This is a genomic window from Bradyrhizobium sp. CCBAU 45321 (assembly GCF_028128975.1).
GTDB classification, from domain to species: domain Bacteria; phylum Pseudomonadota; class Alphaproteobacteria; order Rhizobiales; family Xanthobacteraceae; genus Bradyrhizobium; species Bradyrhizobium yuanmingense.
This window is the reverse complement of the sequence record NZ_LFKZ01000128.1, coordinates 222,678-279,103: the sequence shown is the minus strand read 5'-3', so window position 1 is coordinate 279,103 and position 56,426 is coordinate 222,678. Positions and strand designations below refer to the sequence as shown.

At 65.0% G+C, this 56,426-nt stretch carries 53 protein-coding genes and 1 pseudogene (1 of these 54 only partly in view); 26 read left to right on the top strand and 28 right to left on the bottom strand.

Annotation, left to right across the window (positions count from 1 at the left end; translation table 11 throughout):
• Together ACM43_RS28735 and ACM43_RS28730 are read right to left on the bottom strand one after the other, a co-directional pair.
• On the bottom strand, positions 1–575 hold the start of the coding sequence (locus ACM43_RS28735; protein ID WP_036029687.1) for an ABC transporter substrate-binding protein. The gene continues 715 nt to the left of window position 1, outside the view; 575 of the gene's 1,290 nt are visible here — the first part of the coding sequence; its start codon is at positions 573–575; the stop codon falls past the left edge of the window.
• Positions 576–616: 41 nt separating this feature from the next.
• Positions 617–1,603 (bottom strand): ABC transporter ATP-binding protein, encoded by a 987-nt coding sequence (locus ACM43_RS28730; protein ID WP_271544708.1) that lies wholly within the window; start codon positions 1,601–1,603, stop codon positions 617–619.
• A gap of 257 nt (positions 1,604–1,860) precedes the next feature.
• Between ACM43_RS28730 and ACM43_RS28725 the strand changes: the two genes are divergently transcribed.
• Positions 1,861–2,568: a GntR family transcriptional regulator gene (locus ACM43_RS28725; protein ID WP_271544706.1), complete on the top strand. Its 708-nt coding sequence runs from the start codon at positions 1,861–1,863 to the stop codon at positions 2,566–2,568.
• A 40-nt stretch (positions 2,569–2,608) separates the two neighbouring features.
• On the opposite strand, the gene ACM43_RS28720 is transcribed toward ACM43_RS28725, so the two are convergent.
• The 3 genes from ACM43_RS28720 to ACM43_RS28710 all read right to left on the bottom strand — a co-directional run bounded on the left by ACM43_RS28720 (position 2,609) and on the right by ACM43_RS28710 (position 4,839).
• A complete protein-coding gene (locus ACM43_RS28720; RefSeq protein ID WP_271544704.1) occupies positions 2,609–3,586 on the bottom strand; it encodes a Bug family tripartite tricarboxylate transporter substrate binding protein in 978 nt (325 codons plus the stop codon).
• 104 nt (positions 3,587–3,690) lie between these two features.
• Complete coding sequence (locus ACM43_RS28715) at positions 3,691–4,506, bottom strand: helix-turn-helix domain-containing protein (RefSeq protein WP_157280639.1); 816 nt, start codon at positions 4,504–4,506, stop codon at positions 3,691–3,693.
• Positions 4,507–4,611: 105 nt separating this feature from the next.
• Positions 4,612–4,839, bottom strand: a complete 228-nt coding sequence (locus tag ACM43_RS28710) for a hypothetical protein (protein WP_036044010.1) — start codon at positions 4,837–4,839, stop codon at positions 4,612–4,614.
• 126 nt (positions 4,840–4,965) lie between these two features.
• On the opposite strand from ACM43_RS28710, the gene ACM43_RS28705 reads away from it, so the two are divergent.
• Positions 4,966–6,513 carry an FAD-dependent oxidoreductase gene (locus ACM43_RS28705; RefSeq protein WP_271545099.1) on the top strand — a complete coding sequence of 516 codons (1,548 nt, stop codon included), beginning with the start codon at positions 4,966–4,968 and terminating at the stop codon, positions 6,511–6,513.
• Between the two features lie 178 nt (positions 6,514–6,691).
• Positions 6,692–8,451 (top strand): annotated as a pseudogene (locus ACM43_RS28700) (CYTH and CHAD domain-containing protein).
• 120 nt (positions 8,452–8,571) lie between these two features.
• Here the strand turns inward: ACM43_RS28700 and ACM43_RS28695 are convergent.
• From ACM43_RS28695 to ACM43_RS28675, 5 genes are all read right to left on the bottom strand, one after another.
• Positions 8,572–9,195 carry a transglutaminase-like cysteine peptidase gene (locus ACM43_RS28695; protein WP_271544701.1) on the bottom strand — a complete coding sequence of 208 codons (624 nt, stop codon included), beginning with the start codon at positions 9,193–9,195 and terminating at the stop codon, positions 8,572–8,574.
• A gap of 330 nt (positions 9,196–9,525) precedes the next feature.
• Entirely contained in the window at positions 9,526–10,137 is a 612-nt protein-coding gene (locus ACM43_RS28690) for a PilZ domain-containing protein (protein WP_026312634.1), read from the bottom strand.
• 68 nt (positions 10,138–10,205) lie between these two features.
• On the bottom strand, positions 10,206–11,372 hold the full coding sequence (locus ACM43_RS28685) for an MFS transporter (protein WP_271544698.1): 1,167 nt from the start codon (positions 11,370–11,372) through the stop codon (positions 10,206–10,208).
• A gap of 77 nt (positions 11,373–11,449) precedes the next feature.
• Complete coding sequence (locus ACM43_RS28680; RefSeq protein ID WP_271544696.1) at positions 11,450–12,691, bottom strand: MFS transporter; 1,242 nt, start codon at positions 12,689–12,691, stop codon at positions 11,450–11,452.
• Between the two features lie 267 nt (positions 12,692–12,958).
• Positions 12,959–13,897, bottom strand: a complete 939-nt coding sequence (locus tag ACM43_RS28675) for an acyl-CoA desaturase (RefSeq protein ID WP_271544694.1) — start codon at positions 13,895–13,897, stop codon at positions 12,959–12,961.
• A gap of 196 nt (positions 13,898–14,093) precedes the next feature.
• Between ACM43_RS28675 and ACM43_RS28670 the strand changes: the two genes are divergently transcribed.
• On the top strand, positions 14,094–15,245 hold the full coding sequence (locus ACM43_RS28670; protein WP_271544692.1) for a zinc-binding dehydrogenase: 1,152 nt from the start codon (positions 14,094–14,096) through the stop codon (positions 15,243–15,245).
• A gap of 25 nt (positions 15,246–15,270) precedes the next feature.
• Positions 15,271–15,693 (top strand): VOC family protein, encoded by a 423-nt coding sequence (locus tag ACM43_RS28665; RefSeq protein WP_271544690.1) that lies wholly within the window; start codon positions 15,271–15,273, stop codon positions 15,691–15,693.
• Positions 15,694–15,699: 6 nt separating this feature from the next.
• Here ACM43_RS28665 and ACM43_RS28660 read toward each other — a convergent pair whose 3' ends face one another.
• The gene (locus ACM43_RS28660) at positions 15,700–16,440 is read right to left on the bottom strand and encodes a metallophosphoesterase family protein (protein ID WP_271545097.1); all 741 of its coding nucleotides are present in this window, start codon (positions 16,438–16,440) and stop codon (positions 15,700–15,702) included.
• A 271-nt stretch (positions 16,441–16,711) separates the two neighbouring features.
• Here ACM43_RS28660 and ACM43_RS28655 point away from each other — a divergent pair, with 271 nt between their 5' ends.
• Complete coding sequence (locus ACM43_RS28655) at positions 16,712–18,640, top strand: DEAD/DEAH box helicase (protein WP_271544688.1); 1,929 nt, start codon at positions 16,712–16,714, stop codon at positions 18,638–18,640.
• A gap of 398 nt (positions 18,641–19,038) precedes the next feature.
• Positions 19,039–19,518: a phasin gene (locus ACM43_RS28650; protein WP_271544686.1), complete on the top strand. Its 480-nt coding sequence runs from the start codon at positions 19,039–19,041 to the stop codon at positions 19,516–19,518.
• A gap of 386 nt (positions 19,519–19,904) precedes the next feature.
• Here ACM43_RS28650 and ACM43_RS28640 read toward each other — a convergent pair whose 3' ends face one another.
• The 4 genes from ACM43_RS28640 to ACM43_RS28625 all read right to left on the bottom strand — a co-directional run bounded on the left by ACM43_RS28640 (position 19,905) and on the right by ACM43_RS28625 (position 23,214).
• Positions 19,905–20,411 carry a GNAT family N-acetyltransferase gene (locus ACM43_RS28640; RefSeq protein WP_271544683.1) on the bottom strand — a complete coding sequence of 169 codons (507 nt, stop codon included), beginning with the start codon at positions 20,409–20,411 and terminating at the stop codon, positions 19,905–19,907.
• A 75-nt stretch (positions 20,412–20,486) separates the two neighbouring features.
• Positions 20,487–21,620, bottom strand: a complete 1,134-nt coding sequence (locus ACM43_RS28635) for a DJ-1/PfpI family protein (protein WP_271545096.1) — start codon at positions 21,618–21,620, stop codon at positions 20,487–20,489.
• Positions 21,621–21,755: 135 nt separating this feature from the next.
• Complete coding sequence (locus ACM43_RS28630; protein ID WP_271544681.1) at positions 21,756–22,310, bottom strand: PAS domain-containing protein; 555 nt, start codon at positions 22,308–22,310, stop codon at positions 21,756–21,758.
• A gap of 601 nt (positions 22,311–22,911) precedes the next feature.
• Positions 22,912–23,214, bottom strand: a complete 303-nt coding sequence (locus ACM43_RS28625) for a GIY-YIG nuclease family protein (RefSeq protein ID WP_271544679.1) — start codon at positions 23,212–23,214, stop codon at positions 22,912–22,914.
• A gap of 310 nt (positions 23,215–23,524) precedes the next feature.
• Here ACM43_RS28625 and ACM43_RS28620 point away from each other — a divergent pair, with 310 nt between their 5' ends.
• Both ACM43_RS28620 and ACM43_RS28615 read left to right on the top strand, forming a co-directional pair.
• On the top strand, positions 23,525–24,343 hold the full coding sequence (locus tag ACM43_RS28620; RefSeq protein WP_157280629.1) for a rhomboid family intramembrane serine protease: 819 nt from the start codon (positions 23,525–23,527) through the stop codon (positions 24,341–24,343).
• A gap of 188 nt (positions 24,344–24,531) precedes the next feature.
• Positions 24,532–24,960, top strand: coding sequence for a CBS domain-containing protein (locus tag ACM43_RS28615; RefSeq protein WP_225124846.1), 429 nt, complete (start codon positions 24,532–24,534; stop codon positions 24,958–24,960).
• On the opposite strand, the gene ACM43_RS28610 is transcribed toward ACM43_RS28615, so the two are convergent.
• Positions 24,961–26,034 carry a patatin-like phospholipase family protein gene (locus tag ACM43_RS28610; RefSeq protein WP_036015237.1) on the bottom strand — a complete coding sequence of 358 codons (1,074 nt, stop codon included), beginning with the start codon at positions 26,032–26,034 and terminating at the stop codon, positions 24,961–24,963.
• Between the two features lie 247 nt (positions 26,035–26,281).
• On the opposite strand from ACM43_RS28610, the gene ACM43_RS28605 reads away from it, so the two are divergent.
• The 3 genes from ACM43_RS28605 to ACM43_RS28595 all read left to right on the top strand — a co-directional run bounded on the left by ACM43_RS28605 (position 26,282) and on the right by ACM43_RS28595 (position 31,399).
• A complete protein-coding gene (locus ACM43_RS28605; RefSeq protein WP_271544676.1) occupies positions 26,282–27,355 on the top strand; it encodes a hypothetical protein in 1,074 nt (357 codons plus the stop codon).
• A gap of 318 nt (positions 27,356–27,673) precedes the next feature.
• A complete protein-coding gene (locus ACM43_RS28600; protein ID WP_244941448.1) occupies positions 27,674–27,913 on the top strand; it encodes a hypothetical protein in 240 nt (79 codons plus the stop codon).
• Between the two features lie 1,023 nt (positions 27,914–28,936).
• Positions 28,937–31,399 (top strand): putative bifunctional diguanylate cyclase/phosphodiesterase, encoded by a 2,463-nt coding sequence (locus tag ACM43_RS28595; protein WP_271544673.1) that lies wholly within the window; start codon positions 28,937–28,939, stop codon positions 31,397–31,399.
• Here the strand turns inward: ACM43_RS28595 and ACM43_RS28590 are convergent.
• The 3 genes from ACM43_RS28590 to thrS form a co-directional block, all read right to left on the bottom strand.
• Positions 31,385–32,653, bottom strand: a complete 1,269-nt coding sequence (locus ACM43_RS28590; protein ID WP_271544671.1) for a serine hydrolase domain-containing protein — start codon at positions 32,651–32,653, stop codon at positions 31,385–31,387. The genes ACM43_RS28595 and ACM43_RS28590 overlap by 15 nt on opposite strands.
• 62 nt (positions 32,654–32,715) lie before the next feature.
• Entirely contained in the window at positions 32,716–33,279 is a 564-nt protein-coding gene (locus tag ACM43_RS28585; RefSeq protein ID WP_271544669.1) for a nitroreductase family protein, read from the bottom strand.
• Positions 33,280–33,372: 93 nt separating this feature from the next.
• Positions 33,373–35,415 (bottom strand): threonine--tRNA ligase, encoded by a 2,043-nt coding sequence (gene thrS / locus ACM43_RS28580; protein WP_271544667.1) that lies wholly within the window; start codon positions 35,413–35,415, stop codon positions 33,373–33,375.
• A 187-nt stretch (positions 35,416–35,602) separates the two neighbouring features.
• On the opposite strand from thrS, the gene ACM43_RS28575 reads away from it, so the two are divergent.
• Entirely contained in the window at positions 35,603–36,778 is a 1,176-nt protein-coding gene (locus tag ACM43_RS28575) for an MFS transporter (RefSeq protein WP_271544665.1), read from the top strand.
• An 89-nt stretch (positions 36,779–36,867) separates the two neighbouring features.
• Complete coding sequence (locus tag ACM43_RS28570; RefSeq protein WP_157280621.1) at positions 36,868–37,233, top strand: hypothetical protein; 366 nt, start codon at positions 36,868–36,870, stop codon at positions 37,231–37,233.
• A 37-nt stretch (positions 37,234–37,270) separates the two neighbouring features.
• On the opposite strand, the gene ACM43_RS28565 is transcribed toward ACM43_RS28570, so the two are convergent.
• Positions 37,271–38,593 carry an alpha/beta hydrolase gene (locus ACM43_RS28565; protein WP_271544662.1) on the bottom strand — a complete coding sequence of 441 codons (1,323 nt, stop codon included), beginning with the start codon at positions 38,591–38,593 and terminating at the stop codon, positions 37,271–37,273.
• A 361-nt stretch (positions 38,594–38,954) separates the two neighbouring features.
• On the opposite strand from ACM43_RS28565, the gene ACM43_RS28560 reads away from it, so the two are divergent.
• Positions 38,955–40,322, top strand: coding sequence for an APC family permease (locus ACM43_RS28560; protein ID WP_271544660.1), 1,368 nt, complete (start codon positions 38,955–38,957; stop codon positions 40,320–40,322).
• A gap of 2 nt (positions 40,323–40,324) precedes the next feature.
• Positions 40,325–41,539 (top strand): hypothetical protein, encoded by a 1,215-nt coding sequence (locus ACM43_RS28555; protein WP_271544658.1) that lies wholly within the window; start codon positions 40,325–40,327, stop codon positions 41,537–41,539.
• Here the strand turns inward: ACM43_RS28555 and ACM43_RS28550 are convergent, their stop codons facing one another.
• Together ACM43_RS28550 and yidD are read right to left on the bottom strand one after the other, a co-directional pair.
• A complete protein-coding gene (locus ACM43_RS28550) occupies positions 41,540–41,746 on the bottom strand; it encodes a hypothetical protein (protein WP_036044035.1) in 207 nt (68 codons plus the stop codon).
• Positions 41,747–41,835: 89 nt separating this feature from the next.
• Positions 41,836–42,174, bottom strand: a complete 339-nt coding sequence (gene yidD / locus ACM43_RS28545; protein WP_271544655.1) for a membrane protein insertion efficiency factor YidD — start codon at positions 42,172–42,174, stop codon at positions 41,836–41,838.
• Positions 42,175–42,434: 260 nt separating this feature from the next.
• On the opposite strand from yidD, the gene ACM43_RS28540 reads away from it, so the two are divergent.
• Positions 42,435–43,331: a hypothetical protein gene (locus tag ACM43_RS28540; RefSeq protein ID WP_271544653.1), complete on the top strand. Its 897-nt coding sequence runs from the start codon at positions 42,435–42,437 to the stop codon at positions 43,329–43,331.
• A 104-nt stretch (positions 43,332–43,435) separates the two neighbouring features.
• Here ACM43_RS28540 and ACM43_RS28535 read toward each other — a convergent pair whose 3' ends face one another.
• Entirely contained in the window at positions 43,436–43,891 is a 456-nt protein-coding gene (locus ACM43_RS28535; RefSeq protein WP_036044037.1) for an iron-sulfur cluster assembly scaffold protein, read from the bottom strand.
• Between the two features lie 252 nt (positions 43,892–44,143).
• Here ACM43_RS28535 and folE point away from each other — a divergent pair, with 252 nt between their 5' ends.
• From folE to ACM43_RS28510, 5 genes are all read left to right on the top strand, one after another.
• A complete protein-coding gene (folE, locus tag ACM43_RS28530) occupies positions 44,144–44,836 on the top strand; it encodes a GTP cyclohydrolase I FolE (protein WP_036010520.1) in 693 nt (230 codons plus the stop codon).
• Between the two features lie 27 nt (positions 44,837–44,863).
• Entirely contained in the window at positions 44,864–45,286 is a 423-nt protein-coding gene (gene hisI / locus ACM43_RS28525) for a phosphoribosyl-AMP cyclohydrolase (protein ID WP_271544651.1), read from the top strand.
• A 236-nt stretch (positions 45,287–45,522) separates the two neighbouring features.
• Positions 45,523–46,542 (top strand): transglycosylase SLT domain-containing protein, encoded by a 1,020-nt coding sequence (locus ACM43_RS28520; protein ID WP_271544649.1) that lies wholly within the window; start codon positions 45,523–45,525, stop codon positions 46,540–46,542.
• 62 nt (positions 46,543–46,604) lie between these two features.
• Positions 46,605–46,817 (top strand): hypothetical protein, encoded by a 213-nt coding sequence (locus ACM43_RS28515; protein WP_271544647.1) that lies wholly within the window; start codon positions 46,605–46,607, stop codon positions 46,815–46,817.
• Between the two features lie 11 nt (positions 46,818–46,828).
• Positions 46,829–48,004 (top strand): DUF2336 domain-containing protein, encoded by a 1,176-nt coding sequence (locus ACM43_RS28510; protein WP_271544645.1) that lies wholly within the window; start codon positions 46,829–46,831, stop codon positions 48,002–48,004.
• 138 nt (positions 48,005–48,142) lie between these two features.
• Here the strand turns inward: ACM43_RS28510 and ACM43_RS28505 are convergent, their stop codons facing one another.
• The 3 genes from ACM43_RS28505 to ACM43_RS28495 all read right to left on the bottom strand — a co-directional run bounded on the left by ACM43_RS28505 (position 48,143) and on the right by ACM43_RS28495 (position 50,167).
• Entirely contained in the window at positions 48,143–48,721 is a 579-nt protein-coding gene (locus tag ACM43_RS28505; protein WP_271544643.1) for an Hpt domain-containing protein, read from the bottom strand.
• 28 nt (positions 48,722–48,749) lie between these two features.
• A complete protein-coding gene (locus ACM43_RS28500) occupies positions 48,750–49,295 on the bottom strand; it encodes a response regulator (protein ID WP_011088265.1) in 546 nt (181 codons plus the stop codon).
• A gap of 92 nt (positions 49,296–49,387) precedes the next feature.
• Complete coding sequence (locus ACM43_RS28495) at positions 49,388–50,167, bottom strand: NAD kinase (protein ID WP_036010536.1); 780 nt, start codon at positions 50,165–50,167, stop codon at positions 49,388–49,390.
• A 252-nt stretch (positions 50,168–50,419) separates the two neighbouring features.
• Here ACM43_RS28495 and ACM43_RS28490 point away from each other — a divergent pair, with 252 nt between their 5' ends.
• Entirely contained in the window at positions 50,420–51,985 is a 1,566-nt protein-coding gene (locus tag ACM43_RS28490; RefSeq protein WP_271544638.1) for a S10 family peptidase, read from the top strand.
• Here ACM43_RS28490 and ACM43_RS28485 read toward each other — a convergent pair.
• On the bottom strand, positions 51,972–53,360 hold the full coding sequence (locus tag ACM43_RS28485) for a serine hydrolase domain-containing protein (protein ID WP_271544636.1): 1,389 nt from the start codon (positions 53,358–53,360) through the stop codon (positions 51,972–51,974). The genes ACM43_RS28490 and ACM43_RS28485 overlap by 14 nt on opposite strands.
• Before the next feature lie 122 nt (positions 53,361–53,482).
• Positions 53,483–54,025, bottom strand: coding sequence for a tetratricopeptide repeat protein (locus tag ACM43_RS28480; protein ID WP_157280611.1), 543 nt, complete (start codon positions 54,023–54,025; stop codon positions 53,483–53,485).
• A 250-nt stretch (positions 54,026–54,275) separates the two neighbouring features.
• Here ACM43_RS28480 and ACM43_RS28475 point away from each other — a divergent pair, with 250 nt between their 5' ends.
• From ACM43_RS28475 to ACM43_RS28465, 3 genes are all read left to right on the top strand, one after another.
• Positions 54,276–54,683 carry a His-rich protein BRANT gene (locus tag ACM43_RS28475; protein WP_271544634.1) on the top strand — a complete coding sequence of 136 codons (408 nt, stop codon included), beginning with the start codon at positions 54,276–54,278 and terminating at the stop codon, positions 54,681–54,683.
• A 231-nt stretch (positions 54,684–54,914) separates the two neighbouring features.
• Complete coding sequence (locus ACM43_RS28470; RefSeq protein ID WP_271545094.1) at positions 54,915–55,310, top strand: hypothetical protein; 396 nt, start codon at positions 54,915–54,917, stop codon at positions 55,308–55,310.
• A gap of 262 nt (positions 55,311–55,572) precedes the next feature.
• Entirely contained in the window at positions 55,573–56,277 is a 705-nt protein-coding gene (locus tag ACM43_RS28465) for an outer membrane protein (protein ID WP_271544632.1), read from the top strand.
• Positions 56,278–56,426 lie beyond the last annotated feature (149 nt).

Below are 56,426 nucleotides of genomic sequence, written 5' to 3'. Positions count from 1 at the left end.
ATCGGACGCTTGATCAGGTCGGGGCGGATGCCGAGCGTGTCGGCGTTGTAGACGGTCGGGATCAGCGTGACGAATTCGGTCGCCGACGTCGCGAACTTCTTGGAGTCCTTGCCTTCCAGATAGAGCACCTTCCAGGGCGCGGTGCCCTGGCCGCCGATCTTCTTGCCGCCGGGCGTCTCGCCCTTGGTGAAGACAGGCGTGATGTTGCCGAACTCCTTGATCTTCTTGGCGTCGAGCGCAAGGATGTTGCCCGACGGCACAAGCTTCTTCAGCGAGAAATATTCGGTATCCAGCACGTCGAAGGAATTCGGCTGGGTCATCACGCGCTTGGTGACGTCGTCGGTGGTTGCGGTGATGTATTCGATCTTGATGCCGGTGTCCTTCAGGCACTGCTTGGCGATGTCGTCGCCCTCGTTCACGGCCGTGCCGAGATAGCGCAGCACCTTCGCATCGGCCGACTTCACGTAAGGAAAGCCGGTGATCGCGCCGGAGCCGGCGGCGAGGCCGGCGAGACCCGCGGTGCCCTTCAATAGCGTGCGGCGGCTGACGCCGGTCTTCCTGGTCGTCTCGGTCATTTCGCTCACTCCTCTGTTGCGCATTTCCGTGGTGAAGGGTGCTATTGCAGGCGTTGCGCCTTGGCGGGATCCCAGGTCGCCAGCACGCGATCGCCCGGACGGAACGGATGCACGTCGAAGGTGGACTCGGGAACGTGGGAGAACAGGGCGGTGCCGTCGTCGAGCGTGAGCGAGACGGCGATGTAGGAGCCCTGATACTCGGTCTGGGTCAGCAGCGCCGGCGCGCCGAAGGCGCCGTCGACGAACGGCACGATGCCGAGCTGATCGGCGCGAACGGCGATGAGATTGCCGGCGTCGCTGAGCACGTTATGGCCGCCGATGAATCGGGCCACGAATTCGGTGCGGGGACGATGGAAGATGTCGCGCGCTGTGCCCTGCTGCTCGATCCTGCCGTGGTTCATCACCACGATGTGGTCGGCGAGGGCCATCGCCTCTTCCTGGCCGTGGGTGACCTGGATGAAGCTGATGCCGAGCTCGCGCTGCAGCCGCTTCAGCTCGCCGCGCATCTTGACGCGCAGGAACGGATCGAGCGCCGAGAGCGGCTCGTCGAGCAGGAGGATCTGCGGCTCGGTGATCAGCGCGCGCGCGAGCGCGACGCGCTGCTGCTGGCCGCCGGAGAGCTGCGCCGGAAGACGGCCTGCATATTGGGTCATCGCGACCAGCTCGAGCAATTCGCCGGCGCGCTTGTGCCGCGTCGGCTTGTCGATGCCGCGCATCTTCAGGGCGAAGGCGACGTTGTCGAGCACGGAGAGGTGCGGAAACAGCGCGTAGGACTGGAACATCATCGCGGTGCCGCGCTTGGCGGGCTCGAGGTCGGTGACGTTCTGCGCACCGAGGATGATGTCGCCTTCGCTGACCGCCTCGTGACCTGCGATCATGCGCAGCGTCGAGGTCTTGCCGCAGCCGGAGGGGCCGAGCAGGCAGCAATAGGTGCCGGCCGGGATCTTCAGGTTGACGTTGTCGACGGCCAGCGTGGCGTCGTAGCGCTTGGTGACGGCGACCAGTTCGAGAGCGGCGGGAATGGCCATGGCGTGTCCGAGGAGGGGCGTTGCGTCCCGCCTCTCTCCGCAAGGTCCGTGCCAACAGCCCGCGACGGTGCGAATTTCAAAAACTGTGCAGCGGAGTCAGTTCGTTAGATCGATTCCGGCCCAATTTGTCCGGCCGTCACCTGTGCAGCCAACTGCACACAAAACGGGCGAAGATTGTATAAAGTTTCGCCTGTGATTGGATACAGCTCGTCGACTAACATTGCAGGCCGAACGTTCGTCGATCGAGCCTCACAATCATGGCCGCCAAGACCCGCCAGAAACCCGATGCGCCAGACGCGAGCGATCGCGTCAGCCGTATCCGGGAGGGTGTGACCGCCGCGATCCTCGAGCATCGCCTGCTGCCCGGCACCAAGCTCGGGGAGGACGAGATCGGCGACATCTACGGCGCGAGCCGGACGCTGGTGCGCTCAGCGCTGCAGCAGCTTGCGTATGAGGGCATCGTCAACATCGAGAAGAATCGCGGCGCTTTCGTTGCGCGCCCGACGCCGGCTGATGCCCGCGAGGTGTTCGAGGCGCGGCGCCTGATCGAGCCCAACATCGTGGACCGCGCCATTGACGCGGTCTCGCCGGCCTGGCTCGATCGCCTGCAGCACCATCTCACGGAAGAACGCGAGGCCGAGTTGCGCGGCGATGCCCGCGCCTCGGTGCGGCTCTCCGGCGAGTTTCATCGTCTCGTCGCCGAGATGAGCGGCCACAGCATCTATCTCGGCTTCCTGAAGGAGCTGATCGCGCGCTCCTCGCTCATCATCCTGCTCTACCGCCGTCACGACACGCCCGCCTGCGGCACCGATCATCACGCCGGGATCGCCGCCGCGATCCGCAAGCGCGACAAGGCGCGCGCAGGCGCCTTGATGCTGTCGCACCTGAACGAGATCGAGGCGGAGCTGTTCCTGAAGGATCCCGCCGCCGACGAACTGCGGCTGGCGGACGTGCTGGGGGCGTGAGAAGGGCGTCGCCAGCGCACGGGATCGGCGGGTCCGGACGCTATTGTGGCTCCAATCCGAGATTCTTGATCGACTCCAGCCAGACCGGCCCTTCTTTTTCGTAGAGGGCGACCGAGGATGCGCGGTCCATTGCCGGCGCATCGACCCCGAAGGCCTCCAGCAGCTTCTGGACACGCTCGGTCTTGCCGCCTTCGACCATCAGCTTGGCCAGCAGCTCGATCCGATCGGTCGGCGTCGCAGCGGGCGCCACCAGGGTCGTGAAGCTGGTCAGCTGGAAGACCTTGCCGGTGACCCCCTGCTCGGTGAACGTCTTGGTGTCCGGCAGCTTCTTCATGCGAACCAGTGACGGAACAGCGATCGCGCGGCCGACGCCGGTATCAAGGACCGGAAGCGCGGCTTGGTAGCTGCCGGTCGCGGCCTGGATGACGCCGGCCGCCAGGTCCTGCCACATCGGCGCTTCGCCGCGGTAATGCACGATGGAGATGTCGAGGCCATATTGGCGGTTGAGTTCGGCGATCGCGATGTGCGCGAACGAACCGATCCCATACGAGCCGGCCGTGACCTTGTTGCGGCGCGCATAGGCGACGAAATCTTCGATGGACTTTGCACCGGTGGCGGAATGGACGACCAGCGGCAGATGACCCGATGGCGTCATCGCGACGATCGTGAAATCCTTGTCCGGATCGTAGGCGAGCGACTTCAGCAGCAGCCGGTTTCCGAGCAGCGTGGACGAGATCGTGTACATCAGCGTATGGCCGTCCGCCGGCGAATCCTTGACCGATTGGGCTGCCAGCGCGCCGCTCGCTCCCGTCTTGTTTTCGATGACGACCGGCTGTCCGAGCTTCTGAGAGATATAATCGCCATAGGCGCGGGCGAACGCATCGGTGATGCCGCCGGCGGGCGTCGAGACGACGATCTTGATTGCTTTGGTCGGCCAGGCTTCGGCCGCAGCCCCGTCAGCCGTGGCCAGCACCAGGCCTGCAATTGCAGCGCCCAGCATTGCGACGATTGTCTTCACTTGCCCCTCCCGTTTTGTTGCGTCTTTGGGCGCCCTTGGGACGCCGGGCAGAGATGTCACACGAGCAGAGTCAAATAGAAACAACATTTCATTGTGTGAAATGGCTACCTCTTGGCGGCCGCGGACGGGCCTGCCGCAGCAAGCCTGGCGCTGAGCGTCTCGGCCAGTGCGGAGGCGACTTTCTTCATCTGAGGCACGAAGCGCCGGAGACCTTCCTCGGTGCTGACGGCCTCGCGCAGCATCATCACGTTCATGCTTGCGAACAGGCGGTTCGGAACAGCGACGGGAACGCCGATCGCCCAGACGGCGCCGCCGAAGATGCGGCGGCTGTAGCTCTCGTCCATCACTGCGAATCCGGCTTTCCGGATCGCGCGCAGCACCTTCGTGAGTTTGGCGGGATTGCGGGCGAGGTCGTTCCAGGGCTCCGGGCTGAGGGCAAGGCGCGCCGCGATGCGCTCCTGCTCGGCCGGCTCGCAAAACGCCAAATAGGCGCGCCCCATCGAGGTGCCCAGCACTGGAAAACGAAAACCCGGGGGACGGTGGAACAGCAGCGAGCCGCCGATCCGGGTCGTGTGCGCGATCACCATGGATTCCTGGTCGAGCACGGCCACGTCCGAGGGCCACTGAATCTGCTGGCGAAACTTGTTGAGCATCGGTTCGGCGATACCGCCGATCCAATTGGGTTCGTCGTAGCCTGCGCTGAGCAGGAGCGCCCGTCCGGTTGGGGCATAGCTGGGCGGCTCGGCGCGCCGCACCACATATCCTTCATGCTCCAGCGTTTCGAGCATGCGGACGATTGTTGCCTTGTTGAGGCCCGTCGCCTTGTGCAGCGAGCCTACGGTCGATTGCCGTTCCTGGTTGATGACGCGCAGGACCTCGAGGCCTCTCGACAACGCGATAACGGGACGGAACGAGGGCATGGCAGCTCTTTGTGAGGACCGTGCCGCTAGTCAATGATGCAATCGCCGGAACAGTCAACAGGCCCGACTCCCCGGCCGGGAATTGGACGGTGCCGCATCGGCTCCTCAGCGACCGAGTTCGCTTTCGGCGGCAAGCTGCCCCTCTGCCGTGATCTCGTATTCGCCGTCGTGCTTGGTCATCCATCCTGACCTGACCATCTCTCGTGCAAGCTGTATCGAGCAGATCGGATGATTGCCGCCCGGGTGATACAGCCTGTCGTTGCGGACGAGCAGGTGCCCGTACAATCGCGCCTGGCGCAGCGCCCTGCGCATCCCCGGTGATGGACTTTTCATGCCGGTTCAAGCGCGAGCACGATGAAGGTTCCTAATGAATGCGGCCATCTCATCGACGTTTCGTTCGGCAGCGCACATAGGAACCGTCATTCTGCTGCATCGTTTGTTCTTCCGAGGAGTAGCGCCATGAACGTACGGGATGAGCACACGCGGTCGCTCTGGATGGACGTATCTGTCGCCGAAGCTCCGGTGCTGTCGCGTACGGTCGGCGTGGACGTTGCCGTGGTCGGCTCCGGAATAGCCGGGCTTTCGGTCGCATATGAACTTGCTTGCCATGGCCGTTCGGTCGCAGTGATCGATCGCGGCCGCATCGGCAGCGGGATGACGGCGCGCACCACGGCGCATCTGGCGACCGCGCTTGATGATGGTTACGATGCGTTTGTGCGAGTCCGCGGCCCTGACTGTGCGCGGCGTTACTATCAGAGCGTCGCGGCCGCGATCAATCGCGTCGAGGCCATCCAAGGCGCCGAGCACATCGATTGCGGTTTTAAGCGCGTCGATGGCTATTGGGTACTGGCATCCGAAACGTCCGCATCCGAGCTGGATAGTGAGTTGGACTGCTGTCGCAAGCTGCAGATTCCGGTCGACAATTGCGTCGAGCGGACACCATTCCATGACAGGGGTCAGACGCGTTCGCTGCGCTTTCCGCGCCAGGCGCGCCTGCATCCGACTAAATATCTCGCCGGTCTGGCGAGCGCACTGCAGCGCCGGGGCGCCCAGCTCTATGCCGACACCTGCGTCGAGAGCATCCAGCAACGCCAGGGCAGCATGGTCGTCACCACCGCCTCAGGCTACGAGGTTCACGCCGCCGACGTGGTGGTTGCGACCAACTCGCCCGTCAACGTGCAGGTGGCGATCCACACCAAGCAGGCGCCTTACCGCACTTATGCGCTCGCCGCGAAGATTGCCGCGGGCGCCGTGGAGGATGCGCTCTATTGGGATACGCTCGATCCTTATCATTATGTCCGCCTCCAACCGTTGTCTGCCGACGAGGACATCGTGATCATCGGCGGCGAAGATCACAAGTCGGGTGAGGCGAATGATGGTGCACAACGCCTTGACGCTCTTGAGCGCTGGGCGCGCGAGCGATTGCCGGATTTGCGCGAGGTCACCTATCGGTGGTCGGGTCAGGTGCTGGAGCCGGTCGATTTCGCCGGCTTCATCGGCCGCAGCCCCGACGAGGAGCATGTATTCGTTGTCAGCGGCGATTCCGGGCAGGGGATCACGAACGGGCTCGTGGCGGGCATGCTGATCGCGGATCTCATCACCAGCGGCGCAAGTCCCTGGGAGGACGTCTACGCTCCGTCACGGAAGATTCAAAGGAACATCGGCGAGTTCATCAGCGAGAACATCACCCCTATCAAGAATTTCGCGGAGTATCTCACCGCAAGTGAAATCACGAGCGCTGAACAACTACGGCCGGGCGAGGGGCGCCTCTTCCGAAGCGGCCTGAAGAAGATCGCGGCGTGCCGGGACCGAAGCGGACATTTGCATTTGCATTCGGCGAGCTGCACCCATTTGGGCTGCGTCGTGCACTGGAACTCACTCGAACAGTGCTGGGACTGCCCATGTCACGGATCGCAGTTTGCACCCGATGGCACCGCGCTCAACGGCCCGGCGGTTTCCCCGCTCGGCGGGGCTGAAAAGCCGGCCAATCTTGAAGCGGCAGAATGAGCGGCATCCCTCGGCGCGTCGTGGTCAGGCGTTGAAAGGGTTTGCGCTGACGGCTGCAGTTATTATGTGACGCGTTACGTGTGAATCATGATCGCACGGCGATCTGATGTGACTAGTCCTCGCAGGCTGTACAGGCTATATCCTGTCGCCTTGTCATCGAACTGTCATGTTACCGGAAATGCTAAAGTCAGATGCTGCGCCGGCTCGCAAGCCTCCGGGCGCGCCGGAAGCCAATACTGCTGTTGGGACACCAAGAGAACGCAGCTCCTCACCGGCTTCACGGGGCAATGCGAGGAAGTCAGTGTGGAACCCGCGACGGTCGAGGAGCGCGCTGCCCTTGAGCAGACACCATCGCAGGACGTGACGCCCGCGCCGAGCCCGACCCAGCCCGCATCTCCCGCCGCCGAAATCGAGCTCAAGCTGCTCGTCGGTGCCGATCGCATGGCGCATTTCGGCGCGGCGCCCGTGATCGCGGCGAACGCACGCAACAAGGGCACGCGCAAACGTCTCAAATCCGTCTACTACGACACGCCCGAGCGGGCGCTTCGTCGTGCCGGCCTGAGCTTGCGCGTCCGCCAGAGCGGCACGCGTTTCGTGCAGACCGTGAAGACCGAGGTTGCGGACGATCCGTTGCGTCGCGGCGAATGGGAAGCAAGCGTGCCGTCGCTTGCGCCCGATCTCGCCTTGGCGATGCCGTTCATTCCGGAGAAGCTTCGCGGCCAGCTCGACGCGCAGCCGCTTGAAGCGGTGTTCACGGCCGATGTGCATCGGCACACGCGCATCGTCGACCTGCCGTCCGGCACGGTCGAGGTCGCCTTCGACCAGGGTGAGCTGATGGCCGGCGACCGGTCGGTTCCTGTCAGCGAGATCGAGCTGGAGCTGAAGAGCGGCAGCGCGAGCGCGATCTACGAGATCGCGCTGCGCCTTGCGGAGCACGGAACGGTGAAGCCGTCCATCCGCAGCAAGTCCGCGCGCGGATTCGATCTTGCCGCGGACCTGCCGCCGTCGGCTCGCCGGCCGCGCAAGCTTCGTCTCGATCCCTCCGTGACGCTCGACGAAGCCTTCGCGACCATCCTGCGCGCCTGCTTTCTTCACCTGCTGCAATCGCTGCCGGCGGCCGAGGACGGCCGCAATCCGGAAGGCGTGCATCAGCTGCGCGTCTCGCTGCGCCGGCTGCGATCCGCGCTCGACTTGATGCGATCGGTCGGCGCGCTCAGCAACCTCGAGGCGCTGCGCTCGGAGGCCAAATGGCTGGCGCAAGGCCTGTCTGCCGCGCGCGACTGGGACGTGTTCCAGCTCGCCACCTTGCCGGCGATCGCAAAAGCTTGTCCGTCGGTCGCGGGTTTCGATGCGCTTGGGCGGGCCGCGGCTCAGCGTCAGGCGGAAGCTTATCGCAGCGCCCGCCACGCGCTCGATGATCGCCGCTGCTCGCTCTTCCTGATCAGTCTTGGCGGTTGGATCGAGACGCGTGGCTGGCGTAACGGCGTTGCGGCGCAAGATCTCGGCCGGCTCGCGGAGCCCGCCGTCAATTTCGCCGAGCGCGTCTTGTCGGAGCAGTATGCGAAGGCACTCAAGCGCGGTCGCCGCTTCAAGTCGCTGACGGTCGACGAGCTGCACCGCGTGCGGCTCGCCACCAAGCGGCTGCGCTATCTCAGCGAGTTCCTGCTGCCGCTGTACGAGGATCGCAAGTCCGCACGAAAATTCGCGCGCCGGCTCGCCGGCTTGCAGGAGGAGCTCGGCGTCTTCAACGACATGGCGGTGACGGCCTCGTTGCTCGACGGGCTCGGCACTGACGATCGTGACAGCGCCATTGCGGCGGCCGCGATCGCCGGCTGGCAGGCGCGGGCATCGATCGGCATGCAGCAGGGCTTGCAGGATAGCTGGCGGGATTTTGCCGCCGCACGCGTGCCCTGGTCGCGCCAAGGCGAGCAGAGCTGATCGCGCTTTCCCAAAAAGTTGCGCCCAGCCATTGGGGGATGGCTGGGCGCGCGCGAACCGGTCTGGGACGGGGAGGGGTGGGGATGTGACCGGGTCGCGTAACCTGTTGTCTCGTTCCTACTAATCTTTGGCGCTGGCGGTGGAGACCGCCGGCTTGGTATCGCCCAGCGAGACCCAGACGTTGGGATCGCTCTGCGACTGGCGCTTGACGAAGCGGTAGCCGGTCTCCGTCCAGGCGAGGACGTTCTCGTTCTGATTGTCGAGAATGAACTCGCCCTTGTCGGTCTTCACCGTCAGCACCGCGTGGCCTTCGCCCTTCTTGTCGCGCACCACGGTGATGAGCAGGGCCTGGCGCGGCCAGCCGGCATCCATCAGCATCTTGCGCTTCAACAGCACGTAGTCTTCACAGTCGCCGTAACCGTCTGACGGCAGCGACCACTTCTCGATCACGCCCCAGTGCTCCTGGTCGGTCAGAGGCTTGACGGTCTCGTTGACCCAGCGATTGACCTTGATGAGGTCGCGCCATGCGGCCTGCGACATCACGATGTCGCGCGGCTGCAGCGGTGCGCCCTGGCACTGGGCAGCATTGTCCGCGCAGAACTCGACCCAGCCTATCGGCGCACGCGTGGTGTCGCCGAGGCTCGCGTAGAGCAGACGGCCTTCGCCGGCCTGCGCTGCCGCGCTGATCCCGAAGAGCATGGCGGCCAGCGCCAGTCCCTTCCCCCGTCCCCTGAAGTCAAACATTGCGGCCCCCGTTTCTTGTTGGGACCACATTTCGCACGGAGCTTTTGAGTTGCCGCTAAGTCGACCAAGTCAAGTCGAGACGAATGCAAGTAAAAGGCGCGGCGAATTCGATCTATACTTGAATAGAATTCGCGTAAAATTGGATATGACTGCAATTGATTCAAATTTTATCTATTAACGCGGAAACGCTGGGAGGAGCGTTGTTTGCGCTTATCTGCAGCCCCTCCGTTAACCGCTGGCCATTCGCCGCTGGACATGAAAAAGGCGGCGTCCGCATCGCGGAAGCCGCCTTCGAGCCTGGAAATATGGAGGTTTTCGCGTCCTTGCGCTTTACCGCGCGGTAACGCTCTCTTCGAGTGTCTCTGCCGGCTGCTCGTGCATGAACTCCAGCGCGAAGCCGTCCTCGAGGTTTCGGACCACGCGGCCCTGGACCCGGCCGAGCAGAACCGTCGATTTCAGCGGCGGCCGGTTCTCGGCAGCGATCGCCGCGCCCGACAGCGAGAGGTCGATGATGCGGCAGGTCATCTTGGTGCCGTCCTCGAGCGTCAGCACCGCGATCGGGTTGCGCGGCACGATACGGTCGTGGCGGCGGTCCTCTGGCAGATTGAGGATGTCGCGGTTGGCGAGCCAGGTCAGCTGCGCGGCGAGCTTGTCGCGCTTGCGCGGCGTCGCACCGATGGTCATGGCGAAGCCGTTGTCGATGATCCGGGTGATCTTGCCCTCGACGCGGCCGATATGGTCGAGATAGGCGACCACGCGGTCGCCGACATTGCCGATGCCGGGGGCGAGCAAGGCGAGGCCGCCCGGCGACATGTTGATCACCTGGCAGGGGAATTCCCGGCGGTCCGGCAGCATGTAGCGGCCGAGCAGGTGCACCTTCACCCGCTGGAAGCGCCTGCGCTCCTCGGCGGCCGGAAGAAATTTTTTGTTCGCCAACGCCATTTCCAACACCCGACCCCCCGCCCGGGCGGAGTCCTTGCGACCCTAAGGTGCACAGGGTTAATGCCGCGTTAGGATCGGGCGCGCCGGTTGCGGACAGACACGATGCGCTCGAAAAGCCACACCAGGGGCGGGCACGCAAGCACCGTCAGTGCGCCGAGGTCGAGCGCGACCGCCGCGCTCCCGGCCGATTTGGCGAGCCGCCCGGCCAGGGCGGGACCGAGCATCATTGCGGCATAGAATAGCGTGTAGAACACGCCCATTCCGATCGCCCTGGTCTCCGGGACAAGCACGCGGGCGGCGAGGCTCATGATTGGGCCGGCGGGATGGCCCCCGATGAGGCCGATCAGGACCAGAATTGTGATCACCCAGTCCGATCGCGGCAGCCAGGCCAGCAGCACGGCCACAAGTAGGCTGGCCGCGATCGCCAGCATAAAAGGTCGCTTGAAGCGATCGGCGAGAAAGCCGCCTGCCGGAACAGAAATGACCGACAACCACATCACGATGCTGATCGCCGAGCCTGCCGCGGCGATGCTCCAACCGCGCTCGGCCAAGAACGTCGGGCCGAACGAGAAGATCATGGCGAAGCCGACATTATAGAGGCCCCAGATCACGCCGGCGACGACCACCGCGAGCAGGGCGAGCGGATCGAGCCGGCTCGAGCCGGCGGCGCTGACGGCAGCTCCGGATGGCGGCTGGTAGAACGCGACCAGCAGAATGCCGATCGCGGTCAATGCGCCCACGGACAGGAAGACGGCGCCTGCGCCATGGGCGGTGCCGATTGCTGGAAGGACCAGCAGCGAAATCGCAACGCCGGCCGGCCAGGAATTGACGAAGATCGCCATCGCGGTGGCGATCTCCTTGCCTGCGAACCAGTCCGCGGCCATCTTGGTGAGCTGCACCGTCAGCAGCACGCCGCCGGCGCCGGAGGCGAGCCGGCCCGCCATCTGCCAGCCCCAGACGTCGGCGGTGGCCATGACGAGGCTGCCTGCCGTCATCAGCAGCAGCGCGGCGATGGTGGTCGGCTTGTCGCCGAGCGCGCGGCCGATCGCGCCGCCCGGCAGCGCCAGCACGACGCCCGGCGTGAAATACAGCCCGATCAGGATGCCGATATCGGCAAGGCCGACGCCGAAGGTCTGTTGCAGCAGCGGCGCGACCGCCGCAACACTCTGAAACTGGAACGCGATGGTGAGGCGCACGACGAACAGGATCGCAAGAATGCCCCAGCGATTTTGCAATGCCTCATCTCCCAAAAGTCTCGAGCGTGCGGTGGGGAGACGCCGGAGTCAATCGGCAGTGTCGTAGCGCTGCGCCCTCACGCCCGCTTCGCCGCGCGCTGATACAGCAGGCACAGCAGCGCCAGCAGCACCGCGGCCGAGAGCCCGAGCGACCAGTGGATGCCGATTGCTGCGCCTGCTACCCCGACCGTGATGCCGCTGAAGGCCCGCATCCCGAGCCCGGCCATGTTGTAGAGGCCGACGACGCGGCCGCGGATGTCGTGCGGCGCGTTGAGCTGCACCAGCGCCTGCGCCATGGTGTTGAACGAGAGCTCGAAGAAGCCCGCGAAGAACAATAGCGCGATCGCGACCGGATAGACCGGCACGAGCGCGAAGCCGAGCAGCGCCACGCTCCACAGCATCGCCAGCGTGATCGCGGTGCGCGGGGTGCCCTTCAGCCGTCCCCAGGATTCCAGCACGATGCCGGCCAGCAATGCGCCGGCCGCGTCCGCGGCGAGCAGCACGCTATAGGAGACGCCGGGATCGCCATGGCCGAGATCGCCGGCATAGCCCGGCATCTGGGCGTGATAGGCGTTGCCGATCATGAAGGAGGTGAGGCCGGCGAGCCACGTCATCGCCGACAACACGGGCTGGGTGCCGATCGCGCGGATGGTGAGTACGATGTCGGCAAGGCCGCGCACGGCAAAACGCCTTGCCGCGATGCTCTTGTCCCGCACCGGGGCCCAGAATAGCCACAGCAGCATCGGCAGATAGAACAGCGTGTTGAAGATGATGCCGTGCGAGGGACCGAGCGTCAGCATGATGATGCCGCCGACCGCAGGTCCGACCAGGATGCCGAGATAGCGCGCCATCGCGTTCAGCCGCACCGCGCTCGGCAGATCGGCCGGGCCGACCAGGTCATAGAGCAAGAGCTGGTTCGGGGTCTGCCAGAGCACGCCGGCGCAGCCATGGATCACCAGAAGCAGCATCGCGTGCCACATCTGGATCGTATCGGTAAGGAAGAAGTAGCCCCAACCGGCGGAGGCGACGATGAACAGCAGCATGCCGCACTGGATGATGCGGCGCGGATCGAACCGGTCGGCGAGGCCGCCGACCGCGACGGAGAACAGCAGGAACGGCAGCCAGTGCGACAGCACGGCAAACCCGCCCAGCGTCGGCGAATGAAATTTCTGGAACACCACCCAATAGCTGATCACATGCTCGATATTGTCCGCCATCATCGCCAGCACGTAAGAGACGAACTGGAGACGGTAGGGCACGGACCTCATCGCCGCGAACGATCCGGACGCGGCCACGGGATTTTGGGGAAGGGGATTCACGGGATGACCTGAGGTGAGACTCGTGGCGAGTTACAGGCTCGGCGGCCGGCGCTCAAGACAATTGGGTGTGGTGGAACAGCAGCCATGCATGCTTGCCACGAGGCCCCGTGATCTCAGGTGCAAGCGTTGCGAGCTCCGGCCCGCTCTCGTCGAGCCGGGGCAGCGAAGCAATCCAGACTGCACCTGCGGAGGGGTCTGGATTGCTTCGTCGCTCGAGCTCCTCGCAATGACGGCGCCCGTACCGCATCGGCCTCGTCATCGCGATCATCACGCAGCATCGGCGACCCCATCGCGCAGCTTCGCCTCGGTCAATCGCCGCAAGCCGGGCCGTTCCGGAAGATTGTGCGGCGTCCTGACATTCCAGACCAACCCGATCGCTTCGAGTGATCGGATCAGCCACCAGCCGGGATCGACCTGTCCCGGCAAAAGTCCAAGCTTCGCCGAGCCCGGATAGGCGTGATGGTTGTTGTGCCAGTTCTCGCCCATGCTGATCAGCGCGGCGAGGCGGACATTGTAGCCTTGGGCCGCGACGCCATCGACGGTCCAGATCTGATCGCCGCTTGTGTGGGAGAAGTGGCCGACCAGCCAGTGGCCGGTGACGCAGACGCTGACGCGCACGCAAATGCCCCAGACCAGCCAGTTCAGCCCGCCGATTGCAAAGAAGAGGAGCGCCCAGGGCAATTGCTGCAACATCCATGTGCGTTCGATGAAGGCATAGAACCGGTCACCGGCAAGCCGCGGTTCGAGCCGAAAATTTGGCGGATGGCGCAGCACCAGCCGGCAATGCAATTGCCACCAGGCATCGCGCCAGAAGCCGGCGCCGTGGCGGGAATACTCATGGCACGCGCCCTGCCGCTGCGCCCAGTCGCGGAAATCGTGCAGGCGGATCATGCCGAACGGCCCGGCCATGCCGACGAGCGTGCCGAGATAGACGAAGAGATGTTCGAGCCAGAGCGGACAATCGAAACTCGCATGGATCAGCTTGCGATGCATGCCGACGGAGTGCCCCGCGCAGAGCGTGACGGCGCTGGTTGCGAGGAACAGCGCCAATGCCGACCAGGAGCAACAGATTGGTCCGAGCGCGATGCCGGTCGCCGTCATGCCCGCCAGCCACAGCGACTTCTGCGGCGCCCATTGCACATATCCGTCCAACGGATCGGTGTCAGAGGCGACAAAAATTCGTTCCGAACCCGGTCGCAAATCCATCGATTGATCCCGGCTGACAGCGGCGCGAGGAGCCGCGCAGGTCCGAAGCAGGCATCGCTCCGGCACACGCAGCCTGCTCACACAACTGCGGCGTGTCAACGCGCCGCGTTGGTATTTCCAATGTCGCAGGGCTGTCATAGGTTGATCGCAGGCCCGCACGATTAAAACAAAACAAGCGGGCAGCGAGGAAACAGCCATGCAACAGATCCGCGTCTGCACCCACGCCGGTCCCGGCTCGGAGCCCGTCATCCGCACCGTGCCGTGGCCGAAGGTCGGCAAGAAGGCCGCCCTGATCAAGATTGGCGCCTGCGGCGTCTGCGGCACCGACCTGCACATCCTGAAAGGACACTGGCCGAAGCCGCTGCCCTGGCCGTTCACGCTGGGACACGAGCTCGGCGGCGTCATCGTCGAATGCGGCGATGAATTTTCCGAGGACTTCATGAGCAAGCCGCTCAGCGTCGGTTCAAAAGTAATGATCCCGCCGCTAATGCCCTGCGGCCGCTGCTACTATTGCATCCACTATCCGCAAACCGCGAACAAGTGCCTGACGCCGGTCTATTACGGCCGCTATCTCGGCTTCGACAGGGCGCCGCATTTGTGGGGCGGCTGGGCCGAATATGTCTATGTCGATCTCGACATGCTGCCAGGCACCAAGATCTACAAGCTGCCGGACGACATGTCGCTGCGCCTCGGCGCGCTGTCGGAGCCGCTGACCTCCTGCATCCGCGCCTTCAACCGGGCGACGCGCGCCGGCGGATTCAGCTGGGGCGACACCGTGGTGATCCAGGGCTCCGGCCCGATCGGTATCTTGGCAGTCGCGGCCGCCAGGGAGATGGGCGCGGGGCGCGTGATCTGCGTCGGCGCGCCGGAGGAGCCGCGGCTCAAGCTGGCGCGCGAGTTCGGCGCGGAGGCGACTGTGAACATCGACGAGCTGAAGTCACCGCAGGATCGCATCGATCGCGTGCGAAAGATCGTCGGCGGCTTCGGCGCTGATCTCGTGATGGACTGCTCGGGGCATCCGACCGCCGGCCCCGAGGGCATCGAGATGCTGCGCGACGGCGGCACCTATGTCGAGATGGGCCAGTTCACCGACGCCGGCTCGATCGACACCTCCTGGCACCGCATCTGCACCAAGGACCTCAACGTGCTGGGATCCTGGGGCTTCACCGGCAATGATCTCCCGCTCGGCGTCGACATGCTCTACCGCACGCGTGACAAATACCCGTGGCTGAAAATGCAGACGATCTACCCGTTCACGGAAGGGGGCGTCGCGCAGGCGGTGAAGGACGCGATGGCGATGAAGACGGTGAAGTCGACCATCGTGCCGTGGCCGGAGCTGGTGGAATAAGGACGTAGCCGAGATGAGCGACGAAATGACAAACGAAGAGACGGCCGACCCAAACCGGAGCTCCCCCTTCCACGCCATCCGCGCGATCGACTACACCGTCGTCTTCGTGCGCGACATGGCGGCGATGCGCCGCTTCTATGAAGACGTCCTCGCCTTCCCCCTTTCGCGCGAGCTGTCGCCGAACTGGATCGAGTACAGCCTCGGCAGCAACACGCTGGCGCTGGCACGGCCGAGCCGCACCGCCGGCGATGCGCCGATCCCGCCGGGCAGCGCCTCGCTGCAGCTGGCCTTCAAGGTCTCTACTGCCGAGGTCGACGCGTGCGCCGATGAACTCGTGCGGCAAGGCGTGGCGCTGCTGTCGCCGCCGACGAACCAGCCGTTCGGCCATCGCACGCTGTTCTTCCGCGATCCCGACGGCAATCTGCTGGAGGTGTACGCCGAGATCTGAGAAATTCTATTTGACGTATCCCGACAACATGGCGTGCGCCCAGTCCGGACGGTTGTTGGCGAGCGCGCGCGCCGAGGCGGCCTCCCAGTCGTATTCGAGGGCCAGCAGCTCGACCTGCCAGCCCTTTTTGCCCTTGGTGAGGATCGCGTAGCGGGCGTGAGGCGAGCGGTGTTCCAGTTTCGCGGCAAAGGGAATGTCGGCGAAGACCGGGCATCCGACGCTGCCGGGATTGAGGACCAGACATTCGCGCGGCCCGTGAACGACGGCCGGGCGGTGGCTATGGCCACACAGCACCACGCGCGCCGCCGGCTCGCTCGCAAGGCGTGCTTCCAGCACGTCGCGGCGTGCCGGCACAAAGCGGCCGTCGTCGAGTGCCTCCTCCAGCAGGCACGCCGTATCGTTCTCGGGCGTGCCATGGCAAGCCAGGATGCCGTCGTCCAGCCGCAGCTGGGAGGGCAGGTTGTGAAGTGCACGACGCTGCTCCGCAGTCAGTGCGTTTCGCGCAAACAGGCCTGCCGGCGAGAGCTTGTCGTCCGGAAACTCCTCGATCCAGCGATCATGATTTCCGCGCACGGTCGGCAACGACAGCGATTGAAGGAATTCGAACGTTTCCCTCGGCCACAACGGGCTGGTGACGCAGTCGCCGAGGTTGACTATCCGATCGACGCCCCGCGTCTTGATATCCGCCAGCACCGCCTCCAGGGCGGCAAGATTGCCGTGGATGTCGGAAATGACCGCCAATCGCATCTTTATTCCCCATATCGTCAGACGTGAGCGTGGCTCGGCTATAGGCCGATCCCGCTGCATCAAGGTTAATCGAGCTGACCGCAAAAATCCGCTGCAAGCTTCGGGCGCGGCTCGCCGTCAAGCCATGCATCACGGCTATGGTGATTTCCGGGCGCTTGGCGTAAAGAGCGCCCAGATCAAATCAGCGTGCGGTCGGGCCGTTTGCCGCGCACGCAGCTCGGGGCGCCGGTTCACCGTTTGCGCGCCTGAATCAAACAAGGTTTCCCATCTCGTGTCTCTTCCGGCCCTGACCCCGCCGCTCGCCCGCGCTTTGGCCGAGCGGAACTATGATTCACTGACGCCCGTCCAGCTCGCGGTGCTCGCCCATGAAGCCACCAGCCGCGACCTCCTGGTCTCGGCCCAGACCGGTTCCGGCAAGACCGTCGCTTACGGCTTGGCCATCGCGAACAACATCCTCGATGACGCCGAGCAATTCGCACCAGCCGCCGCGCCGCTCGCGTTGATCGTGGCGCCGACCCGCGAGCTCGCGCTCCAGGTCCAGCGCGAGCTGGCCTGGCTCTACGGCCATGCCGGCGGGCGCGTCGTCTCTTGCGTTGGCGGCATGGATCCGCGACGCGAGCAGCGCGAGCTGGCCGCTGGCGCACATATCGTTGTCGGTACGCCCGGGCGTCTGTGCGATCATCTGCGGCGCGGCCGCCTCGACATCTCCGAGCTCGCCGCGGTCGTGCTCGACGAGGCCGACGAGATGCTCAATCTCGGCTTTCGCGAGGACATGGAATTCATTCTCGAGACCACGCCGCAGACACGCCGCACCCTCTTGTTCTCGGCGACGTTTCCGCGTGGCATCGTCGCGCTGGCGCGGCAATATCAGCGCGACGCCTTCCGGATCGAGGTCGCCGGCGACGAGGGCGGCCACGCCGATATCGAATACCGCGCGATCCGCATCGCGCCCGCCGACGTCGAGCATGCCGTCGTCAACGTGCTGCGCTTCTACGAGGCGCCGAGCGCGCTGGTGTTCTGCAGCACGCGCGATGCCGTCAGGCATTTACAAGCCGCGCTCCTGGAGCGCGGCTTCTCTGTGGTCGCGCTGTCGGGTGAATTGACGCAAAACGAGCGCACCCTGGCGCTGCAGTCGCTGCGCGACGGCCGCGCCCGCGTCTGCGTTGCGACCGACGTTGCCGCCCGCGGCATCGACCTGCCGAGCCTCGACCTCGTCATCCATGCCGATTTGCCCAACGACGCCGAAGTCATGCAGCATCGCTCGGGCCGCACCGGGCGCGCGGGCCGGAAGGGGACGAGCGTCCTGTTGGTGCCGCCCGCGCGGCGACGGCGCGCCGAGCTGTTGCTCGATCTCTCTGGGATCGACGCGGTGTGGGGAACGGCGCCGCAGGCGGATGACATCCGCAAGCTCGATCACGCACGCATGAAGGACGTGCTGTTCACGGAGGAGACCACTCCCGACGATCTGGCTCTGGCGCAAGCGCTCTTGGCGGAGCGCTCGGCCGAGGACATCGCCGCCGCGCTGGCGCGGCTATATCGCGCGCGGCTGCCGTCGCCCGAGGACATCATCGATCCCGGCGAGCGAAGCGGCAAGCCGGAGCGCGGGCGTGATAGATCCGGAGAGGGCGATGACCGCGCCAAGCCGAGATCGAAGGCTGGGAAATCCTCGAAGCACGCCATGGCGGAGGGCAGCGTCTGGTTCCGCGCCGCCATCGGGCGCCGCAAGAACGCGGAAGCGCGCTGGCTGCTGCCGATGATCTGTCGCCGCGGCGGCATCGACAAGCGCGACATCGGCGCCATCAGGATCATGGACACCACCACCGAGTTCGAGATCTCGAATCGGGTCGCCGAATCCTTTGCGGCGAAGATCAAGCGTCCCGACAAGGAAGACAGCATCCGGATCGAGCCGATGACGGATGCGCCGCACCGGCAAGAAGCTCCTCCGGAGCGCTCCCGCGCGCCGCAGCGCGAGGCCGGCGCTCATCATGAACGGCGCGAGGAACGCCCGCGCGAGGCGAGTGGATTCAAGTCGCGCAGCAAGCCTCAGGGCGAGCGCGCGCCGAAATTCGGCGATGCGCCTTCCTTCGGAAAGAAGAAGCACAAGAACAAGAACAGGCCCGGCCATGCAGAGCCTTCGGTCACGCCGTGGCCTGCGAAGGGCGCGCCCGGAAAAAATGCGAAGAAGAAGCGTCGGGGCTGATCTGCCGCTTTCCGGCCCGGCCAGACTAACGCCGCCGAAGGCTCGCGCGGTGCGCTATGGCGCAATCAATCAGTAACATGGTGCCATCCGGACGCGCCTGCGAGCCCGCGCCTTATCGAGTTGGCAGAATCCTTTTCGGCAACTTCAAAGCGGCAAGAGCGGCGCCTGCGGCGAGTCGTCGCTTGAATCGAATTTAATCAAGTCGAGAGTCTGAAAGCGAACTGAAGGTCCGATCCTGGTTGGTCATAGTTGGCATCGGCAGGGGGCGAGAGCAGCTCATCAGCAGCATCCCTCCATTTTGAGAGTAGGGGCACTGGTTTCCCGGTGCGGCCCGCACCCGGGAGCTTCTGAGAGTCTTCAATCCAACATCTGGTTTCGCGTGAAAGGATGGAATGACGATGCATGATGCCAATGTGAAAGCCGAGACGAATGCCACTCCCGCGGGTGGGAATGGTGGTGCAAGGCTCAAGTTCGACGTGCCGTTTTTCAATATCCAGGAGATCTTCGGCGATCTTGCCGAGCAGGGCGCCGCGCGGGCCAAGGCAAATCTCGAGCAGATGAAGGCGGCTTCCGAGGAGATCACCGACGCTTTCCGCGAAGCCTGTGCGACCAATGCCACGCGTGCCGGCGACTACGGCACCAAGGTCATCGAAATATCGAAAATCAATACCAGCTCCACCCTGGAATTCCTGTCCCAGCTCGCCGATGCGAGGTCGTTTGCGGATGTCGTGAACCTCTCCACCACCCACACCCGCAGGACCTTTGAAATGGCTTCCGGGCATAACCGGGAGCTTTGGGACCTTGCCCAGAAGGTTGCGACCGAGACGGCCGAGCCGATCAAGAAGAGCTTCAACCGGGTTCTGCACAGGGCAGCTTGAATCGAGGCTATCGGCCGCGTGAATCGGCGGACGAGCGTCTTCGCCAGAAGAGACGCCGTCCGGCTGATGGCGGCGACGCCTTTCCGTGAAGGGATGCCGAGCTGGAGGAAATCAGATGGGTATGGTGATGATCAAGTGCCCGGAAACGGGCCGAGCCATTTCGACCGGCATCGAGATGGACCGCGAACGATTTCGGTGCAGTGCAGTGTTCTTCTCTCGCACGTATTGCGAGATGTGTGCGGCAACGCACGAGTGGTTTGCCAAGGAGGCCTGGGTCTACGAAACGGGAAGTCCGGGGGCAGGCAGTCGTTCCGCGCGGGGGCGGCGTGAAGCAGCCTGACGGCGTCCTGCGAAGCAATCCGATCAATTTTGCCCGGGGACGGGCATTACGTCGCGGCAAGTTCGCGCAGCATGTAGGTCGCGTCGTCGCCATAGGATGCGAGCTTTGCGTGCAACTCGGCGTCGGCCGTCACAGCCCGAAAGCCCATGCGTTCCCATAGCGGCGGCGTGCCGTGGACCGAGACCAGCGCGAGCGTTGCGATGCGTGATGCACGCGCCAGCTTCTCGATATCGGCGACATAAGCGCGCATAACGCCGCCGCGGAAATCCGGCAGTACGGCGACATCGTGGATGTAGAGACAGTCCGCGCCATCAGGCAATTCCTGCAGAAAGCCGTCGAGCGGCGGAATCCGGTACCGCATCCAGGGATGCGCCAGTCCGTAGCCGACGATGCCTTGGTCCGTATCGAGTACGCCGCAGCCCTCCGGGCAAAGCCTGATCTTCTCCGCCAGCACCTCTTCGCGTTCGGGCAACGCCGGATGGATGCGTGCCGCAATCGTGCTGATCGCAGGAAGGTCGGAGGCGCGCGCGAGACGCCAATGCGGCTTGCTCATGTCGATCCGTCGTTCGTGGTGTCCCAGTCTATTCCGCCGCGGCGATGCGCGCAGCGGGAAAGATCCTGGCGGTCGTTATCGCGGATATTCCAGCTGCATCGCCACGAAGTCGGCCGTGCGTGCTCCGTAGCGCGTCTCGATCGCGCGCAGCGTTTCGTCCAGCGCCCGCGCCGGCGGCGAGGCGCCGGAATCCGGCACGGCCTGCTCCACCGGCCAGCTCCCGGCAATGCGGTCCGGCAGGATGCCAAGACCGCTGCGGCTGGTCCGCGCCTCTGCCGTGGCGGCGAAGGTGAGGGCGCGCGAGCGGTAGGTGCGCGACCACGCATCGGCGATCAGGGCGAGCGAGACCTCGTCGACATCAGGCGTCAACGCGATGCCGAGTTGCTCGCGCTTCCAGAATGCGAGCGTGTTTGCGATCGCCGTCAGCGCGAAGGGGCGTGTGAAGCTGAACGCGTCGCTGCGGTGGCGTGCGTCCCATCGCGCAAGGCCGATGTCGCCGGCGACCGCCTCGGCCTTGGCGCGGCCGGCGATCGCCTCGATCAAGGTGAGGGCCATCGGCATGGATGCCGTGATGCCAGTGGTCGTCGCGACGCCCTGGTCGACGACCAGCCTGCGGTCCGCCGCGTAGCGGATCGTCGAATGCTTCTTCAGATCGCCCACGGAATACCAATGCGTCGTGGCCCGCTTGCCGTCGAGCAGCCCGGTGTTGGCAACAACCGTGGCACCGACGCACACGCCGATCACAATCGCGCCCTTGCCGGCTTGGCTCCTGATCCAGTGCAAGACCGTTGCGTCGTCGTCGCGGCTCATCGCCGGCACGATGACGTAGTCGGCGCCATCGGGGTGCGCGGCATCGAACTCGGCGATGGTCGCATGCGGCTGCACCTTGAGGGCGGGATAGAGCGTGACGGGCCCTTTCTGCGTCGACAAGGTGAGGACGTCGGCAATGTCGGCGCGGGCGAGAATGCCGTAGGGCATCAGATAATCGGTGGTCTCGCTCATGTCGTTGATGCCGACGATGGCGATCAAGGGGCGCTTGCGTTTCGGCGGTTTCAGCGCCGCCAGGGTCGACTCGGTTTCGTCTCTGGAAATCGCAGGTGCGGTTCCCGAGGCTGGCGCGGCTGGCAGCAGGAGCAGCCAGGTCGCGCCGATCCCTGCCAGCAATGTCATGCCGCCGAGGGCAGTCCACGCCAGATTGCGCCAGCTCATCATGATGTCACCCGCTCGTCTCACGCGGCGCGGAAGCTATCCGGTCGCATCGACGTCAGGAATGACGCAAATCCGGCAAAAACGGTCACGCTGCGCGACGATCCATCGCAGGATCGCCGCACGTCTGCAGGGGCCCTATCGCAGCCCCTCATACACCATCAGCCCGCGCGCGATCTGCAGTTTGCGGATGGCGCGCGGCAGGAGTTTCTCCGGCTGGTGCAGGTAGCGCCAGGAAGTGAGGGTGAAGGCGGACAACGTGCCACATTCGTCGTCGAACGGCGCGAGCACGCCGGTGACGCTGACCGGCGTATGCGGGCGGGCGTTGAAGGGCAGCAGCAGGAGCTCGAGATGCGCCTTGCTGCCGTCCTCGCGCGCGGCGGTGACGCCGGCGATCGCGCCCAGCGTCTCGTCGGCGACGATCGTCGTGATCTCCTCGATCTCGCTGCGGCTGGCCTCTGTGAACAGCGCCGCAAAGCTGCGGTCCTTGAGGTCGGTTCCCGCGAGCGCGCAGACGCGCGTGCCGGCGACGCGGAACGGGAAGCCGAGGTTCTGCTCGCAGGACAGCACGAAGATGTCGCCGAGCAGGCCGCGGACCGCGGCCGGGTCGATGTCGCCCCGGTCAGGAGCCCGTGCAGTGCCGCGCTTCTTGTCCCAATACGCGAAGAACGCGCGGCTCGACGGATGTTTCATGACTGAACGCTCGCCCCGGGGTGCAACCTCGAAGGGACAGACTTGTCCCGCTTCAGTGCACCCGCGATCCCTTCTGTTGTTGTGCAGGAGGGGATTTGCAGCGTCCATGCCGCCGGCGCGTTTTCAGGCTTCCTGGGCCGGCCTTTGCGTCGTTAACGTTAAATTAACTATGCGCTTCGTGCCGGCCGCGCGCCTGCTATGGTGACCGCGGTCGCAAGCCTCGCCGCTTTTCTCCAGGTTCTCGGCGGGGCCTGTACAGGGCGTCAAACAGTTTGGTCACGGGCCGCGGGGAGGGGTGGGGATACGCCTTATCTCTCCGGCCATCGGAAGACCGACACGGACAGGCAGGGCTTTCCCAGGGCCCTGCCTTTTCCTTTTGTCGGCTAGTTCGTGAGCCCCGGACGCAGCGCAGCACTCCTTCAGTGATGCGCTGCAGAGTCGGGGCCCATGTTGCACTCGACAGAGAAATCTGGGTCCCGACTCTGCGGCGCGTCACTTCGTGCCGCGCCTTGTCCGGGACACGAAACCGGTTCGCATCGGGGGCCTGGTGTCCCGGACGCGCTGCAGCGCCTTAGCGCTGCTGCGCAGAGCCGGGACCCAGTTACTCAGCCAAAGAGCTCAGTTCATCCGTCAGATCCCGCCAGTCCGGATTGATGTCCTCGATCAGCTTCAGCTTCCAGGCGCGCCGCCATCGCTTCAGCGAGTGCTCGCGTGCCCGTGCTTCGAGGATCGATCCGTAGCTTTCGAAATAGACGAGCAGGGTGACCCCGTACTGTTTCGTGAACCCAGGCACGAGCTTTGCCTTATGGGCGACCATCCGGCGGGCGAGATCGTTGGTGACGCCAACATACAGCGTGCCGTTTCGCTTGCTCGCAAGGATGTAAACAAAGAAGGCGGGTTGCATTGGGGAAGCTCGGGAGTTGAACTACCTAAAATTGCATGGCTTGAGCTTGCCGCCAACTGGGTCCCGGCTCTGCGGCGCGTCACTGCGTGCCGCGCCTTGTCCGGGACACGAAACCAGGCTCGACCCGGCGAGTGCTCCGTGTCCCGGACGCGCTGCAGCGCCTTAACGCTGCTGCGCAGAGCCGGGACCCAGTCTGCCTGCCAGCGAACGATACAGCCTGCATGATTTCCTTTTGTGCACTTGCGCAGGGACGGCAAAGGCGCCTATCTCCAAGCCTGTCGCCCCGATGTCGCCCGAAAGCGAAGCTGCCTTGGATTCCCCGCAAGATTCGTCGCCGCAAGGTCCTCAGCCGGGCCCGCCGGCCGTCGTGGAGGCTCCGCGCGAGCCGATCCTGACGCTGCCTCCGGCGCTGACCGCCTATATCCTGCTGCTGGCGGCGATCCATCTGCGCGTGCTGCTACCGCCCGAGCTCGACAACTGGACCATCGACGTCTTCGGCTTCATCCCGAAGCGCTACGATTCCTCGCTGCTCAATCTGCAGATCCCGGGCGGGGCGGGGGCGAAGGTCTGGACCTTCGTCACCTATTCGCTGCTGCACGCCAATCTCACCCATCTCGGCTTCAACGTGCTGTGGCTCTTGCCGTTCGGCAGCGCGTTGGCGCGGCGTTTCGGCACCGTCAGGTTCTTCGTCTTCCTGGCCGTGACGGCGGCGGCCGGCGCGCTCGCCCATCTCATCACCCATGAGCATGCGGTGGCGCCGATGATCGGCGCCTCGGCCTCGGTGTCGGGCGCGATGGCCGCCGCAATGCGCTTTGCCTTCGTCCGCGGCAGCTTCCTGTCGTTCAGCCGATCGGATGCCGATACCGCCGCGAAAGTTCCGGCGCTGCCGCTGTCGCGCGCGCTGCGCGACGGGCGGGTGGTCGGCTTCCTCGCCGTGTGGTTCGGCGTCAACATCATCTTCGGCGTGGGCGCGATCGGCATCGATGCGGAAACCACGAGCGTGGCCTGGCAGGCGCATATCGGCGGCTTCTTCGCCGGCCTGTTGTTGTTCGCGCTGTTCGATCCCGTGCCGCGCGTGCGAAGCGATGCTGCGGATGCGTCATCACGGGACGTTTCAGACCGAATCTGAAGCGGCGCTTGCGACGCGGCCCGAATTCATCCATCATTCCCGCGAAGAATGTTCCGAAGCGACACGTTCTTAGCGACGATGCTTCGCAAAGCGCACGAGCGTGAAACCGGCGCTGTAACTGTTAGTTGAAGACTCGCGAACAAGTCCGAACCGCCAAAGGCGGACGGCTCGGATTCAGGGAGGCGACGATGACGGTACGTTCCATTCTGAACACCAAGGGCCACCAGATCATGAGCGTCGAGCCCGACGCCAAGCTGGCGGACGCGATCAAGCTGCTGGCTGAAAAGAAGATCGGCGCGGTGCTGGTTATGAGCCAGAGCCGGCTCGAGGGCATCCTGTCGGAGCGCGACATTGTGCGCGTGCTCGGCGAGCGCGGCGCCGGCGTGCTGGAGGCGCCAGTCTCGGAGGTGATGACCCGAAAGGTCGTGACCTGCAAGGAGACCGACACCGTCGCCGAGCTCATGGAGATGATGACGACCGGCAAGTTCCGTCATCTGCCCGTGATCGACAACGGCAAGGTGGTCGGCCTGATCTCGATCGGCGACATCGTCAAGCGCCGCGTCCAGGAATACGAGAGCGAGCAGGAAGCCCTGCGCGACTACATCAAGACTGCCTGATCAGGCCAAGTCTCCCGCTTTCGGCTCGTCCGCTTTCGGCGCGATGCCCGCGGGCGCCGGCGCCAACACGTGGATCGCCTCCTGGATGGACTCCAGCGCACGCTCCGCAGCGCGCGTGCCATGTGCGATCAGGTCTTCGGAGCGGTGGAAGTCGAACCAGCCGAACTGGCCGACCCGCGGCGTAATCAGCATGTCGGGCGGATCGCCGGCGAGACGGGCGCGGGTGATGCGGTCCTGCATGATGTTGAAGGCGTCCACCATCACCGAGGAGATGCCGGGCCGGCCGTTACCGCCGAAGAACTCGCGCTTCATCGTCTTCTCGGGCGAGAACAGGCGCGGGAAGCGCCGCTTCGCCGTCGGCTCCTCGGCCACCGGTACGACCGGGGCGGGCACCGCGCCGTGCGAATAGATCGTGGTGGAATGGGTGAAGATGTCGCTGGAAAGATTTGCGGCGATGACGATTTCGGCGCCGAGCGCGCGGGCGGCCGAGACCGGCACTGGGTTCACCAGCGCGCCGTCGACCAGCCAGCGGTCGCCGATCAGCACGGGCGCGAAGATGCCGGGCAGGGCGTAGGACGCGCGCATGGCATCGACCACGCGGCCGCGCGTCAGCCAGATCTCGTGGCCGGTGCGAACCTCGGTCGCGACGCTCGCGAACTTGATGGGCAGATCCTCGATCAGGATCTGCCCGATCGCCTCCTCGAGCCGGGTCGCGAGCTTCTCGCCACCGAGCAGGCCGGAGCCGTTGAGACGGATATCGAGATAGCCGAGAATGTTGCGCATCCCTTGCAGGCTGCGCCCCCATTCCTCGAACGTATCGAGCCGGCCGGCCGCGTGGAGGCCGCCGACCACGGCGCCGATCGACGTGCCGACCACGACATCGGGCACGATTCCATTGGCAATCAGGGTCCTCAGGATTCCGATATGGGCAAAGCCGCGCGCCGCGCCGCCGCCGAGGGCAAGGCCGATCACCGGCCGGCGGATGCTGCCCAGGCCAACTTTTTCGCCGACTTTTTCGCCCACTTTCTCGCCGTTCGAGCCGTTCGCGCCCCGGCCTTTCAATCTGTCCAGCACCGAAACTCTCCTACGCCGGGCCAGCCCGCATCGTCAGACTAGGCATCGCATTTGCGCTCCGCCATATCAGGCGCGAAGCATGGTTTATGCCGCTTTGGAAAGGGCACGGGGCAGGAATATGGCGAGGGCCAGTTGCCAAGGGGCTAATCACGCAGCCGTCAAGCCGGTTCCACCGAAGGTCTAGGGCCGTCTTTCCTGGGGTTTCAGAGGCTTGAATTTGCCGCGTTTTCGGTGAAAAGCAGGGAGTATGACACGCGGGGGTGACGGCATCAGCGGATGGCGGCGCAGCGGCAGGCTGCTGCCGGCGCTGATCCTTGCCGTATGCCTCTTTACTTCCGGCCGAAATGCCGCCCAGGCGCAGCTTTTCTCGGATCGTCCGCCGCCGGTCCCGCCGGCCTCGGTGCCCGACCCAGGCAACGCTGTCAGCCTGGCGCCGCCCTCCGGGCTGGGCGCGGGACCCTCAAGCCTGCCGCCGACCCTGATGCAGCCGGCGACCCCCAGCATGCCACCGCCCGCGGTCTCGACCGTGCCGCCCGCCGCCCCGCTGAATGCGGCCGTGCCCGGACAGGGCGTGCTGTCGCTGACGGCGAAGTACGGCAAAGACTCGGCCCCGATCACCAGCGGCCTGGTCTGGCGCGTATTTGCCGACCGGCCCGACGAGAACGGCACCTTCAAGCTGATCCGCGAGGACCGCAGCGGGACGCCGAACATCGTGCTGCCGCCCGGCAATTATGTCGTCCACGTCGCCTTCGGCCTCGTCAGCGCGGTGCGCACCGTCAGCCTGAAGTCGGAGACCAATCGCGAATCCTTCGTGCTGCCGGCCGGCGGCCTGCGCATCGAGGGCCGCGTTGGTACCAGCCGAATTCCGCAGAACCAGATCTCCTTCGCGATCTACAAGGGCAGCCAGTTCGAATCGGGCGAGCGCGCGTCCCTGGTGCCGAACGTCGCCGCCGGCGACGTCGTGCTGATCCCGGAGGGCACCTATTACATCGTCTCCAACTACGGCGATGCCAATTCGGTGGTGCGCTCGGACATCCGGGTCCAGGCCGGCAAGCTCACCGACGTCACCATCACCCACCGCGCCGCCGTCATCACGCTCAAGCTGGTCAGCGACAGGGGCGGCGAGGCGCTCGCCAACACCGCCTGGTCGGTGCTGACCCCGGGCGGCGACGTCATCAAGGAATCGATCGGCGCGTTCCCGCGCGTCGTGCTGTCCGAAGGCGAGTACCGCGCCATCGCCAAGAACGAGGGCAAGGTCTACGAGCGCGGATTCAACGTCGTCAACGGCGTCGACGGCGAAGTCGAGGTCATCGCGCGCTAAGGCCAGCCGGCGGCGAGAGGCTCCGGCACGACGATTCTCATCGCGCGCACGGCTGTGCATCTTCTGTTACCGTCACCTTCAGCGCGTTTCTGCCAGGTAACCTCGGGCCCCTCTCTGTGTTCTGTTGTGAACACTGGTAGCGTCATCATTGCGTGGAGGGGGCCAGGAAGCACCGGCGGCATCGGCTTATTCCGGCAGCAGCGCGTCTTGCTTACGACCGTGGACGGTACGTATTTCCGATCATCAATTTTATTCTCTTTCCATCCTGCTGCGCTATATGTCTGGCGTCCGTCCAACGGGGGAAGCCGGAGCAGGCTCATGCCTTGCAGGACCGGCATGGAGCAGGGGACCAGGCTTGTCGGCATGTTCGAAGTGATCCTCACCAGGCGCAAGCGGTTCGGCTGGCGGTGGCAGGTGTGCGACCAGTCCGGCAAGATATTTGCCGACGGCTTCGAGCGCACGCGCCCGTCCGCCAAATATCAGGGCGAACGCGCGTTGTTCTTCCTGCTGTCCCAGGCCTATTTGCGCAACCGCTCGGCGGCCTCCAGCGAGGATTAGCGGGGTAGGCCACCATCCCTTGCGTTGCCCGACGGGCAAAACACGCGAGCGCTAGGTCAACGCACTCGGCCCAAAATATTCCGCTTTACCGAAATTCGGAAATCGCGTATGTGTCGCGCAACCCGGCCCAAGGAAGAGGGGCGTATCGCGATCGTCACGAACGCGGGTCGGGGGGCGGTGGACGCTGATGGCGTTGGCGCGAAAGGGTTTGCAGGGCGGAGAGCCGTGAGCAAAGACCTCGCGCATACGACCGGTGTCATCGGCGTACGGCAAAATCGTGTGGTCCTGGCGCCCGGGGTCTGTGCGCCAAGTCTTGCGGTGATGGGAGCGGCCCAACCGGGCTCACGCGTCAGCCATCCGCAAGGCGACGGGGGCAATAGTGCATCGCTCCCCGGGGAGAGCACGACATAAGCCGTAAAGCCACTGCGCAGGGAAGGCCGGATGTTTGGCTTCACCTGTATGCCGCTGTGCAAATTCTTCGTTGCCACCTTTCGCACAGTGGACCGTGGGTGCCCGGCCGGCACCCGGTCTTCCCTGCGCCCTCTTTCAATTATGAGGGTAGCAAGAAGCAAAGCTCGGGCGAGTCCGCCGCGAGGATGCGAAGGCGTGTCCGCGACCGATGCGAATTGAAGAACGCGCTGCCCACCACACACACCGTCATTGCGAGCGCAGCGAAGCAATCCAGAGTCTTTCCGCGGAGGGATTCTGGATTGCTTCGCTGCGCTCGCAATGACGGTGTTGAGGCAGCTGTGTACCTGAACGTCTCGTGCCGCTGCAGAGCCGGGGCCATGCAGCAGCGAGTTCTGTACCTTGCTGGGTCCCGGCTCTGCGCCGCACCGCTTACGCGTCGCGTCCGGGACACGAGAGCAGCTTCGCGCAACCGTCACAGTCTCTAACGCCCACTAACCAACACCTGACTTAAAACTGTCATAATCGCTGAATGGAACCCGCGCCTGCGCGCTTTTTACATGTCGTTAAGCGCGCCTGCATTGCATGCGGCGGGAAAGTGCGTTGGGGACTGCAATGACTGCCGCGAAGAAGATCCCGGGAAAACCGGCCGCCGAAATGTTCGACGACATCCCGGTGCTTCAGCGCAAATGGCGTGCGGCGTTGAAGCCGGGCGAGCGGCTGCCGCGCTACGAGGACGTCATGCTCGGCAGTCTCGGGCGGCTTGCAGACCACATCGCGCTCTTGAAGAACGATGGCGTGCTCGAGCTGTCGCGCAGCGGACGCTACGTGCAGAAATGGCTCGGCGAGGAGCGCTGGGACATTCCCCTGGCCGAGCTGTCGCCCGATTGCGCCACGGCCCTGTCGGAAGCGGCGGCGAGCGCGCTGGCGGCCGGACGGCCGCACCTGGCGAGCGCGCATTGCGTGCGCGACGGAATGGTCAGAACCTACGACGTGCTGGCGCTGCCGACGTCCTCGCGCTGGGGCGCGACGTTGATCGGCGCCTATGTCAACGAGCGCGGCGCGCAGTACAATCTGCTCGACGCCATCTTTTCAGCGACCGAAGACGCGGTGGTCTCGCTGGCGACGCTGCGCGATGCCGCCGGCAAGCCGTTCGACCTTCAGGTCGTGCACCACAACAAGAGCGCGGGCGAGCTGCTGAAGGTTGCAGGCGCAAGCCTGTTGTGGCGGCGGATCGGCGAAGGCGGCACGCTGCTGGCCTTGCCCGAGGTGATGGAATTCCTGCTCAAGGCCGTATCGGGCAGCCGCTGCGAGCAGCTCGAGCTCGAGAGCGAGGGGCGCTACCTCAGGCTCAGCGCCACGGCCTTTGCCGACGTGGTCTCGCTGACCATCTCCGATGTCACCGTCCTGAAGCGGCGCGATGCTTCGTTCCGCCTCCTGTTCGACAACAATCCAATGCCGATGTGGGTGTTCGACGCAGAGACCAAGGAGTTTCTCAGCGTCAACGACGCCGCGGTCCAGCACTACGGCTACAGCCGCGCGACCTTCCTGCGCATGAAGCTGCACGAGATCTGGCCGGAGGACGAGTGGGACAGCCACGCCGCGGCGCTGGAGCGCCTCGGCGACGCCTACCACTCCTCGCGCAATTGGCGACACTTGCGCGCCGACGGCAGCGAGATCGAGGTGCTCACCTTCGGCCGTCGCGTCGCCTTCGACGAGCGCGACGGCTATCTGGTGGCGGTGGTCGACATTACCGAACGGCGCAAGGCCGAAGCGCGCATCGCCTATATGGCGCATCATGACGGGCTCACCGACCTGCCGAACCGCGAACACTTCCAGGAGCGCCTGAAGCAGGCGCTGGACCAGGCCGCGGGAAAACGGGTCGGCGTGCTCTACATCGATCTCGACCTGTTCAAGAACATCAACGATTCCTTCGGTCATCCGGTGGGCGATCGCCTATTGAAGCAGGTCGCCGAGCGCCTGACGATTGCGGTCCGCGGCACCAATCTCGCCGCGCGGCTCGGCGGCGACGAGTTCGCCGTCATCTTGGCTTCCGACGTCTCGCCGAACGAGGCCAGCGCCTGCGCGTCCCTGCTGATCGACATGCTGAAGGCGCCTTACGACGTCGACGGACAGGAGATGGTGATCGGCGCCAGCATCGGCATCGCGCTGTCGCCGGGCGATGGCACCACGCCGGAAGAGTTGATGCGCAATGCCGACATGGCGCTGTACCGGGCCAAGGCCGACGGCGGCGGCGTGCACCACTTCTTCGAGCGTGAGATGGACCTCCAGGCGCAGAGGCGCCGCGACATGGAGCTGGATCTGCGCCGGGCATTCGCCAACGGCGAGTTCGAGCTGCACTATCAGCCGCTGGTGTCGATCGCCTCCGACCGCATCTCCGGCTTCGAGTCGCTGCTGCGCTGGCGTCATCCGGACAAGGGCATGATCTCGCCCGCGGAGTTCATCCCCGTCGCCGAAGACATCGGCCTGATCACCCAGCTCGGCGAATGGGTGCTGCGCGAAGCCTGCACCGAGGCGGTGAAATGGCCCGTCGACGTCAAGGTCGCCGTCAACCTGTCGCCGGCACAATTCCGCAGCCGCAACCTGGTCCAGGTCGTGATCTCGGCCCTGGCGCAGTCCGGCCTGTCGCCGAAGCGGCTCGAGCTCGAGATCACCGAGTCGATTTTCCTGGCCGAGACCGACGCCAATGTCGCCACATTGCACCAATTACGCGAGCTCGGCGTCGGCATTTCCATGGACGATTTCGGCACCGGCTATTCCAGCCTGAGCTATCTCCGCAGCTTTCCCTTCGACAAGATCAAGATCGACCGCTCCTTCGTCAAGGATCTGGCCGAGCGGCCCGACTGCGGTGCGATCGTGCGCGCGATCTCGGGTTTGGGGCGCAGCCTCAATATCACCACGACCGCGGAGGGCGTGGAGACCGAGGATCAGCTCGACTGGCTGCGCGCCGAAGGCTGCAACGAGGTGCAGGGATTTCTGTTCAGCGCCGCGCGGCCGGCGGTCGAGCTCGGAAAGCTCCTCGCCGATTTCGGTCAGCGCACCTCACGGGCGGCGTAATGCGGGCGGATAGCAATCGTAGACCAGCGCCTTGAACGCGGGGGTAATGCGGCCGCGCTCGTTCTGGGTCTGCTGCATCATGACGTAGACCATGTCGAGCTTGGGATCGACGCCGAAATAGGTGCCGCTCCCCGAGTCCCATTTCAATTCGCCGAGCGAGCCCGGCGGGGGCGGTTTTGCATTGCCGGGATCGGTGCGCACCGCAAGGCCGTAGCCATAACCGAAGCCGTCGCCTGGAAAATAGAAATAGTCGCGTCCGACGCCGGAGCCCGGCCCGATCTGATCGGTCGTCATGGCCTTGAACGCGGCGGGGCTGAGATAGCGCCTGCCCTCGAACTCGCCGCCGTTGAGCAGCATCTGCGAGAAGCGCTGATAGTCGGTGATGGTCGAGAGCAGGCCGCCGCCGCCCGATTGCCATTCTGGATGGTCCAGGCGGTCGCGCTCGCCGGCGAGCAGGATTGAGTCGCTCGGCAGCGGCCGCGCCATCCGCGCCAGCTCGTCCTCAGTCGCGAGCGTAAATTTGGTGCTGTTCATGCCGAGCGGATCGAAGATGCGTGCTTTCAGGAAGTCGTACAGCGTCTGGCCCGAGATGATCTCGATGACGCTGCCGAGCACGTCGGTGGAATGGCCGTAGCGCCACAGCGTTCCGGGCTGCCGCGCCAGCGGCAGCTTGGCGATGCGATCGGCGAACTCCCTGTTGTTGAAGGGACCCTCGAAAATATTGGCGGCCTTGTAGGCGTGCTCGACCCATTCGCTGCCGATGTAATCGTAACTGATGCCCGAAGTATGCCGCAGCAGATCCTCGATGTTGACGGGGCGCTCAGGTGGGACGAAGTCGAGCTCCAGCTTGCCGTCGGGCCGGGTCACCTCGAGGCCGACCTTGGTCTCGGCAAACAGCGGGATGTATTTCGACACGGGGTCGGTCAGCGCAAGCTTGCCCTCGTCGATCAGCATCATCGCGCCAAGGCACGTGATCGGCTTGGTCATGGAGTGGATGGCGAAGATCGTTTCCGGCGTCATCGCAAGGCCGGTCCTGGTATCGCGCACGCCGAAGCACTTCAGATAAACCGGCTTGCCGTGCTGCTGCACCAAAATAACGGCGCCCGGCAGCCGGCCGCTTGCCACCTCGTTGTCGAAGAACGCCGTGATGCGGTCGAGCCCGTCGGGCGAGGGGGCGGGGATGTCCGCGGCCGGGCTTCGCGCCATCGTGCCGGCCAGCATGGCTGCCCCGACCAGAAATTCACGGCGTCTCATCCGCAGCTTCCTCCTCGGCGGGATCAAGCCGCAAGACGCTCGATGCGTCAACACAACATCGATTAAAATCGCGTCACGATGTCCGAAAGGGACGGGCGCGGACGGTCCTCGCTCGGCTTGGTCGGCGTGCCGACATGAATGAAGCCGGCGAGCTTCTCATCCGGCTTGAGGCCGAGGCCGTCGAGCACGTCGCGGTCGAACGAGAACCAGCCGGTCAGCCAGCAGGCGCCGTAGCCGAGCGCGGCGGCGGCGGTGACGATGTTCATGGCGCTGGCGCCCGCCGACAATTCCTGCTCGAACGCCGGCACCTTCGGGTGCGGCTTGGTGAAGCTGACGATGCCGATCACCAGCGGCGCGTCCATCAGGCGCTTGCGCTCGGTCTCGACGTCGGCCGCCGGCGCCCCCGGATTCTTCCTGGCGAAGACCCGCGCGATCACCTCGCCGGCCCGTGCACGGGCGTCGCCCTCGAAGATGATGAAGCGCCACGGCGCGAGCTTGCCGTGATCGGGCACGCGCGCCCCGATGGTGAGGATGGTCTCGAGCTCGGCCGCCGACGGGCCGGGCCCCGTCATCTCGCGCGGTTTGACCGAGCGGCGGGTTTTCAGGAGTTCGATGGCGTCGGGCACTGCGATATCCTCTTCAAATGGTCGGCGGGCGTGCCATGCCGAGATAAGCATGCACGCCCGCAACCGGAAGCGAATTTAGATCGATTTCAGGGCTCAGACGGCGCCGCGGGCCCGCTTTACGTCCGGCGGGGTCGCCTCGTCGACCAGGGCGGCGATCGCCTCGGCCGTGGTCATCACCTTCTGGCCGTCGCTGCCGAGCCGGCGGACCGAGACCGAATGCGTCTCGGCCTCTTTCTTGCCGACCACGAGCAGGGCCGGGATCTTGGCCAGCGAGTGCTCGCGGACCTTGTAGTTGATCTTTTCGTTGCGCAGGTCGATCTCGGCCCGAAGCCCGGCGCGCCGCGCCTGCTCCAGCACCACCTGGGCGTATTCGTCGCCTTCCGAGGTGATGGTGGTGACAACCGCCTGCACCGGCGAGAGCCAGAGCGGGAAGTTGCCGGCATAGTGCTCGATCAGGATGCCGATATAGCGCTCCATCGAGCCGCAGATCGCGCGGTGCACCATCACCGGCGGTTTCTTGCCGCCGTCATGGTCGATGTAGAACGCGCCGAACCGCTCCGGCAGGTTGAAGTCGACCTGCGTGGTGCCGCACTGCCAATCGCGACCGATGGCATCGCGCAGAACGTATTCGAACTTCGGTCCGTAGAACGCGCCTTCGCCCGGGTTGATCTCGGTTTTGATGTGATTGTTCTGCGACTGGATCTCGCGCAGCACCGTCGCCATCACGCGCTCGGCGTGATCCCACATCGCATCGGTGCCGACGCGTTTCTCCGGCCGGGTCGAGAGCTTCACCGTGAGGTCGCCGGTGAAGCCGAAATCGGCATAGGTCGACAGGATGAGATCGTTGATCTTCAGGCACTCCTCGGCGAGCTGATCCTCGGTGCAGAAGATGTGCGCGTCGTCCTGGGTGAAGCCGCGCACGCGCATCAGGCCGTGCATGGCGCCGGAGGGCTCGTAGCGGTGCACCACGCCGAACTCGGCGAGGCGCAAGGGCAGGTCGCGGTAGCTCTTCAGGCCGTGCTTGAAGATCTGGACGTGACCGGGGCAGTTCATCGGCTTGAGCGCAAACCAGCGCTTGTCCTCGGCCTCGTCGCCGGCCGATTGCGCCGCGAACATGTTCTCGCGATACCAGCCCCAATGGCCCGAGGTCTCCCACAGCACCTTGTCGAGGATCTGCGGCGCGTTGACTTCGCTGTAATCGCCGGTCAGGCGACGGCGCATATAGGCGATCAGCTGCTGGAAGATGGTCCAGCCCTTCGGATGCCAGAACACGACGCCCGGACCTTCCTCCTGGAAGTGGAAGAGGTCGAGCTCGCGCCCGAGCTTGCGATGGTCGCGCTTCTCGGCTTCCTCGATCTGCTTGAGGTAGGCGTCGAGATCCTCCTGCTTGGCGAAGGCCGTACCATAGATGCGGGTCAGCATCGGGTTGTTGCTGTCGCCGCGCCAATAGGCGCCGGCCACCTTCATCAGCTTGAAGGCATTGCCGACCTTGCCGGTCGAGGTCATGTGCGGGCCGCGGCACAGGTCGAACCAGTCGCCCTGGTAGTAGATCTTGATCGGCTCGGTGCCGGGAATGGCGTCGACCAGCTCGACCTTGAAGGCCTCGCCCTTGTCGCGGAACACCTGCTTGGTCTTCTCGCGGTCCCAGACTTCCTTGGTGAAAGGCTTGTCGCGCGCGATGATCTCGCGCATCTTCTTCTCGATCGCGGCAAAGTCTTCCGGAGTGAACGGCTCGTTGCGGAAGAAGTCGTAATAGAAGCCGTTCTCGATCACGGGGCCGATCGTGACCTGGGTTCCCGGCCACAGCGTCTGCACCGCTTCCGCCAGCACGTGTGCGCAGTCGTGCCGGATCAATTCGAGCGCGCGCGGGTCGTCGCGATTCACGAACTCGATTCCAGCGTCGGCCTCGATGGGATCGTTGAGATCGGCAAGCGTGCCGTCGAGCGCCATGGCGACCGTGCGCTTGGCCAGCGACGGCGAGATGCCCTTGGCAATATCGAGGCCGATGATGCCCTTGTCGAACTGACGCTTGGCGCCGTCGGGGAAGGTGAGGGTGACCTTGGCCGCGGGGGTCACGGGCTTCAAATTGGACAGGCTGTACTGGAAGCCGGACTCGGACTTGGGCTGGTCGGACATTGCTTTTCTCCTGGGGCTCACTCCTGCGAACGAGCGCAGGTAAGCGGGAACGAGCGATATATCAGGCGATTCGGCCTGCGCAATCCGGCATTTCCAAGAAAGTGGCGCGCAAAACCCGGGGCGGAGCCCGCAACTATTTGACGTTGTACCCTTTAACCGGTCGCAGGCCGCCGCTACATGCGTTTGCATGAAAAGCGCCCCAGCTGCCGGCCGTTTCGCGCCAACCGCCCTGATGCTCGGCAATCTCGTGACCGGCTGCTCGGTCTTGGCGCCGGCGGGCATGCTGCCGGAATTGTCGGCGGGGCTCGGGATCAGCATCCACGCGGCCGGGCTCCTGATCACCTTCGGCGCGGTGACGCTGTGCGTCGGCTCGCCGCTGACGGCGTGGCTGACCAGCCGCATCGAACGGCGGACCCTGCTCGCCACGACGCTGGCCGTGCTCGCACTCGGCAATCTCGCCTCCGCGTTTGCGCCCGATTACACCAGCCTGCTGATCATGCGGCTCGCGATGCTCGCAGTCGGCTCGCTCTATACGCCGCAGGCGGCCGGCACGGCTGCGCTGATCGTGCCGGCGGAACGGCGCGGCAGCACCATTGCGTACCTCTTCCTCGGCTGGTCGCTCGCAGCCGCCGTCGGCCTGCCGCTGATCACCTTTATCGCCAGCCGCTACGGCTGGCGCGCGGCCTATGGCGGGGTCGGCGCGCTCGGCTGCGTCAGCTTCCTGCTGTTGCTGCTGCGTCTGCCGGCGGGTCTGCAGGGCGCACCGGTCGATCTGAAGACATGGGCCGCCGTCGGCCGAAGCAGGACGATCCTGCTGCTGCTCGCGATCACGATGCTGCAAATGTCGGGGCAGTTCGTCGTGTTCACCTATATGGGCCCGCTGCTCAACAAGCTCACCGGCGCCGGTCCCGATGCGATCGGCTCGGTCTTCGCGCTGTACGGGATCTGCGGCTTCCTCGGCGTCGTCGTCGCCACGCGCATCGTCGACACTGCGGGGCCCTATCGCACCTCGTTGCTGTTCACCTGCCTGCTGCTTGCCGGGATGAGCGGGTGGGCCCTCGGCGCCGGCTCGCTCGTCATGATGGCGGGCGCGGTAGCGATCTGGGGCCTTGGCTTCGCCTCGACCAATTCGATGCAGCAGGTGCGGCTGGTCGCGGCTGCGCCGCCGCTCGCATCGGCCACCGTGGCGCTCAACACGTCCGTTCTCTATATCGGCCAGGCGGTTGGCTCCGCCGTCGGCGGGCTGCTGTTCGCCCGCGAGCTCCTGCACGCGCTCGGCTTCGTCGCGGTCGGTTTCGTCGTGCTGGCACTGATCCTGGTGGTCGTGACCCGGCCCCGGCGGGCGGCTGCCGCCACCGCCTGAACGCAGCAGGTCGTGCGCGCAAGGCGCTTGGCAAACCTCGCGCGGGAGCGGTAGAAGGCCGGCGTGGGGATCAAAGAGAGTTGACTGAGATGAGGATGATTCTGGCGGTTGCCGCGGTGCTCTATTCAGCCTCCGCATTTGCGCAGACCGAGAAGCCACCCATGGTGGGGGACAAGCCGCTGGTGCAGGTCAAGCCGAAAGGCGCCAAGGAGGCTGCCGCCGCTCCAAAGGGCAAGCCGCAATCGATCGCCGTCCGCCTCCAGGCCTGCCTCGAGATCGACGACGGCACCAAGGATCGCCTCAACTGCTACGACGCGGTGATCCCGCCGGCGCCGAAGCCGAAGCCGGCCAAGGCCAAGGGCTATGCCGACTGCCGCTTCTTCAAGGAAGAGGACGAGCGGCTGGCCTGCTTCAACGGCTTTGCCGAGAGCATTCCGAAGCTGCCCAGGAACTAATATTTGGAACTGATATCGAGACCTGATATCGGCCCGGCTAGGGATTTGTGGAGGCGACGCGCGTCAGCGCGAGCGACGGCGTCGCCGCCATCTTCACCAGCACGTCCTTGAGCGGATCGCGCGTCCAAGCGCGGGTGACATAGTCGCGATGGGTGATGCCCTCGCCGGTCTCCACGAACACCACGCTGCCGGGTCGTAGCGGCCCGTCCATGTCCTCGGCGACGCTGATGCCCTTCTGGCGGAGCATGCTCATCAGCTCGCGGTCGCGCCGCGCGGTGTGGCGGGTGTAGGCGCTGACGAAGAAGCCGGAACGGTGGTTCTCGATCCAGGACGCGAATTTGTCCATCTCGCCATAGACGGCATCGAGCAGCACCACGCCGCGCACGCGGTCGCTGATGCCGCCGACCTCCAGGCTCCAGGCTGTCGGCAGGAAGCCGCCGCTATAGCCGACGATCACGATCGGCATGTTGGCGAAGGCGCGCGCGCTGTTGGGATCGCCGGTGAGGCGCGCAAGATGGTCGGCCGATTCCGCCATGAAGCGCTTGAAGCCGCCCGGCTGCCAGAATTTTCCGGCGCTGGAATCGGCGGCGTCGACCGCCATCTGCGGCGCAAGCAGGATCGCATTGGCGCCGGAATCGGTGACCTGTTTCGGCACCATCTGCCGGTCGCGGACGTCGCGCTCGAGCGTTGCGCCATTGCCGTGGAAGAACACCACGATCACGCCCGGCTTGCGCAGGTCGAAATGCTCGGGCACGTGCACCAGCACGCGGCTGTCGCTATAGGTCTCGTCCTGCCAGTAGACGCGGCCGGAATAGCTGCGGTGGCCGCGGCGGTCGCCTTTGGAAATGTTGAGGAAGGGCGCGTCGGAAGCGGGGTTGTTGCCGAAATAGGGGAAGGCCGACGACTTCATGCTGACGAGTGTCGTCAGATCCTCGCGGGCGGGGCGCTTGTACGGGACTTGCGGCTCGAGCGAGGCCACCTTGTAGGACGCCTGCTCCGGTATTTGTCGCTGGACCGCGCTCTTGGGCGAGAAGTCCGACATCTGCCGTTGCAGGAAGCCTTCACTCGCCGAGGGAAAGCGCTCCCTAAACTGCGGGGCAGGGAAGCGATCCTCGAACGTGTCGCCGCTTGCCACGCGCGCGTTCGAGATCTGCGAATTGGTCTTGGCGACCACCTGGACATTCGCCTGGGAGTTCGCCGCCAACGCCGCCGGATCCGGCGCCTTGCCGCATTGAACCAGCGTCAGCGACAACGGCACCATGACTGAGATCAGACCGGCCCGGAGCGCACGATCATGCCGACCGGACGGTGTCCGATCGGCACGATCATCAGCTCTCAGTTTAGGAGCGGCCCCGGCCATCCACCCATGACCCCAAAGTCACGACCCAAGTCTTACGTCCCAGGTCACACGTCCAAGTCACACGTCCATCGGCAATCTTGAAACAATTGAGCCGACTGGCGTTTAGGCGACGTTAAGCGTCCGGAGAAACTTCCCCACATCCGGAACGCTCGAAAGGACCATGCAATCGTGTCCTGATTGTGGGGGAGCGGAACGGGCAATTCCGGGTGCATCCAGAGATATCGTCCAAAGAAGCGTCTAGGCGGTGGTCTGGTACCTGCCTCCGTTGCCTCATTTAACCCTTGTTAACCCTGCTTGAATTGACTGGGCCAAAGTGCACGATGGGCCCCACGAGGCGAAGCGCCTGAGGTTAAGGACCCTGATGACGGCATCAGATGCGGGTACCCCGCCCTGGACGGACCGGCTGACCGGGAGGGGGGCCGGGGTTTCTGTTCCGGTCGCCACCGCCATCGTCGTGGCCGACATGATTGGGGTCGGCGTCTTCACCAGCCTCGGCTTCCAGGTCAAGGACATCCCGTCCGGCTTCTCGATCCTGCTCCTCTGGACGGTTGGCGGCGTCGTCGCGCTGTGCGGTGTGTTCGCGTACAGCGAGTTGGGCGCGATGTTTCCGCGCTCGAGCGGCGAGTACAATTTGCTCGGCCGCGCCTACCACCCGGCCTTCGGCTTCCTCGCCGGCTGGGTGTCGGCCACGGTCGGATTCGCAGCGCCGGTCGCGCTCGCCGCGATGGCGTTCGGGGAATATGCCAAATCGGTCGTACCCGATCTGCCGGCGATTCCGCTCGCCATCGGCGTGGTGTGGCTGGTTTCGCTCGTGCAACTGACCGGCGTCAGGCACTCATCCACATTCCAGTTGATCTCGACCGTCCTCAAGGTCGTGCTGATCGTCGCCTTCCTGGTCGCCGGCTTCGTCATCGCCGTGCCGCAGCCGATCAGCTTCACGCCGCAGCCCGGCGATATCGCTCACATCGTCAGCGCGCCGTTCGCCATCGGGCTCGTCTTCGTGATGTATTCGTTCTCGGGCTGGAATGCCGCCACCTACATCATCGGCGAGATGAAGACGCCGCAACGGAACCTGCCGCGCGCGCTGCTCGCGGGCACGCTGATCGTGCTCGTGCTGTATGTCGCGCTGAACGCGGTATTTCTCCATTCGACGCCGGTCAGCGCGCTCGCCGGCCAGCTCGACGTCGCCAGTGTCGCCGGCACCGTCATCTTCGGCAGTCTCGGCGGTCGGATCGTCGGCGCCATGATTTGCTTCGGTCTGATCTCTTCGATCAGTGCGATGATGTGGATCGGCCCGCGCGTGATGATGACGATGGGGGAGGACATTCCCGCCTTGCGCGTTTTCTCCAAACGGTCGGTGAGCGGCGCGCCGGCCTATGCCATCCTGTTCCAACTGGCCATCGCCAATCTTCTGCTGTTCACGCGCAGCTTCGAGGCGGTGCTCGATTTCATCCAGTTCGCGCTGTTGTTCTGCTCGTTCTTCACGGTCGCCGGCGTCATCAAGCTGCGCATCACCGATCCCGATCTGCCGCGGCCCTATCGCGCCTGGGGATACCCGTTCACGCCGCTCGTGTTTCTGCTCGTGACCGCGTTCATGATGTACTACCTTCTGACGGAGCGGCCGCTTCAGTCGCTGTCGGGAATGCTCGTCATGCTCTCCGGCCTTTTGATTTACGCTGTTTTCCGCAGGCGGCCCGTCGTCGCTGCCGCATCGCCGCATCGCGAATAGCCATGCTCCGCCCCCTGAGAATTGCGGCCGTTGCTTTCGTCCTCCTGGCTGCGGCCGTCTCGTCCGCGCGTGCCGCAGACGTCACCTTCGATGACACGGCGCGCTTCCTTGCGGGCATGCAGCCTTCGGCGGACTCGCCGCTGGTGCCGCTCACCAGGGACCCGGCCTGGCAGCGTCACGCCAAATTCTTCGACGGCGCCTTCGCTCAGCTCGAGCAGCGTCAGCTCTCGAAGATCCGCAGCTGGGCCGACCTCAATCTGGCCGCGCCCCGACCGACCATGTTCTATTTGTTCAGCGGCCCCGATTTCCTCTACGCCGACGCCTTCCATTCCAAGGCCAGCACCTACGTGCTCGGCGCGCTGGAGCCGGTCGGCGCGGTGCCCGATTTGACGCGGCTGCCGCGCGGTTCGGTCGGCGCTGCGCTCTATAACGTCGAACGCTCGCTTGGCTCGATCCTGAGCTTCTCGTTCTTCATCACCAAGCAGATGAAGGTCGACCTGAGCGCCAACCAGGTCAACGGCACCCTGCCGATCCTCTATGTCTTTCTCGCCCGCTCCGGCAAGACCATCCGCAACGTCGAGATGGTCGCGCTCGACGACAAGGGCGGGCTACATGTCGGCGGCGACAATCCCGGACGGAACGCGACGCGCGGCGTCCGGATCAGCTTTGCCGGCAGCGGCGGGGAAGCGCGTACGCTGTATTATTTCGCGACCGACCTCTCAAATTCCGGCGCACGTGCCACGGGCTTCCTGAAATTCTGCGAGACGCTCGGGCCCGGCAACAGCCTGCTCAAGAGTGCGTCCTACCTGTTGCACTCCGGCAATTTCACCGTCGCACGCGACTGGTTGCTCGCCAACAGCGCCACCATCATCCAGGACGATTCCGGCATTCCGCTCGCGAACTACAATGCACGGCAATGGCGGTTCTTCCCGTTCGGCCGCTATCTCGGCCCCATCGACGAATTCCCCGGCCGCTACCAGGAGCGCTACGCCGAGCTGTTCACGCGTGCCCAGCCGATCGATTTCGGCGTCGGCTATCGCTGGCGCATGCGTGAATCGAATTTGCTGCTGGCGGTGAAGGTGCCGGGCAGCGAGACCGCACCGGCTGCAGAGACCACTTCGGCCGCCGAGCCGGCGCCAAAGCCGCCGCGCCCGAAGCGGCTACGACCGCCGGAGTCGATCCCTCCGTCACAGGGACGGTTCTACTGGTTCCGATGACTACCAATGCACGCTCTGGCTCGGCACGATGAACGTCGTCGTGCTCGGCTGTGTCGCAAGGCTTCTCTCAAGATACCAGCCTGAGCCGAGGACGAGCGCAAGCAAAGCGATGATGGCGAGCAGGTCGATGGTTCTTGGATCGTGCGCCCTGTGATCGAGATTCGGACCGGGCTTGACGTGAAAATGCGGGCTGATTTTCCAGCGCATTGTTGTTTCCTCCCGTGGGGAGCATCAAAACAACGCGGGCGGAAAGTCTAAGGTTCCGGTCAGGGCGGCGCTGTTCAGAGCACCGCAAGTCAGGGCGCGTTAACTCCGCGCCAGCGGCCATAGCGCCAGGGCTGATACCAGCGTGCGCCTTTGGGCGCGGTGAGAGGCACATTGTCGATGCCGGACGTGCCGAAGGGATGGCAACGGAGCAGGCGCGCGAGCGTCATCCAGCCGCCGGCCCACAGCCCGAACCGTTCGATCGCCTCATCGCCATAGGCGGAGCAGGTCGGCAGATGCCGGCAGTTGTACCCGACCAGAGGCGACAGCGTATGGCGATACACCCAGATCAGCCCACGGCCGAATCTGCGCGGCAGCCGGAGCACACCATCGACCGAACTGGAACAGCGCTGGCAGGCTGAATGCTTCATGGGCGCTTTGCTGCGACCTTAGGCGCGATGTTGCATAGTTCCGGGGCAGGGAACCGTAAGCTATTGTTTCCGCGCCATATTTTGCGTGTTTTTTGGGAGCACTGCAGCAAGTATCTGTGGACGATCTGTATTCGCCCGGATACCATTTTTATGACGGCCGTGTGTAGAAACATACGCCTGTATGATGGACTCAGATAGCGCTACCGGGGAATGTTTGGTGGCTTGGGGCTTGGGGCTTGGGGCTTGGGGAAGGAACCAGATTGAGACTTCTGAACTCCCTTAATCTTCGCGGCTGGTTGCTGGTGGGAACCGCCGTTTGTGGGGTCGCGCTGGCAGGTGCCGTCGCGACATTCGGATCGTCGGCCCGCGCAGGCGCTGTTCTCGAAGAGCGCAAGCTGCCGATGAAGTTCAGCTGGGTCGCCTGCGAGCCGAACTGCCGCGGCTGGATCAGTGCGGTCGGCATCATCACCGCCGATACGCCCAAAGAATTCGAAGAGTTTTCGCGGGGCCGCCAGCTCGGCGGCGCCACCGTAGTGCTCGATTCCAGCGGCGGCTCCGTCAATGACGCGATCACGCTCGGCCGGCGCTTCCGCAATCTCGGGCTTTTGACCACGGTCGGCGTGAGCCTCCGCGGCGGGCCGTCGACACGGCCGGCCGTCGCGCCGGAAGCGTATTGCGAATCCATGTGCGCGTTCCTGCTGCTGGCCGGCAAGAAGCGTTACGTGCCGGAAGCCGCGCATGTCCGGGTTCACCAGATCTGGATGGGCGACCGCGCCGACGATGCCAAGGCGGCGAGTTATAGCGCGCAGGACCTGATGATCGTGGAGCGCGACATCGGCCGCCTCGCCAAATACACCTTCGATATGGGTGGCGCCGGGGATCTGCTGTCGCTTGCGCTCAGCGTCCCGCCCTGGGAGGACCTGCACGAGCTCGATGCCGGCGAGCTCAAGCTCACCAATCTGGTTACGACCGATCTCGTGGCTGACGTGCTCCCGCACGTGGATATCTCGGCGCCGGCAATGGCGGAGCTTGCACCGAAGACGCAGGCGAGGTTCGGCGCGGAACCGGAGCAGGCTTCCAGGTCGACCAAGACGGCGGAAGCCGTGGTGCCGACCGGTAGTGTTGCCACGCCGGCTGCTGCGACGGCGCCGAAGTAAGCTCTTAAATATCGGCAGTCATCCCGGGGCGCGCGTCAGCGCGAACCTTGGTGAGCAAGTGCGTACCTGAGGTGCAGGTTCGCCCGGAATGACGGGGAGGGGGGTCAGCCTTGCGCTGCGGCGGGCTGTTTGGTTCTGGCCTCGATCTGGCCGATGGCATCAACCACGGCATCGAAGGTGAGAAGCGTCGAGGCATGGCGCGCCTTGTAGTCGCGGACCGGCTCAAGGAACTTGATCTCCTCCCATTTGCCTTGAGGAGGCGCACCATTCTCCTTCAGCATCTTGCGAACGGTTTCGCGTAACTCACGGAGTTCGCTCGCAGTCGAGCCGACCACGTGACTTGCCATGATGGATGAAGAGGCCTGGCCCAAGGCGCAGGCCTTCACGTCATGGGCGAAGTCGGTGACGGTGTCCCCGTTCATCTTGAGATCGACCTTCACGGTCGAGCCGCACAGCTTGGAATGGGCGGTGGCGGAGGCATCGGGGTCCGCCAACCGTCCGAGCCGCGGAATATTCCCGGCCAGCTCGATGATCCGCTTGTTGTAAATGTCGTTCAGCATGTGATGGAGTCCAACGCGTCCACACCCGCTTCCAGCCGGATCGGCCTTGGCGGGCGCCGCCCACGGTCCTATATAGGGGCGGAACTGGTGGAAAAACAGTCCAGCGGGCGGTGGCGGTGATCCAGATCTGCGCTGCCGGCGTTGTGACCTCGGGACTTTTGCACCGAAACTTGTTCTGTTCAGGCGTCCGGCGGCTTGGCCGCCCCGTCTGCCGGTGACACTCCGGCCATTAGGCCGTCGAACGGAGAAGATATGGACGCTGCAATCAAATCGATCCGCCCGGGCAAGCCCTCCGACCGGCAGCCCGAGAGCCGCCCGGCCGAGCTCGATCCTGCCGAATTCCTCGCGGCCGCCGTCCGCGCCGACCAGCCGCGCCCCGCGCGCGCCGAGGCGGAAGCGGCGGTGAAGACGTTGCTCGCCTATATCGGCGAGAACACCGAGCGCGAGGGCCTGCTCGATACGCCGCGCCGCGTCGTCGAGGCTTTCGACGAGCTCTATCAGGGCTACCACCAGTGCCCGGCCGAGGTGCTCGATCGCACCTTCGGCGAGACGGCGGGCTACGACGATTTCGTGCTGGTTCGCGACATCGAGTTCACCTCGCAATGCGAGCATCACATGATGCCGTTCTACGGCAAGGCGCACATTGCCTATACGCCGGTGGAGCGCGTCGTCGGCCTGTCCAAGCTGGCCCGCCTGACCGACATTTTCGCCCGCCGGCTCCAGACCCAGGAGCACCTGACCGCGCAGATCGCCGCCGCGATCGACGAGGTCCTCAAGCCTCGCGGCGTTGCCGTGCTGATCGAGGCCGAGCATACCTGCATGTCGGTGCGCGGCGTCGCCAAGCATGGCGCCTCTACTTTCACCAGCCGCTTCACCGGCATGTTCCGCGACAATCCGGCGGAGCAGGCCCGTTTCCTGTCCCTGGTGCGAGGCACGACGCGCTGACCTCGCGACAAACCGGCGAGAGTTGCTGTGTCCGCTCATTCCCATGAGATCGAGGAGGGCCTCGCCTTCCTGCCCAGATTTGATGCCGCTGGCCTCGTGACGGTCGTCGCCACCGACGTCGCTACCGGTGACGTGCTCATGGTCGCGCACATGAACGAAGAGGCGTTGCGCAAGACGATTGCGACCGGCGAAGCCTGGTACTTCAGCCGCTCGCGCAATGCCTTGTGGCGAAAAGGTGAGACGTCGGGTCAAACCCAGCGCGTGGTCGAGATGCGCACCGATTGCGATCAGGATGCGGTCTGGATCCGCGTCGAGCAGATCGGCGCGGCCTGCCATACCGGCCGGCGGTCGTGCTTCTACCGCAAGGTCGAGGCCGAGGGTGGGGGAGCGAGATTGGTCTTCACTGAGGCGGACCGGCTGTTCGATCCTGACAACGTTTACAAGAAGTAGTCCTCTGTCATTCCGGGGCGCGCGCAGCGCGAGCTATGGTGCGCAATTGCGCACCAGAGAATCCATCGCAATGCGTCACGGGCAGCTCAATGGATTCCGGGCTCATCGCTTCGCGATGCCCCGGAATGACCAGGGCGGCGGGATTAACCCCTCCTTAACCATACCTGTCCCACGGTGAGACGACGGGCGCCGAATTGCCGGCGTCGCTCAGCGCCGCGCGGGGCGGGCCCTCCACCATGTCGATCGACAGTTTCAGTGCCACGCAGACGGCCGGCCTTGATCCGTCGCGGGCGCGTGTCGCCGGTGCGATCAAGCAGGCCTCGAACGTCTCCGGCGTCAGCTTCCAGTACATGCTGACCACGGCCAAGATGGAATCGGACTTCAATCCGACGGCCGCCGCCACCACCTCGTCCGCGCAGGGGCTCTACCAGTTCATCGACCAGACCTGGCTCGGCACGGTGAAGGAAGCGGGTGCCCAGCTCGGCTACGGCAGCTACGCCGACGCCATCACCAGGACGTCATCGGGGACCTACACCGTCGACGATCCCGTCAAGAAGCGGTCGATCATGAAGCTGCGCGACGATCCCGAAGCCGCTTCCGCCATGGCCGCGGCGTTGACGCAGTCGAACAGCTTCAAGCTCACCGGCCTGCTCGGGCGCAGGCCGAGCGACAGCGAACTCTACATGGCCCATTTCATGGGCGTCCGCGGCGCGGCGAAATTGATCGCCAATGCCGAGGACAATCCGCAAGCCGTCGGCGCGCGGCTGTTTCCCAACGCGGCGGCCGCCAACCGCCCGATCTTCTACGCCAAGGACGGCCGCGCCCGCAGCGTCTCCGAGGTCTATTCGGTCCTGGACAGCCGCTATGCCAGCGCGGCCAATTCAAAGGTGACCCGCAGCGCGATGGCGATGTATGGCGCCACGCCTTTGACCACGCAGGTGGCGAGTGCCAATGCAGTGGTGCCCACTGCGCCTGTCGTGGACAACGCCGCCTATCTCCAGACCTTCCCGAATGCCCGCACAGTGACGCCCGTCAGCGCGACGTCGTCGACACATGTCGCGGACAATGCGACGGGCACGCCGGTGTTTCGTTCGATCTATCAACCCGGCGATGCCACGCAACCGGTCTCGACTACGGTGCAGAAACTATGGGGCAACAATGCCTCGCTCACCTCGATCGCATCGGCGACGCCCGACCTGCGGCCGCCGCAACCGCTCGATCTCTTCAGTGATCGCAGCGGCACGTTCTCGAGCTAGCCGAGATCTCGTGTCCCGGACGCGCTGCGGCGCGCAAGCGCTGCTGCGCAGAGCCGGGAGCCATGCAACAAAAACTGCTCTCGACCATCTGGGCTCCGGCTCAGGAGCGCATCACTTGCGTGTTGCGCTGCGTCCGGGGCATTCCTGCCAAGCGGCTTTGTTCCCTTAACAAATCATCAATGAAACCAGCCGGTTATGGTGAACGCTTTGTTAAGCGTCGTGGTTTATTTTGTGTTGCAGGTGACGAGCCGTCATCATTTTCGTTTGTTGTGTAGCCCGAAGCAGCATGATTGTTCGGCATTTCATTCATTGGATCAGGACGGCACCCGCAGGCGAGCGGGCCGAGGCAACACGGGCGCTGGCCCGGGCCTGGCTGATCTCGGACCTTTCTGCAGACGATCGCATCGCCGCCGAAGGCGCGCTTCTGATGCTGCTCGACGATGCCTCGCCGCTGGTGCGGCAGGCGATGGCCGAAGCTTTTGCCCGCAGCCTCGATGCACCGGCCGCAATCGTGCGGGCGCTGTCGGCCGATCAGCCGACGGTCGCGCTGCCGGTGCTCGAACATTCCCCGCTCTTGATCGACGCCGATCTCGTCGACATCGTCGCGACCGGCGGCGAGGAGGTGCAATGCGCAGTCGCCCGCCGCATCGCATTGCCGGTGTCGGTGTGCGCCGCGATCGCCGAAGTCGGCTGCGCAGCTGCCGCGCTGGAGCTGATCGAGAATCCCCATGCCGAGCTCGCCCCGTTCTCCTGGGACCGGATCGTCGAGCGTCACGGTCATCTCGCCGCGATCCGCGAGGCGATGCTGGTGCTGGAGGATCTGCCGGCCGCAACGCGTGCTGCGCTGGTGGCAAAGCTCTCCGAGACGCTGGCGCAATTCGTCGTGGCGCGGAACTGGCTGAGCGCCGACCGCGCCGACCGCATCACCATCGAGGCGCGCGACCGCTCCACCATGAACATCGCGGCGCGCTCGCGCGGCGATGACATGCAGGGCCTGGTCCGGCATTTGCGCGTCACCGGCCAGCTGACCGCGGGCCTGATCCTGCGTGCACTACTGTCCGGCAATCTGGGCTTGTTCGATGCGGCACTCGCCGAGCTCGCCGATCTGCCGCTCGCGCGCGTCTCGGCGCTGCTGCACGAGCGCGGCGGCAACAGCGTGCACGCGCTGCTCCGTCGCGCCGGGCTTCCGGAGGCGACATTTGCGGCGTTCCAGGTCGCGCTCGATGCCTGCCACGAGCAGGGCTTCGTCGATAGCGACGACGGCGCGGTGCGGCTGCGCCGGCGCATGGTCGAGCGCGTGCTCACCCATTGCGAGTCCGATCGCGGCGCCACCGAGCCGCTGATGGTCCTGCTGCGCCGCTTCGCCACCGAATCCGCGCGCGAAGAGGCACGGCTGTTCTGCGACGAGATTGTCGCGGATGATGTGGTCGATCCGGTTTATGACGATCTGATTGCGGCGTAGTTCGAAGCTCGCGATAAGGCGGGCCGGAAGAGACAGGCTCCGTCATTGCGAGCGCAGCGAAGCAATCCAGAATCCCTCCGCGGGGGCAGTCTGGATTGCTTCGCTGCGCTCGCAATGACGAGAGGAGAGAGTTCGGCCTTATTCCGCCGGTGCGATGCTCGGTGCCAGGATCACCTCGAGATGCTCGGGGCGGTCGCGGTTGACGTGGGCAAGATAATCGTCGGCGACCTTGCGCAGGCGGCGGCTGAGCTCGGCCGAGACGCTGATCCTGTCCAGCCTGGTGTTCTCGTGCACGATGGCGAGAATGGCGTTGATGTGGTGCGTGAACAGCTCGGCCGGCACCTTTTCCAGGTCAGGCGCGTGCTCGATGACGCGGCACAGGCTTTCGGCGATGCCTGCGGCTGAAGGAAAGCCGAATGTCGCCGCATCGCCCTTGATGTCATGCGCGGCGTGAAACAGCTCGTCGCGCAGTTTCTTCGTGAAGCCGTCCCTCTGCACGGCAGTCCAGGCGGCGGACAGTCGCTGGACCTCGATCGCCATCCAGTCCTTGAACTCGCCGGAGAGGCGCGCGAGCGCCTGCTCGGCGCGGCCGACCGGGTCGTCCAGGTCTTTTTCTTCGACGCGGCGCAGGACCTTGCGCAGCGGATTGGGCTGCGTGATGACTTGGTGCGTGGCGAAGGCCTTGACCTCGATGTCCTTTGCGCTGTTCTTCGCCATGATGCCTGCCTCGTCTGAAGCGGTTGCGCTAGATGGTGGAGCGGGCCTTGTCGAGCAGCGAGGGCTGCTGCAGCACCTCGTGCTTTTCGCCGACGCGTCGCTCCGGGCCCATATAGGCGGAGTTGGTGTTGCGGCGCCGGTCGGGGCCGAAATAGGTCTTGGTCTTGATGAAGGGGCGGGGATTAGCGACGACGTTGAGGATGCGCTGATAGAGCCCCTTGGCCGAGATCGGCTTGGCCAGAAATTCGGTGACGCCGGCATCGCGCGCGACCGTGACGCGACGTTTCTCCGAATGTCCGGTCAGCATGATGATCGGTGCGTAGGGATTGCCCTTGGATTCCGGCTGCCGGATCATCTGCGCGAGCTCAAGCCCGTCGAAGATCGGCATGGCCCAGTCGGTGATGACGATGTCGGGCACGTAATGGCTGTACATTTCGAGCGCCGTGGCGCCGTCCTCGGCCTCATAGACTTCGCGCGCGCCGAACGAATGCAGCAGCGTCCGCAGGATGCGGCGCATGTGCGGATTGTCGTCGCAGACGAGGAAGCGCAGCTTGTTGAAGTCGATACGGAACATGACGCCCGGGCCAAAAGCGGGTCAACCTTCATTAACCATATCGTGCCGGGAGTTAACGAAGGGTTGCGGCCAGGGGTTGGGCGGCAGAACGCTCAGTAGCCGAACTGCTCCCGCAAGATACGCTCTTCCAGGCTGTGGCCAGGGTCGAACAGCATCCGCATCGAGATGCTCTTGTCCGAAAGCACCTCGACGCGCCGGACCCTGCGCACCTCCTCGTGGTCGGCGACCGCGGCGACGGGGCGCTTGTCGTCTTCCAGCACCTCGATGACGACATAGGCGGTATTGGGCAGGAGGGCGCCGCGCCAGCGCCGCGGCCGGAAGGCGCTGATTGGCGTCAATGCCAGCAGGGCGGCGTTGATTGGGAGGATGGGTCCTTGGGCGGAGAGGTTATAGGCCGTCGAACCTGCCGGCGTCGCGACGATAATGCCATCGGCGATCAGCTCCGGCATGCGTTCGCGCTCGTCGATCAGGATCCGCAAGCGCGCCGCCTGGGAGGTCTGGCGGAACAGGTAGACCTCGTTGATGGCGTGGTGCAGGTGAACGCGGTCGTTGACGTCGGTCGCGCGCATCAGGAGCGGATTGATCTCGGATTCATGCGCCGTCTCGAGCCGTTGGCGCAGATCATGCGTCGAGTACTCGTTCATCAGGAAGCCGACCGTGCCGCGGTGCATGCCGTAGATCGGCTTTCCCGTGCGCATATGGTGGTGCAGCGTCTGCAGCATCAGCCCATCGCCGCCGAGTGCGACGACCACGTCGGCCTCATCGGGATCGCAATTGCCATAGTCCCTGGTCAGCTGGCCAAAGGCGGCTTGCGCCTCGTTGCTCGGGCTGGCGACGAAGGCGATCCGGTCGTATCGCGCAGGCTTGGTCATGGCTTCTCGGCAGGGCCGCTGGGTCGAGGAAGGTTCCGCCGGGCTCGTCTATACGAGGTAGGCCCGTATTGTCGAGGATGACCGCCCACCAAAGCTAACGGGGACGGTCCAACCGGACTTAAGCACAGAACCGGGCAATTTGAACCCGGCCGGCCGCTTCAGGGTTCGCACTGCCAATGATTCCCCAAACCGTCGCAATTTGGCGCTACCTTTCTGAGTCCCGGCGATCACGGCCGGACACGGAGGACGATCATGGTCACGACTTTGCCGGCGCTCCGCCGCGCGGGCCTGGTGTTGGCGGTGTCGGCTTTCGCGTTCGCTGGCTTTGCGTATGCGGATGAACCGCAGCCGCGCTCCGAGGCGGCCGCGCCGGCCGGACAGAAGGGGGGCCGCGGCGGTGGCGCGCAAGGCGCGCCGCAGACGTCGTCGTCCGCGGCCGAGCCGCACCGTCTGCCGCCGGATTCGACCACGAAGCAGACGCTCGATCTGCCCGGCCGGACCCTCAACTTCACGGCCACCGCCGGGTCGATCCGCGTGTTCGATGGCAAAGGCGAGCCGTTGGCCGACATCGCCTATACGTCCTACCAGCTCGACGGTGCCGAGCGCGCCACGCGTCCGGTGACGTTCCTGTTCAACGGCGGGCCCGGTGCGTCCTCCGCCTGGCTTCAGTTCGGCGCGGCCGGGCCGTGGCGGTTGCCGCTCGATGGCGAGGCCCTGTCGCCGTCGGCCTCGCCCGAGGTGAAGCCGAACGCGGAGACCTGGCTCGACTTCACCGATCTCGTCTTCATCGATCCCGTCAGCACCGGCTACAGCCGCTTCGTGGCGAGCGGCGAGGATGCCCGCAAATCGTTCTACTCCGTCGATGGTGACGCCAACTCGATCGCGCTCGTGATCCGCCGCTGGCTCGAAAAGCACGAGCGGCTGACGTCGCCGAAATACGTCGCCGGCGAAAGCTATGGCGGCATTCGCGGCCCCAAGGTCTTGCGCCAGTTGCAGCTCCAGCACGGCGTCGGCGTCAGGGGCTTGATCCTGGTCTCGCCGCTCTTGGATTTCCGCGAGTTCACCGGCACGAGCGTCCTGCAATATGTCGCGACGCTGCCGAGCTACGTGGCAGTGGCGCGCGAAGCCAAACGTCCAGTCAAGCGCGCCGACCTCGCCGACGTCGAGGCTTACGCGCGCGGCGAATTCCTGACCGACCTCGTCAGGGGCGAGGCGGACAAGGAGGCAACGACGCGTCTGGCCGACAAGGTCGCCGAACTGACCGGCATCGACCAAGCGGTGAGCCGCCGCCTCGCCGGCCGCTTCGACGTCGGTGAATTCCGCCGCGAATTCGACCGCAAGAACGGCAAGGTGACCGGACGCTACGATGCCTCGGTGCGCGGCTTCGATCCCTATCCGGATTCGAGCAGCTCGCGCTTCGGCGATCCCTCCGGCGATGCGCTCCAGGCACCGCTGACGAGCGCCGCGGTCGACGTGCTCTCGCGCAAGCTGAACTGGCGGCCCGGCGGCTCATATGAAGTCCTGAACGGTGCCGTCGAAGGTCAATGGGATTTCGGCCGCGGCATCAACCCGCCGCAATCGGTCTCCGATCTGCGCCAGATCCTCGCCACCGATGCGAAGCTGAACGTGCTGGTCACGCACGGCCTGTTCGATCTCGCCACGCCCTATTTCGCAACGAGGCGGGTGCTCGACCAACTGCCGGCCTTCGTGACGCAGCGCGTGAAGTTCGTGGTCTATCCCGGCGGCCACATGTTCTATTCGCGCGACGGATCGCGGCAGGCGTTCCGAAGCGAGGTCGAGGCGCTCATTCGGGAGTAAGCCGGCGCTTGCGCGGCGGATACCGGCGCGCGATCTCGCGTGCGACGACTTTTTTTGGCTTCACGTTCGCGCCGGCAATCCAGATGTCGCTGATCTTGCCGCGCTTGTCACGGATCCGGCGCACCGGCTCGCCGTGGCTGGAATAGCCGGCAGCCCAGGCGAGCTTGCCGGTGTCGCGGCCGGTCACTTCGATTTCGGCGGCATCCATGAACGGGTTGTTGAACTGCGGGTTGGCGACGAGCACGCGGTTGCCGGCGGGGACCAGATCGGTCGCGCCCCAGATCGTCCACCAGCGCCCGGTCCAGTCGCGCACGCGCCGGTCGGGGGCGCCGCGGGTCTGGAAGACGCGCAGGATCTGCATCGCGCCGTCCATCCAGAACGGCGCCGCGCCGTCGATCGAGTTGCTGAGGATGCTGATTGCAAGCTCGCAAGCGGGAATGGAGCAGGTCCGCGAGATATAGCCCTGGAAACCGCCGCCATGGCCGAACCAGTCCCAGCCGTCGGTCTTGCCGGCATTGACCCCCAAGCCGTAATAGGTCTCGACGCTCTGCGGGATGCGCCAATGATTTCGTGTCATCTCACGGCGGCTCGCGACCGACAGCACGCTCTTCTTCGCGTTGGGCGCCAGCTGCGCGAAGAAGCGGGCGGTGTCGGCGGAGGTGGCGACGAAGCCTGCGGCAGATGCCATCGCATGAGCGGGATTGTCGCCGGGGATCACGCAGCGCTCGCCAAACGGCACTCTTCGCGTGTGGCCGCGCGCGAAGGCTGCGCCCTTGGGAAGCGGTGCGTCCGGCTCGGTCTCGCGCAGGCCGGCCGGCGCAATGATCTCGCGCTTGATCCAGACGGAGTAGGGCTCCTTCGCAACAGCCTCGATCACGAGGCCGAGCAGGCCAAAGCCGTGATTGGAATATTTGAAGCGTGTGCCGGGGTCGATCGCGGTCGGCAGCTTCAATTCTTCAAGCAGCTCCTTGGCATCGAGATAGGGGCGGCTGTCGATGAACTGGCCGGAATCGGCGCCGTCGCGCGTCAGCCCCGCGCTGTGCGACAGCACTTGCGCGATGGTCGTCTCGGCGACGCGCGGATCGAGGCCGCCGACATATCGGCCGACATGGTCGTCGAGCCGGAGCTTGCCCTGCTCGCGCAGCTTCATGATGCCGGCCGAGGTGAAGCTCTTGGAGTGCGAGGCGATGCGGAAGCGATGGCGCGGGGTGAGCTTCTCGCCGGTGTCGAGATTGGCGAGGCCGAACGCATGCTCGGCGATGACCTCGCCGCGATGAGCGAAAGCCACGATGACGCCCGGCTGCTGGATCGTCGTCAGCTGGTATTCGATCCAGGAGCCGATGTAGTCGATCGCGGATCGCAGCCACGTGTCCATTGCGCTACCGGTTTGCGAGGGAGGTCGGTGCGAAAGGCTAGCCGAGAAAGCAGAACGGGCACAACCTGAAAGGTTGTGCCCGTTCGCGTCGTTCGAAGATGCGATGCCTTCAGTAGGTGCCTTCAGTAGACGAGCGTCGCGCCGGTCGGCTTGTCGAGCGCTTCGGCCAGCGAGCGATATTCCGAGCTGCCGGTGCCGGCGAGCGAGGCGATCTTGTCGAGGTGGTATTGCGCCTGCTCGCGGTTGCCCTGCTCGAGCTGCCAGAGGCCGTAATATTGCCAGGTGCGGACGTGGTTCGGATCGTCCTTCAGCGCCAGCTCATAATAGGCCTTCGACGACTGGTAGTCGCCGAGCTTGCGATAGGAGTAGCCGATCAGGTTGGCGACGTCGGCGACGTCGTTGCGCTTGAGCGATTTCAGCTGGTCGATCGCGCCCCTGTAATCGTGCTTGTCGTAGATCGCGGCATAGGCGGTGCGGTAGGCCGCGAGGAACTTGGGGTCGCTGACGGAAGAGCTCTTCTTCTTGCCCTTCTTGGTCGAGGTGTCCGATTTCGGCGGCGACGAAGGGTCGTCGCCGCCCGCGGCGTACGCGCTTGACAGCACCGGCGCGGCCGCCAGCGTCACGGCGACGAGTCCCGGCACAACGAGCATTGAGAGTTTGCGCATCTAAGTTCTCCGGTATGGAACGTGGCGATCCTACACGATTGCCCGAAGACCGGAACACCTCTCGGGCAAAAACATTCCCGCGTCGCACGATCTATTCGCCCGGCCGTGGATGACAAACGTGTCATCGAGATGAACGGAAGCCCGCTGAGGGCTTCAGACTGGGTTCAGTGCCCCGCGCCTAGGCTCCTCCCCACGATCGATGGGCGGGCGAGAGGGCGCCGCCTGGATGATCTTCCAAGAGGAGACCACCATGTTGAAGACCATTTCTGCAGCCTTGCTCGCAACCTCCGTGATCGCAGCCCCGGCGTTCGCCGCCGAGGCCGGCAAGACCACCACAGCCGCGCCGGTGATCAAGGCCGACCAGAGCCAGACCAAGGCGGCGACCACTGCCGCAAAACCGGAAGCCGGCGTCAAGGCCGACGCCAAGACCGACGCCAAGACGGACGCGAAGACGACGGACGCGAAGGCTTCCGATGTCAAGACGGACGCCAAGGTGGATGGCAAGTCGAAGGCAATGGACGCCAATGCCGCGGTCACCACCGACCAGCACAAGAGCGTGAGCAAGCATCGCCATCACGATAAGCAGGTCACGGCCAAGGAGTCGCAGAAGGCGCAGCCGGATGTGACCAAGCCCGCGACGTCTGATAAGCGCAACTGACGACTGATCGCGCGCGGCGGCATCCCTGGCATTGCCCGCCGCCGCGCGCGGACGTCAGGCCTGGCCCGTTGCCACACCTCGGGCGGAAGCCCGAGGTGTCGGCGGCTGGCCGGTGCGCTGTTTTAAGCCGCTGCAAGCGAATTCCCTTCATCCAGGCTTGGGGCTAGAACGTCTCCTGATCTGTTCGAGCGGAGAGCGGGGCCTGTGGGGCGATTGGCGAGATGTGCGGTGATCCTGGCGTTGCCGCTGGTGCTTGCGGCGTGTTTCGGCAGCGACAGTGACCGTCCGACTTTCATGGGCGGGACCCAGGCCGGCGGGCCGCAGCCGTTTCCCGACAATTTCCGGAGCGACACGGTGGCGTTGATGCGGGCCTATCTCAACAATCCGGTCGGCGTGCGCAATGCCGCCATGGCCGAGCCGGTGCAGCGCGAGGTCGGCGGCCGGCAGTTCTATGTGAGCTGCCTGCACTTCACCCCGCGCGAGACGGATGGGAGCTACAAGGGCATGCGCGAACGGGCCGTGATCTTCGTCAACGGCCGGGCGGACCGCGTGGTCGACCAGACCAGCGATCTCTGCGCCGGTGCGGTTTACGCACCGTTTCCGGAACTGGAAAAGATGACGCGGTAGCGCAAAGGCAGCCTTCATCGCCCGGTGTTAGACAGAAGGAGCCGGAGCCGCGGGATCACATTTCGGCGAGCTTTGAACGGGGTGGTTTCGACTTGCGACAAATCGTGGCGGCGGCCTTGCGCAGCCGAATTGACGGAACAAATTCGTGTTGTTGCCACGCCGTCACAGTCACGAACGATCAACGTTCCGGCATTGCCGCGAAGCAACCCAATTCACGCCACGTTGTTTCCCGAGTGTCGTAAATGAAAGAACGGGGATGATCATGAAGTCGATCTTGCTGGGTGCAGCAGCTCTGCTGGCGCTGGTTGCGCCGGCCGCAGCGGCCGACATGCAGCCGCGCGCCTACACCAAGGCTCCGGTCACGCCGCCGCAGGTGATCTATAACTGGACCGGTTTCTATATCGGCGGCCATCTCGGCGGCGCGTTTGCCGGCGACAACAGCTTCCAGTCGAGCGACGCGCGTTTCCTGGGCGGCGTGCAGGGCGGCTTCGACTACCAGTTCGCGCCCAACTGGGTGGTGGGTATCGAGGCCCAGTATTCCTGGCTGCCGACCAACAACAATGGCGCCATCTTCCCGCTGGGCACGCAGGTGACATCCAACACCGACCAGATCGGGTCGGTGACCGGTCGCATCGGTTACACCTGGGGACCGACGCTGCTTTACGCCAAGGGCGGTTATGCCTGGCGGAATAACGGCCTTGGCGTGAACATCGCCGGGGTGCCGCAGGCCTTCACCACCACCGGCAACAACAAGGACGGCTATACGGTCGGTGCCGGCCTCGAATACATGTTCGCGCCGAACTGGTCGGCCAAGGCCGAGTATCAATATTACAATTTCGGCAGCACCACCTTCACCTCCGGCCCGGCTGACATCGTCGGCGTTCGTGGCCGGGAGGACGAGCATACCGTCAAGGCCGGGGTGAACTATCGCTTCGGCTGGGGCGGCCCGGCCGCCACGCGGTACTGACGGTCAGCGCCGACCCAAGACCTGAAGATCCAAGACCTGAACATCCAAGACCTGACAAAGGCCGGCTCCGCCGGCCTTTCGTTTGCCGGCCTCCCGCCTCCGGCGCCGTTTTCCCTTCCGTGAACCATCTGGCGCGTCATTTGCTAGCA

Bases quoted from the DNA above. Each gene is read 5' to 3' on its own strand.
- ACM43_RS28710 (WP_036044010.1), bottom strand. From the start codon at position 4,839: ATGAAAAGTCCATCACCGGGGATGCGCAGGGCGCTGCGCCAGGCGCGA.
- ACM43_RS28515 (WP_271544647.1), top strand. From the start codon at position 46,605: ATGCAACAAAAACTGCTCTCGACCATCTGGGCTCCGGCTCAGGAGCGC.
- ACM43_RS28630 (WP_271544681.1), bottom strand. From the start codon at position 22,310: ATGAAACATCCGTCGAGCCGCGCGTTCTTCGCGTATTGGGACAAGAAG.
- ACM43_RS28550 (WP_036044035.1), bottom strand. From the start codon at position 41,746: ATGCGCTGGAAAATCAGCCCGCATTTTCACGTCAAGCCCGGTCCGAAT.
- ACM43_RS28730 (WP_271544708.1), bottom strand. From the start codon at position 1,603: ATGGCCATTCCCGCCGCTCTCGAACTGGTCGCCGTCACCAAGCGCTAC.
- ACM43_RS28715 (WP_157280639.1), bottom strand. From the start codon at position 4,506: ATGCCCTCGTTCCGTCCCGTTATCGCGTTGTCGAGAGGCCTCGAGGTC.
- ACM43_RS28480 (WP_157280611.1), bottom strand. From the start codon at position 54,025: ATGCGCAAACTCTCAATGCTCGTTGTGCCGGGACTCGTCGCCGTGACG.
- ACM43_RS28570 (WP_157280621.1), top strand. From the start codon at position 36,868: ATGAGGATGATTCTGGCGGTTGCCGCGGTGCTCTATTCAGCCTCCGCA.
- ACM43_RS28625 (WP_271544679.1), bottom strand. From the start codon at position 23,214: ATGCAACCCGCCTTCTTTGTTTACATCCTTGCGAGCAAGCGAAACGGC.
- ACM43_RS28510 (WP_271544645.1), top strand. From the start codon at position 46,829: ATGATTGTTCGGCATTTCATTCATTGGATCAGGACGGCACCCGCAGGC.
- ACM43_RS28615 (WP_225124846.1), top strand. From the start codon at position 24,532: ATGACGGTACGTTCCATTCTGAACACCAAGGGCCACCAGATCATGAGC.
- ACM43_RS28670 (WP_271544692.1), top strand. From the start codon at position 14,094: ATGCAACAGATCCGCGTCTGCACCCACGCCGGTCCCGGCTCGGAGCCC.
- ACM43_RS28690 (WP_026312634.1), bottom strand. From the start codon at position 10,137: ATGGCGTTGGCGAACAAAAAATTTCTTCCGGCCGCCGAGGAGCGCAGG.
- ACM43_RS28590 (WP_271544671.1), bottom strand. From the start codon at position 32,653: ATGAGACGCCGTGAATTTCTGGTCGGGGCAGCCATGCTGGCCGGCACG.
- ACM43_RS28605 (WP_271544676.1), top strand. From the start codon at position 26,282: ATGACACGCGGGGGTGACGGCATCAGCGGATGGCGGCGCAGCGGCAGG.
- ACM43_RS28595 (WP_271544673.1), top strand. From the start codon at position 28,937: ATGACTGCCGCGAAGAAGATCCCGGGAAAACCGGCCGCCGAAATGTTC.
- ACM43_RS28635 (WP_271545096.1), bottom strand. From the start codon at position 21,620: ATGAGCTGGCGCAATCTGGCGTGGACTGCCCTCGGCGGCATGACATTG.
- ACM43_RS28475 (WP_271544634.1), top strand. From the start codon at position 54,276: ATGTTGAAGACCATTTCTGCAGCCTTGCTCGCAACCTCCGTGATCGCA.
- ACM43_RS28500 (WP_011088265.1), bottom strand. From the start codon at position 49,295: ATGTTCCGTATCGACTTCAACAAGCTGCGCTTCCTCGTCTGCGACGAC.
- ACM43_RS28555 (WP_271544658.1), top strand. From the start codon at position 40,325: ATGCTCCGCCCCCTGAGAATTGCGGCCGTTGCTTTCGTCCTCCTGGCT.
- ACM43_RS28575 (WP_271544665.1), top strand. From the start codon at position 35,603: ATGAAAAGCGCCCCAGCTGCCGGCCGTTTCGCGCCAACCGCCCTGATG.
- ACM43_RS28520 (WP_271544649.1), top strand. From the start codon at position 45,523: ATGTCGATCGACAGTTTCAGTGCCACGCAGACGGCCGGCCTTGATCCG.
- ACM43_RS28665 (WP_271544690.1), top strand. From the start codon at position 15,271: ATGACAAACGAAGAGACGGCCGACCCAAACCGGAGCTCCCCCTTCCAC.
- ACM43_RS28505 (WP_271544643.1), bottom strand. From the start codon at position 48,721: ATGGCGAAGAACAGCGCAAAGGACATCGAGGTCAAGGCCTTCGCCACG.
- ACM43_RS28490 (WP_271544638.1), top strand. From the start codon at position 50,420: ATGGTCACGACTTTGCCGGCGCTCCGCCGCGCGGGCCTGGTGTTGGCG.
- ACM43_RS28640 (WP_271544683.1), bottom strand. From the start codon at position 20,411: ATGAGCAAGCCGCATTGGCGTCTCGCGCGCGCCTCCGACCTTCCTGCG.
- ACM43_RS28675 (WP_271544694.1), bottom strand. From the start codon at position 13,897: ATGGATTTGCGACCGGGTTCGGAACGAATTTTTGTCGCCTCTGACACC.
- ACM43_RS28565 (WP_271544662.1), bottom strand. From the start codon at position 38,593: ATGGCCGGGGCCGCTCCTAAACTGAGAGCTGATGATCGTGCCGATCGG.
- ACM43_RS28600 (WP_244941448.1), top strand. From the start codon at position 27,674: ATGCCTTGCAGGACCGGCATGGAGCAGGGGACCAGGCTTGTCGGCATG.
- folE (WP_036010520.1), top strand. From the start codon at position 44,144: ATGGACGCTGCAATCAAATCGATCCGCCCGGGCAAGCCCTCCGACCGG.
- ACM43_RS28535 (WP_036044037.1), bottom strand. From the start codon at position 43,891: ATGCTGAACGACATTTACAACAAGCGGATCATCGAGCTGGCCGGGAAT.
- thrS (WP_271544667.1), bottom strand. From the start codon at position 35,415: ATGTCCGACCAGCCCAAGTCCGAGTCCGGCTTCCAGTACAGCCTGTCC.
- ACM43_RS28705 (WP_271545099.1), top strand. From the start codon at position 4,966: ATGAACGTACGGGATGAGCACACGCGGTCGCTCTGGATGGACGTATCT.
- ACM43_RS28725 (WP_271544706.1), top strand. From the start codon at position 1,861: ATGGCCGCCAAGACCCGCCAGAAACCCGATGCGCCAGACGCGAGCGAT.
- ACM43_RS28495 (WP_036010536.1), bottom strand. From the start codon at position 50,167: ATGACCAAGCCTGCGCGATACGACCGGATCGCCTTCGTCGCCAGCCCG.
- ACM43_RS28560 (WP_271544660.1), top strand. From the start codon at position 38,955: ATGACGGCATCAGATGCGGGTACCCCGCCCTGGACGGACCGGCTGACC.
- yidD (WP_271544655.1), bottom strand. From the start codon at position 42,174: ATGAAGCATTCAGCCTGCCAGCGCTGTTCCAGTTCGGTCGATGGTGTG.
- ACM43_RS28485 (WP_271544636.1), bottom strand. From the start codon at position 53,360: ATGGACACGTGGCTGCGATCCGCGATCGACTACATCGGCTCCTGGATC.
- ACM43_RS28695 (WP_271544701.1), bottom strand. From the start codon at position 9,195: ATGTTTGACTTCAGGGGACGGGGGAAGGGACTGGCGCTGGCCGCCATG.
- ACM43_RS28465 (WP_271544632.1), top strand. From the start codon at position 55,573: ATGAAGTCGATCTTGCTGGGTGCAGCAGCTCTGCTGGCGCTGGTTGCG.
- ACM43_RS28660 (WP_271545097.1), bottom strand. From the start codon at position 16,440: ATGCGATTGGCGGTCATTTCCGACATCCACGGCAATCTTGCCGCCCTG.
- ACM43_RS28650 (WP_271544686.1), top strand. From the start codon at position 19,039: ATGCATGATGCCAATGTGAAAGCCGAGACGAATGCCACTCCCGCGGGT.